The sequence below is a fragment of the Nocardia sp. NPDC047038 genome, from assembly GCF_040644075.1.
GTDB lineage: Bacteria > Actinomycetota > Actinomycetes > Mycobacteriales > Mycobacteriaceae > Nocardia > Nocardia sichangensis.
This window is the reverse complement of the sequence record NZ_JBEYVQ010000012.1, coordinates 124,706-179,722: the sequence shown is the minus strand read 5'-3', so window position 1 is coordinate 179,722 and position 55,017 is coordinate 124,706. Positions and strand designations below refer to the sequence as shown.

Genomic DNA, 55,017 nt, shown 5'->3' with positions numbered 1-55,017 from the left:
TCGCTGGATCCGTTTGCGTTCACGGCGGAGTTCGGCAGCGAGGTCGTAGATGATGTCGACATCACCGTCCGTCCCGCCCATGACCTCGACCGCGGAGTCGCCCATCTCGACGAAGCAGTCCCAATGCACAATTTCCTCGGCGGCGTGGCGAAGACACCCCGAGGCGGTAACGATGGTGTCGTCATCGAAGATCCTCACGCGCACCCGCACGTCACCCGCGGCGCACGGCGAGTATCCCCAGCCCCGCCGGGACCGGTTTTCGCCCGCTCCGAGCATGCACCCTCGACTGTGCGTGGCCTCTGCCGTCATCGACAGCACCTCGGCCGCTTCCACCGCCGACTCGACCCGATCACGCAGCGGCCCGTCGGTGACCCGACGCAGACCACTCAATTTCAGTTCCACCCCGTAGTAGGCAGCGGCCACGGTCGCCGACTCTACCCAGGCGATATCGGCGTCCTCTCGCACACGCTCTAGGTCCTCGATCACCTTCTGCACCGTGTCGCGGAAGTTCTCGCGGTGTTCGGCCTCGCATGGCACTACCCTGTGCGGCTGCCCGTCCGGCCCGGTCACGGTCACCGGCCGTAACCTGGCTGACAGCAGTGCACGCACCTGCGGCAGCAGCACATCCACCGCAGCAACAACATCTTTCTCCACCGGGTCGGCCAACCCGTCCCGGCTGAGTTGCTCGGCATCCTCACGTCGGAAATAGCATCTGACACCGTCGATCTCGACCGTCACCGGTCTCAGGAACGAATCCTGCTCTGCCTGTTCGTCGGCGCGGGCTTGCTCGGCGCGTTCATCGCCGCGCCGCAAGGCTTCTGTGTACTTCACGCCTTCCTCAGCGGCGATGCGGTGAGCCCGGCGCCGACGGCGCGCGCTGCTGTTCTTGGGCATGCCCTCGTCCAGTTCCGGCAGCGGTGCCCACGCCACCCTGCCTGCGACGAAAGATCATGCGAACAGGGAAAACGAGCTACCGCGGGCCCCGGGGAGGACCTTGGCCATCACTGTCACCGAACCAGCGTGGGCGGGGTGACTCCGGCGAAAAAGGTGGAGCGCGTGCGCGTCCTGACACTCCGCCGTCAGCTTACCGTCCCTGGCCCGCAAAACTGTCCATCTTGAACCGGGTTCGTGTAGCCGTGTCCCGTCGCAGCTGGTCAGGTGTGACGCATCAGCGGCTGCTGGAGGCGACCTGCGACCAGATCGGAATGCAAACTGGCCGCGGGAGTTTGTATGCGGTCAGATTCAACGGTTCCAGCCTTGTCGGTTCATGCGTTCGAAGTAGGCGTCATCAGCGGCCTGGATCTCTTCTTCGGTGATCGGCCTCGGGGGCTTCGTCCTGGGTTCGGCTTGTCCGAAGATTTCGCGAATCGTTTTGATCCCGGCTTCGACGCGTTCGTCGTGGATGAGTGGACCCATCGCTTTCTCAGCTTTCGCAGCGGCGTCCTGTTCGGCAATGGCGGTCGCCTGCAGGATGAGGCTCGCCAGCCGGTCTCCCCACCGGTGTGCGTCCCGGGTGAGTTTCAGGTCGCGCAGGTGTCCTGCCGAATCGACGATCGCTGTGACGGTGCCGTTGCCCGCGGTACCCGTGCCGCGTATGCGGTCCAGCGCCGTTTTCACCACGCTGGCTTTAGCTTTCATTTCCTCGACTGCGGCGTCGAGGTCAGGGGCCTCACTCACAGCAGGTCCGCGAACTCGGCCTGCATGGCGGGGTCGTTGCGGACTTCCCGCAGCACGTCCAGGGGGCTTTGGGTTCCGAAGTACCCTTTGATCGTCGACTTCGTCGGGTCGGCGCCCCGCGCACGCAGGAGGCGCACCGTGCCGATTCGATCACCGCTGGAGGACATGATCGCCCAGTAGATCGGCGGCATCCCCTTCTCGGTCAACGCGTTGATGTCGGCGCCCGCGTCGAGTAGCTGTTGGACGATCTCGGTGAACCCGTACTGGGATGCGAAGTGCAACGGCGTCCAGTCTTCGTTGTCGCGAGCGTTGACGTCCTCGGTGTCGAGCAGACGCGCGACGGCATCGACCTGCCCTTCCATCGCGGCGTAATGCAGGGGGGTTCGGCCCCATTCGTCTGGTTCGGTCATCTACTTCTGCTCCCGTCTGTGGCTTCTGTTTCCGGTCATGTCTTCGATGTGGAACCGCTCGGGGTGGCTGTTGACGTAGTCGTCGAACTCTTTCTGGGTCATGCCGCGGCTTTGGGCATCGGCCAGCAGGCGCCGGTGCTCAAAGCCGCTATTGTGGCCGAACTCCCACTTCGGGTTGACCGGGTACAACGACCTGTTGGCCGCGTCGACGTAGTATTTGCCGTCCTCGGTCTTGGGTAGCTGCTGCACCCAAGGCTTGTCGTCATAGGACTTGTTGATCGGTACCTTGACGTTCGGCTCGGATTCGACGACATAGAAGTCCTCTTTCTCGCCGGGCCGTCCCCAGGTTCGTGTTCTGGCGATGATCGTGTCTCTGGTCTGCTGGGTAAGATGCGGGCGGCGGAGGTTGGCGAATGTCGTGAACGGTACGGGCGCGACGACACCGTCGACGCCGGCCAGAGCTGGGCGCGCCCGTATCAGCGGGATCAACGCCTCGCTGCCGCGGGCAACGGCCTGCGACACCGCGACCGGGACGCGGGACGCCTCCGCGAGACCGATCAGCGCACGAATGACCGCAGCTATGCGGGCGCCGTAGATGCCGATCGCGAGCGCCATTCCGCCCTGCGCGGCGGCCCGCCGACCCGCCACCGGTGAACGGCGCGGCGATCCACCCGAACGCCTGGTCCACAGCGACGATCGCGATGAGTTCGATGAGCGCACGCTTGATCGTGTTCTTGGTCTGTTCCACCGAATCCGCGTACGAGTCGCAGGGGGCCGCAGCTCACCCTCGAACGCGCCTTTGACCCAATCCCACCCGGTCGGCTCGGGGTCATGGCCGCCGTAGACGGCTGGGGGTTCGGGCGGCTGGTAGACCTTCAGCGTCCCTGGCGGGAAGACCAGGTCGTTCGGGTTCGGTTCGGGCGTGGACTGTGAGTTCGCATTGGCGTGGTTGGCGGCGGTGAACTGCAGCAGGTCGTGCATCTGCCCCACCGCGAGGGCGAGTTCGCCCAGCGCGTCAACGGTGTCCCACGCGGCCGGGTCGTAGTCGTTGCTCCACGCCCGGCCGGCGTTGTCCGAACCCGCGCCCCCACCCGACTCGCCCAGTATCTTCGTCAACGTGTCGACGCCGTACATCAACGCGTTGTGCACGCCTTCGTAGACCTCGGCGGCCTTGGTGAAGCCTTGCGGATCCACCTCCGCAAGCACGCGACGACACCCGGGAAGTGCTCGCCGGCCTGTGGGGCCGCTCCGCCACCGACGTGCCGCGGGCCGACACAGGGGAACTGGTTCCGTGGACCGAACCGCTAACTCCGGTCGAACTCGTCCAGGTGGTCCGGCACGTCTTGGGTGGCTGCCTGTTGATCACGGCGGCGGAAACCGGGATGCGCCGCAGCGAGCTGAGGGAAATCGAGTCCGGAGCCCGCAGAACTACGGAGACCGCAGGCGGTGGACGACGGCATCGACTGGCCGGCAGGCTGATCAAGGGCAAGCCGCTGGGCGGCGTGCCCGACGAATGGGTTGTGGTGGAAGAGGTCGATCGAGCCATAGCCCTGGCCGAACAACTCACCCTCGCCGAGCCGGACCAGCCGCTTTTCGGCACTGCCGATGTGGGCCAGGTTCGTGCAACAGTTCCGTCGCTGGCTCACCGAGCCCTTCGCCCGACGGTTGGGTTTGGCGACGGTCCCGCAAGGTCCGGTCAACACCCGGATGCTCGGGCGCACATTGGCGCTCGAGTTGGCGCAACGGCCGGGTGGGCTGCTGGCCGCCAAGATTGCCCGCAAACATGTGTCCGTGACAACCACGGAAGGCTACGCGGCCCGGCCCGGCGGATCGCAAGCCATGTTCCACGCCGAGGTCCGGCAAGCCGAACACGATCATCACCTCCGACTGACCGTCGAAGCGTACGAGGAATACCGGGCGGGGCAGCTGCCCGCCGGGCCCGGCGCCCGCGCGCTCGTCGAGGCATTCGAGCATGTCGAGTCCGAGGTGTTGCGCGATGCACCGGCCGGAGAGGCGACAGTGTTCGGCAACGAGCGCAGGATCGAAAACCTGCTGCGCCAGCGTGCCCGCACGCTGCACATCGGCTCGGCGAACTATTGCTGGTTCGCCGATCCCGCCAAAGCGCTGTGCCTTCGAATGGCCGGGACACCGAACGCCGCGAAACCGTTGGTCGGCATGTGCGACTCGGCGCGCTGTACACAGGCGACCCACCATCTCCGGCATCGGGCGATCTGGCAGGACACTGCCGACACCGCCGCGACGTTCCTCGGCAACCCACGCGTGCCGAAGGGCGAAAAGCCACGACTACGAATTGAATACGAGTGCGCCACAGGGGTTCTCGACGCTATCGACGACAACGCCCGCACGTGCGGGCAGGACCAGGAGCAGCACACCTGATGCGTATCACCGACGACCATCGACGCGAGACCGAGGACCGGATCCGCGCCGCCACGGACCGGTTGCTGTCGGGCAGCCTTGCACCCGGCATGAAGTGCGACATCAAATCGCTGAGCATCGAAGCCGGCGTATCCCGAGCCGCGTTGTATGCGACCTACAGCCACCTGAAAGATGAGTTCGAGCGTCGCCGCGATCACTTGCACCACACGGGGATCGTCCTGGACCCCCGCGAGGCGCAGATCAACCGACTGAAAGGCCACAACGACGCCTTGAGAGCGCGAATTGAACGGCAGGACAACGAAATCGCTGGGCTGCGCGAGTTCCGTTCGCAGGCGGTGTTCAGACTCGCCGCCCAACACGAGGAAATCCAGCGGCTTCGCGGCCTCACTCAGACTGCCGCGCTGCAGAGCCTGCCCACGACCTTGGCGTGACCTCGAAACATGCGGGGGTTCGGCCATTGGACACGGCTACTCCGAGTACGGGTGCCAGAATGGGATCGCTTCCTCGGCAGCGGCGAGCAGTGCGTCTTTCAGGGCGGCCGGTCGGACGTCGAGTTCGGGCAGTTGTTCGCGGGGCACCCAGTCGAATATGAGGTGGTCCTCGTTGCTTTCCGGCTCACCGGGGACGGCGACGGTGAAGACGAAGTTGAGTTCGTGGTGCAGTTGCCCGTCTTCGGTGTATTGGTGTTCGACGACGCCGACGAAGCCGGTGATCTCGGAGTCGGCGGCAAGTTCTTCGCGGATCTCGCGTTTAAGGGCTGCTTCGACCTGTTCGCCGGGCTCGACGTGTCCGCCGGGCAGGAAGTGCCAGCTTTTGGCGTGGTGGCGGGCCAGCAGCACGCCGCGCTCGCCGGGGATGACCGCGCGCGCGATGATTTCCGTTGTGGCCATTGAATTTCCCTTCCCTATCGCCCCGACGGGGCCTCTACTGTTTCGTTGTGATGGAAGTCGAGGGGCTGGACGGCGACGTGGTCGCGGCAGCGGTGGTGGATATGGTGCCGGATGCGGCTCCGGTCGCAGTCGATGAGGTGATCCCCAAGGGCCACCGCCATTTTGCGTGGCGGATGCGGTCGAACGTGGGGCCGGTGGTGGCGCGGGTTCGGCGCGGCGACGGCTACGACGAGGTGGCGCTGAGCAGGTTGCGTGAGCATCAGCGGCTGGCACTGGAGGGTCTGCCGGTGCCACGTGCTCACGGTTTCGGTGTGTCGCAGCGACTCGGCGGGCGGTCGTTGGTAGTGACGGAGTACCTGGATGGTGTGGACGCCGAGGACTTCGCCGCAACAGCGGCCGGACCGGTGATGGTGGACGCGATGCGGTCCACGGGAAAGGCTTTGGCACGACTGCACACGGTCTCGGTGAGCGGTTTCGGCGATCCGCAACCCGCTCCGAACCCGGCAGCGACGGACCTGGCCGGTGCCGCACGCCGCCACCTCGAGAGGTTGGCGGAGCTGTATGCAGAGCTGCCCGAGAACCCATTGCGGCAGGCCGGCGAACGGCTGTTGCTGCTGCTCGCCGACGATCTCAGGGATGTGGTGTGCCCGACGGTGACGCATCAGGACGTGTACCTGCCGAACATTCTGCTCGATCGGCACGGCCGATTTCGGGCGTTGCTCGACCTCGAGCATCTGCGGTGGGCAGATCCTGTGAGCGACTTCGTGAAACCGGCGATGTGGATGTTCGACGACCACCCTGAATGGGCCGTGTCCTTCGCCGACGGCTACCGCACCGTGGCCGGGACGCCGACTCGATGGGAGGAGCGGATATCGCTGGCGACCGGGTGGGAGCTGTTGACCGGCGTCGGTTACTGGACCAGCGTCGGCGACGACGTGACGTTGCAGGACTACCTGGCGCGGCTGCGTCGGTGGGTGGCCTCGGACGGAATCAGTCACGTGTGGTCACCTGACTGGAGGTGATCAGCTCGGTCACGAACGCGACAGCGGGTGCCAGGTCGTCGGCCCCGGCATCGATGATGTGCGACGGCATCGGCGAGGACTCTACCCATCGCAGCAGCCGGTCCTGGGCGCGGGCGATGTGGTCGACGCGTTGCTGTTCGGTGCTGCCGAAGCCATCGACATATGCCGCCCACTTCGGCCCCCGGACCGTGCGCGTCGACCGCAGGCAACGGTGCAGGATTCGCTGCGGCGGCACACGTAGCACGACCAGCTCAAGTCCGCTGTCCGCCATGCGGCGTTCGCTGTCGAGCAGGCGAGCGCGGGAGACGGGAAGGTCGTAGACCGCGATGTCGAATCCGAGCCCTTCGAGCAGGCACGTCGGTGTCCACTCGGCGGCGAACCGGTGCCGGGGCAGGGTGCTGGTCCGGAATCGACGATCCACGTCGCACAGGAAAGTGGTCAAATGCTCGATCCACTCGACCATCGCTTCGGCTTGCTTGGCCGGGTCGGAGTCGGTGTAGGTGTGGGTGGTCAGCGTGGCTGCCTGCGGCATCGCTATAAGCGATTCGCATCCGGCGGCGACCAGCCGGGTAAGTACGGCCTGATAGACCGTCGTTTTGCCCGCGCCCCAGACCCCCACGACGACACAGCCCCTCACACCAGGCTCCGCATACCGTCGGCGATCGTGTCGGCCACGGACGCGATTTGGTCGGGCTCGGTCCAACCGAGCACGGATGCGGGCACATCAGCCAATGTGCTCCACCACGAACCCGTCTCGGTGCCTGCACCGCCGCCACCGCTGGGTGACGGGCGAAGGCTGAGCCAGTCGTCGGTGAAGAAGTCCGCGTTCCCGAATCCGAGATGACGCCGGAGCAGATGCGTCGATGGATGGCCGGTCCGATGATTGGCGCGCATGAGGATCACGATCCGCTGCGGGCTGGTCGCGGGCGCGCAGGAGACGCCGAGGATGCGTCCGATCTCGGCGGGCGTCCACTCCAGCTTGCCGTCGACCAAGCCGCGACCGCGGATCGGCGACGCCGAGGCCAGCGCCGTCCGTAGACGCGGAGAGGCGGCGTTGGCCTCGGGCGAGATCCGCCACGCGAGCGGCACAGCGACCGCCGTCCAGTCGCCGGAGTCGGTAGGCATCAGCATCGTGCGATCGTTGGACACCGGCACCGCGCCGTGTCGCTCGATGAGGTGGGTCAGGACGCTGGTCTTGCCGGCGCCGGGCCGGCCGCCGACGAGCACGCCGACACCGTCGAGTTCGACCGCTCCGGCGTGAACACAGTGGCCTCCCGCCGATTCCCCGCCGCGCATGATCAGCTGACGTGCCACCCGAACCCCGATGGTCGCTGCGACATGCTCGCGTGCGGACACAGCGAGGTGACGCCCGTCGACCGTGATGACATGGTCGACCCGGTGCAGCGGCGCCAGCATCGTGCGGCCTGCGAGAAGCCATGCACGGTAGCGATACTCGGGGTGACTTCGCCGGACCTGGCAGCCGATCGTGTTCACTCCCGCCTGATCGAGCAGACGATGAGGGTCGGTGGAGATGTCGACCGACACGGTGAAATCCGGCGCACTCCCTGTGCCCTCGACCAGGTACGGGTCCAAATAGTCGGCCATCCGCTCGTGAATCAGCTGGTGTGCGGCGATCGCGGCGGTCCAGACGCCGAAGTCGTAACTGCGGATGCTCATCGGGGACGGCCTTCCACGTCACAGGCGTCGTGGTCGGAGCGCCGCAACCAGCAGGGACGGCCCGGACCGGTCTCGATCGGTTCGCCGAGGGCGTCTTGGGTCGCGTGCTCGGTCAGCCATCGAGGCGTGCCGAAATGGTGTGTCCGCGAACGGTCGGCGCGGGGCGGGTCGAGTCGCCACGACCACGTTGCGCGTAGCAGGTCGGTGCCGATCCGCGACCAGGACAGTTCGGTTTCGACGCAAGCGCGTCCGTCGGTGCCGATCCGGCGCAGCGCTGCGGGATCGGCAAGCAGCTCGGCGATCAGACGCGGCCACTGTCGCATGTCATCGTCAACGACGACGCCGGGATGGTCGACCGGCAGGCCGGTCACGGCGTGGCCGGTCCCCAGAACCGGCAGGCCGGCCGCCATGTAGTCGAGCACCTTCATTTTCGCGCCCGAGCCGGCGGTGAGCGGGGCCAGCGCGAGCGTGGTTCCGCGCAGCGCGGCGTCGACCGTGTCGGCCCGGCCGGTGAACTCGATCCTCGGATCGGCGGTCACGGCGGCGGGTCCGCGGCCCACGACCCGGACCCGGACGTCCAGCCCCGCCGCGGACAGTCGCGGCAGGATGGCCGTGCGTATCGCTTCGACCGCGCGAGCATTGGGCTCGTAGTAGAGGTTGCCCAGGAACGTGAGCAGCGGTGTCGACGTCAAGTCCGGCCCCCAGCAGGTCCGCAGTGCCGTGTCGGCACCGTTGGGCAGCAACACGATCCGCCGATCCTCACCGCAGACCTCAACAGCGAGAGCCAGTTCGTTGCGGGTGGACACGACGACGAAGTCCGCCACTTCCAACGCTGCTCGCTGCGTCCGGGCACGGACGTGGACGACCGACTCCGGCTCGCCGAGGGTCCTCGACACCCCGGCGTCGTCGTCATGCACGTCATACACCGAACGCGCGCCCAACCGCCGTGAGAGACCGGCACCCACCTTCAACATGGCCTCCGCCTCGCACACGACGACGAAGTCCACCGCTCGCGGCTCGACAACGGCGGCCAGTGCGGCCGGGTCGTAGAAGTCGGCGGGATGCACCAACACGGTGTCACACGGCCACACCAGGCCGTAGTCGGCACCGCGATCACACAACACGAGCGTGACCGACGCGCCCGCCCGGTGGGCATGTTCGGCCAGCGCCAGCGTCCGCGCCGGAGTCCCGGCCAACGCGCGACCGCGCCAGATGTTCGGGGTGTCGAGCAGAAACAGCAACGAGGGGGTCTCGGTCATCTACGACACCTACCGCATCGCCGTCGTTGCCGCGCACGGCCCTGCCATCGCCCGCACCGCGTGGGCGACGCTGTGCTCCAACGACGTCATCGGCCACTGCGGAATCAGTTGACGTAGACGCGCGACGTCGGCGCACAGCATCGGCCGGTGATGGCGGCGCAGCCGAGTCGGGTCCAACCTGACATCGGGGTGAATCCCGACAACCGCAGCGACAGAGCGCACGAGGTCGCGGCCCGAGGTCGCGGTTCCGGTACCGACGTTGAACACCCCACCGGCACCGCTGTCGAGGATCGCCAGCAGCGCGTGCGCGACGTCGCCGACGAACACGTAGTCACGAGCGGTCTCCAGATCGCCCAACCGCAGCAGCGGTCCGCGGCGTAACTGACGGACGATCTCCGGCAGCAGGTGTGGATGGACATCGCCGGGACCGACGACGTTGAACAGCCGCGCGACGGTGACGACGCAGCCCGGAAGTTTGTCGTGCTGGTCGCGTAAGAGCTCCTCGCACAGCAGCTTCGAGCTGCCGTACACACCGGCAGGCGCGAGGTGGTCGTCCTCACGATGCGGACGTGGACTCGGCGCGTACACGTCGGCGGTGGACGCGAACAGCACGCGTGCGGGCGGAAACGCCACGCAGACGTCGATCAGCCGCTGCGTGCCCATTACGTTCACATCCAGGGTGCCGGCCGGGTCCGCCTCGCATGCAGGAATGAAATGCCTTGCCGCCAGGTGGATCACAGCCCACGGATGCTCGTCGGAGAAGACATCGGTGAGCGCCTCCGCATCGCGGATATCGATGACATGGACCCTCACGTCGGGCGAGGTCGAGAACTCATCCAAGCGGTCGAGGGTTCCCGCGCTGCCGTCGTCGACCGCCACCACCCGAACACCCCGATCACGCAGCAGTCGCACGACTTGGACTCCGATCAGCCCGGCCGCGCCGGTAACAAGCACGGGGCCAACGCCTTCGGTGACATGGGAGTCACTTCGATGGCTCGGCTGTTTAGCGCACTGACTGTCGTGCGCCCGGCCATCCAGCGCGGTCAATGAGCCTCGCGGCACGAACTCGGCAAACACTCGCAGATCACGCATGATCGTCCCCCGATCCCGCGACCCGCGTCCAGCCATGGCGCAACAGCGCCCACATCGCACTGGCCGCGATGGTCCCGACAGCTACCGTCAACACGGTGTCCATGTGCGCCTCCCAAACGAATCCGGCCTGATGGACGCCTCAATTCCCCCACGCGGTCGGGGCGTTCCGGAACCGTGCGTGCATACTCACGGTGTACTCACGCACGCCCACGACGACCGCGCGGAAGGAGCTGCGACATGACCTCCAGCGCCGACACCCCGCCACTGGACGACATCGACGCCGCGGCGGATGCGGACAACGCTGAAACCAACGTGTTCGCAGCGGAACTCGCGCACTGGCGCGACGTGCGCGGCCTCTCACGCGGCGCCCTGGCCCGCAAACTGGGCTACAGCCGGCCCTACGTCTCCAAGATCGAATCTGGCAGCGAGAAGCCCTCGGAGTCCTTCGCCGCCCACGCCGAGGCGACCTTGCAGGCCGGCGGTGCGCTGCGCGCTGCCTTCGCCGAATTCGCCAACACCCGTACCCCGGGCAGCCGGAAGCCGATCCCGGCCGAACCAGCTGAACAAGGCAGCTCGCTCGTGGTCGACCATGACGACGCCGTCCTGCGCTACGACAGCCTCACCTACCGGCTGACCCAGCGACGCCGACTGATCAACACCGGCACCGAACCCGTCACCCGCTACCTGATCCGCATCTCGGTGGACCGGTGGCCCGGCGACCCCGAACGATCCAACCGCCTCTACCAGGAACACCCTCTCACCTGGGAGGAAGTCGACCTACACGCGTGGTCGGGCGAGAACCGCGTCGAGGCGATGGACTGGACCGCGCACCACGACACCGCCGCGTTCAAGGAAGTGTGGCTGCTGTTCTCCCGCGACGGCCGCCACTTCCCGCTCTACCCCGGCCAGGCAGCCTGGATCGAATACGAATACATAGTCTCAGACCTGCACTGGGGCAACTGGTTCCAACGCGCGGTGCGCCTGCCCACCACACGGCTCTCGGTGCGGCTCAACTTCCCGGCCGACCTGGAACCAGTCGTGTGGGGCTTGCAAACGTCCATGACGGCCGAAGCTCAACCGTTCCGGACACCGATCCAATATGAGGTCGACGCCGACCGGCACCTCTACTCGTGGTCCACCGACAACCCGCCACTGCACGCGCGGTACCGACTCGAATGGGACTTCCGCGGGCGAGGAGACGACGGCGACCGGACCCCGCCCAGCAAGGTGATGGCGGGGCTCGGCATCGTGCAGGAAGGCGACCCGATCCTGCGACAGACCGCCCGCGGGTTCGACCTGCCCACCGAAGCCGAAACCGCGCGGCGAGTGGTCGCGGAATTGACCTCGGCCGCCGAACGAGTCGCCAAGGCGCACGTCTTCGGCAAAGGAATGGGGGTCGCCGCACCCCAAATCGGCATCGGCCGCGCCGCCGCCATCGTGCGCACCACCGACGGCAACAGCATCACCCTGCTCAACCCCCGCATCGTCGAGACCAGCCCCACCACCGACGAACAATACGAAGGCTGCCTCAGCTTCTTCGACCTGCGCGGACGCGTACCCCGCCCGCTGACCATCCACGTCGAGCACACCGACATCGACGGCCGAACCCGCATCACTGTGTTCGAACACGGAGACGCGCGCCTGGTCGCCCACGAGATCGACCACCTCCACGGACAGCTCTACACCGACCGCATGAGATCAGACATCGAACCGATCCCGGTCGAGCAGTACCGAGGCAGCGGCACCAGTTGGACCTACTAAGCTGGAGCCCGCCGGACCAAAGTCGGCCTATACAGCGATGTTGCACCTCTGCGCCCAGGCATCAGTGCGAATCCGTACAAGCATTAGCCGATGGCATGGCGTTGTGCAGCCGAATGCCGCTGTAGCCCAGAGAACTACCGGTCACTTCGGACCAGAACGGCCACAGATCGGCCAGTACACGCAACTGGATGCCCGCCCGTTCATGAAGACTAAGCAGATCGCCCACCAACTCCGGCTGTCCTATGGGCTCAACTGGCACAGTCGCCACATGGGCGTACGGCACCGGCGTGCCGATTGGCCGGAACACTATGGCAGGCAGTCGATACGCGTACACATCGACGGTGCGAAGGGCTTCCAGCCACCGATACTCGATAGCGTGTACCCGATCGCCGCATCCCGGCCCGAGGATGCGGTCGCGGTCAGCGCGAGTCGTCGTGGGGAGGCTCCAGGCCATGGCCCTCGGACAGTCGCGCGGAAACCAGTAGTCCGGGCACCGAGGAGCATCGACCGCCCATACGACCGCCTCGCCGTCGGCTACGTCCTCGGGGACCCGAGGCTCGAACCGAGAGATGGTTGGATCTTCGGAGAAGTGCAGCACCTCGCCAGGCTCTGATCTCATACTCCTTCGATACCATCAACGCTGCCGATCGGCAGCCGAAAAGCCGCAACACAGTGCGTCGTTGGGTCCGCCAGCCCAAGGCATTTATATGATCCGCGCCACACTCCGACGCCCGGGAAACCAGACACGCCTCCTTCACGTCCGATCGCGAAAAGCGCTGGCGATAGTGCGTGTGAGCAGGACAGATTGTTATCCGATAAAGGAAGTCGGTATCCAGGTTCCCGCCAGCAGCATCCGGGCCGGGGAAACCCCGGAGAGTGCAGCCCTACGAGAGGCGCGGGAGGAGACCGGGCTCTCGGAGTTCAACATCGTGCGCAAGCTCGGTGAAGCCGACTACGACATCAGCCCGTACCGGTTCGAGATCCAATATCGGCACTTCTTCGCGCTGAAACTGTGCGAGGACGCCCCGGACCGATGGGCAAGCCAGGAAGACCACGACGGCGAATCAGAGCCGACGTGGTTCGAATGCTTCTGGATCCCACTCGAAGCCGCCCATGTCCTGCAATCGGGCCAGGGCGCGCTACTCGGCCGGTTGTACGACTGAGAGAGCACCTCCAACCCGTCGCCAACCGCACACCGAACCTAGTTCGCTCACGGGTTCGATCAGGATAATGCGTTGCCGTCGACGGCCCGTCCCCGCAGGATCAGCGCATGATCGTGCGCCAACTCGAACCGGACGAATGGACCCTCGCCCGCGCCGTGCGGCTCGACGCGCTCAGGGAGGCGCCACCCGGAATGTTCGGGTCTTCCTTCGATCTGGCGTGCCGGTGGAGTGAACAGCAGTGGCGTCAATGGATGCACGGCGGGGTGTTGTTCGTTGCCGAGACCACAGACGGGATAGCGGTGGGGTCGGTCGGCGGCATGATCGAAGACGATCTGCCGGTCGTCGTGTCCATGTGGGTGTCGCCTGGCCATCGAGGGACCGGGCTGTCGGACCGGCTGCTGGCGGCGGTGGTCGATTGGGCCATCACCGGTCGGCACCATGAGATACGGCTGTGGGCGCTCGAAGACAATGACATCGCCCGCGCTTTCTATCGCAGAAACGGATTCACGAACACAGGTAAACGGAAACGCTGCATCGACTGGCCCGACCGGTTCGAGATCGAGATGTCACGCGTGTTGACGATCAGCCCTCCGCAACTACCGGACGAGCTCGTGGCGGCAGCGTCGGCCGACGACACCGTGCGGCAGGTCATTGATGCCGAGTTGCGCCTGCTGGATCCGGCGGTGCGGGCGTCTCCGCAGGCGTCAGCAATGCTCCTCGCCCCGAGCTTCATAGAGTTCGGTGCGTCAGGCCGCAGATGGGACCGCGACTCGATCATCGCCGCTCTCGCCGCCGAACCACCCACCACGACGGCTGCCACCCAGATCCGCGGACAACTGCTCAGCCCCGACCTCGCGCATGTCACCTACATCGCAGAACGCGACGGCCAGAAATCGCTACGCAGTTCGCTGTGGCGGCGAACCGACGACGGCTGGCGAATGTACTTCCACCGGGGCACACCCGTCGCGGACAAATCCCTCTCGGGCACAACAGATTGCGTGGATGGTTGACGATGACGGAGTGCATACCTCGGGTTGGTTTCTCGTCGCCCCGTCAGTTCGGCGGACCGCGCCATTCCCGTATCTACAGCGGGTGCTTTGCCCCGGCCATCACGTTGACTGAGTAAGGGCCTCCAGGGGTTGGGCGATGCTCCGTGTACTGGGATGCTTTCTCACCACCGCCCTTGCCCACTACCGGACCGCACAGGGCGCTGGCTCGGTCGGCCTTGGCGTTTACCGTTCGAAGCCCACATAGATGTCCCCGCCAGCGCGCCACTGGCCATTCCTCAGGAACTGCGGGTAGATATGCTCCTCGGTCTGCATCTGCTGCGGGCTGAAGAACCGCATATGCTCCACCGGCCCGTCGAGGTCGGCCCAATCCTGATCGAGCACACCGGACTCCAGACACGTTAGAAAGTAGCACTCGACCTTGTGGCGGTGGTGCTTTTCTTCCCAGTATTCGAAGACGTGTACCAGCTCACCGGCGGTCACGTGGAGTCCGGTTTCCTCGTGGACCTCACGGCGGATGCAGTCATGCAACGACTCACCGGGTTGCAGGCGACCTCCGGGTGTGTACCAGATTCGGCCGTCATCGGACACCAGCAGCAGATCCTCGCCTTTGGCGACCAGAGCGCGTGCGGTGACTTGAATCTGGAACTGTTCAGTGGTGTTGCTGTCCATGATGTCCTTCCGTGAGCTGATCGTCGGCGTGGCCGCGAAAGCAACTCTCTGGGTTCCCATTCAGGTCAGGAGAAGTTCGTACACAGCACGGCTCCGGCCTGGTCCTTTGAAGTCGGAGATGACGGATATGCCGTTAACCTCGTGGTCGCCGGGCACGTTGACGAAGCCGAGAGCTGTCCAACAGGCGTGCGCTGCGTGGTTGTCGGGTTCTGATGTCAGATACAAGCGCTCGCAGTCCCACTTATCGGCCTGCGATCGCACGCTGTGCAGAAGCGCTCGAGCGATGCCGCTTCGCCGGTGCAGCAGGTGGGTCATGACATCCTGGACATAGATGTCTGCGGGTTCGTCTTGGCTTCGGAACGCGATCACCGCTCCCATGATGGTGTTGTCTTCGCTGATCGCGATGGGGCAGGTCGAGGAGAACAGCTTCGCATACAGCCAGTAGTCGGACAGGGTGCGCGCACGGATAAACGGCTCCCCGAGTTCCATGAGCTGGTGAACTTCGCTGACGTGTTTGGGCTGGAGGGGCGTGACGATCACAGGTGCTCCCTGGTAGGAGTTTGGGTCCGCTGACCGGCAGATGCCGCTTCGGACCACGCAGCTACGTTTCGGCGCAACTGGGTTTCGGTTGCGGTGCAGCCGTCGCTAGGTGTGGTTTTGGCGTGTCGGTGAGATGTCGTGTGTCGTTGTGGGTGAGCAGTGCCCATCGGGCTCCGGTCGTGGGGTTGATCCAGGAGATTGGTTGCTGTCGCCAGACGGTGAGGCTCGCGTGATACATGGCGATCGTGGCGGTCCGCTGTTCGGCCGGGTGGCTGGCCCTGGGGTGAAGCGGTCGCGGTCGATTCCGTTGTGGATCACGGCTGGTGTCTCGATGTGGTAGGCATCGGCGAGGTCTCGGGCGGCGTAGTGGCTGACGGCGATGACGCGTCGGCGAGGTGCACGAGCTCATGTTCGGCGGCGGCGAGGTCGTCGGCGCCGAGGGTGCGGGCGCTGAATTCCCCACGCACAAGGATCGGCGCCCGATACTCGGGTAGCTGGTGCAAGTAAGTCAGCGTTTCGGCTTCCCAGGTGGAGCAGTCGATCACGTCGGGGCGGATGCGGTCGAGGACGGCGGCGACGGATGCGCGGTGCGCGGTCATGTTATCGGTGCGTGGAAGGGTGACTACCCGGGCACCGTCCACCGTCACCGGATGCGCGGATTGTTGGGTGATCAGGGTGACGGTATGGCCACGGGCGGCCATGTGGGCAGTAAGCGACCGGTAGATGGCGCAGATGCCACCGCGGGTACGTTGGTGTAGATCGCGGTGGACCATGGCGATGTGCATCAGGCACCCCGCATAGCGATGGCGTGCAGACGCTCTCGCGTCTGCTGCCACGCCGTGTCGATGACCCGAAGCCGCGTTTCGCGCTCCGGCCCGTCCGGCAGCTCCCGGTGGATGCGCATTTCCCGGGTGAGCACGGTCGCAAGATTGACGACGAACGGTACCTCGATCCCAGCGGCGGTGACCGCGCTGTCGATGCGAGTCCTGAGTTCTCGGGTGGCGGCACCGAGTTGGGTGTGCAGCATTGCCAGGTCGAATCCGGGCAGGAACAGTCCGGTGAATTCCCAATCCAACAGGACAGCGGGGGCCTCCTCGCGGAGGAGGATGTTGGTGGCCAACGGGTCTCCGTGATTGAGCTGATCGACAGCACCGGCACGGTCGGCCAGGCGCAGCAAGGCGTCGCGGTCGGTGTCGGTGAGATAGCCGTGGGCGTGATAGCGGCAGATCCGATCTCGGTAGTCGAAGATCACGTCGAACGCCCCGGCGGGTGGCTGCCATCGGTTCAGAGCCTCGACTGTGCCCAGCACCGCGTCGATCTCCGTGTCGGCGAGTGACCGCTGCGGGTAGCGGTCGTCGTCGAGGCGCTGCCCGTTCATCCATTCCAGTGCCATGAGCCGGGTGTGATCGGTGTAGACCAGCTGCGGCACTGGCACGGGCGGCGCGGAGTGCGCGAAAACCTCGCACACCTCGAGTTCGTGCCGCCATTTCCCGCCCCAGAACGGGTCGGTGCCGAGCAGACATTTCACGACCACGCGCCGACCGGCGAAGCTGCCCGCGGCGAGCAGTGTCTTGCCAGTCTGCTGAAGCACCGTGTCGATGCGGATTCCGGCATTCTGGGTGGCGGTGGCGAGGTCATGCGGCAGTGTCGGCACGGCTTCCGTCCTCGATTGTGGTGATGATGCGGGCGGACAGGTCGTTTTCGGGCTCGTCGCCGTGCCAGGCCGCGGCCAGGTCGGCGACACAGCACTGGAAGTAACCCTCCGCCAGTCGACGCCCTTCGGTGAGGACGGTCAAAGCATTCCAGTACAAGAAAAACGGAGTCATACCCCGGACGCTCGCCGACGCTACCCGGCTCGCCACCCAACTGCGCACCGCCCTCGAAACCACCACGCCATGAAGGACTACGACACGAGATTTCAACCCGACGGCTACGGACATCTCACCTGTCAGTAGCTGGGCACGCCCGGACCGCACGGAACCCCGCACCGCTGCCCCTGTGTGGCGGGTGGTCGACGACAACTGCTGCGCGCTCCTGGCCCGGTACGTGAGGGTGGCGGTTCCCTGACCGGAACATCAGTCCGCTCCAACACTCCGTGTGGTCCCTCCCCGCTACGCGCCCTCGATGTCGAAAACCGATCACCACCCGTGATTCATCCGTAAGGGTGATTCATGCCTGTGGGAGGCGTTCCACCGACAGGCCGCCGTCTACAGCATGTGTGCAGGCCGGGGCGGGGTGACGCGCTGTGTGCGACCGTGGCGCGGGGGTCCGTCGATCCACGTCGTGGGCCGACGTAGTCGGGTGTAGTAGGCGCGGGCCTCGATGAGGTCCCGGCGTGCCAGCACACGCCAAGCGTGCATGCGGGCGACCTCGGCTTCGGGATCGGGGACAAAGGGGTTGCGGTAGGTGCGAACCACTTCGTCGGCGCGCCTGTACTCCCACAAGGCGCGGGCGATGGCGTCGATGGCCGGGCCGATCCTGTTGTCGTAGCGGTCCGCGGCGTTCTCGATGCGGTCGATCAGCACAGCGCGCACGACCGTAGTGATGTCGCCGATGCCGATGTCGTTCAAGACCACCGATCCCTCATGCTCATCCGCAGTAGCAACCTGATCGGGCAACACCCAATCCCTGATGGTGGCCAGCAGAAACGCCGCCCTCAGGATCACAGCGGCTGGATGCTGCTCGGGGATGTGCCCGTCCATCGCTGCGAGCAGTTCGCGGGAGTTCGGCAGGGGCATATGCGCCCAAGGTGCTGGTGCTGGCGCTGGCGCGGGCTCCGCGGAGTCGTCGGCCTCGGCTTCGATGGACCCGGGAATGTCAATCATGGTCGGATTTCCTTGGTATCGATGTCGGACAGCCGATCGGGTCCTGCTGGCTTCTGATCGCGGCAAAGTATGCGGCCATCATTTCGTTCTCCTCGAATCCCAGGACCGTCTCCGCGATTTCGGCCTCCGCCGCCACCGGTGATGACTGTGTGCATGGTTCTATACTCCTATTCATCTATTGGTGATTCATGCCTTGCGCGCGACGCCGCCGTAGGCCGAGACGGGCCGGATCTCACCGATCTCGGCTTTGGACGCGCGCCACTGAGTGATCGAGACGAAGCCGGGTTCGACGATCTCCAGTCCTTCGAACGCCGCCTCGACATCGCTACGTGGGCGGGGAATAAACGGGACGCCACCGGACTTGGCGTAGACCTCACACATGGCGATGTAGGCGTGGCTGTCGTCGGTGCCGTGCCACATAGCCAGATGGCTGCCGGACGGCATCGGCTTCATCAGCGTGTCCACGATCCGCCGGACCTCGTCGTGATCGTCGACGTGGTCGAGCACGCCCATGAGCATCACCGCGATCGGTTCGCGGAAGCTCAGGACGTTGCGGGCGTCAGAGAGAATTCGCTCCGGGTCGTGAAAATCCGAGTCCATGCAGGTGACGATGCCCTCCGCGGTCGTGCTGGTCAGCAGCGCCCGCGCATGCGTGAGCACGAGCGGGTCGTTGTCCACATAGACAACTCGCGCGTCCGGCGCAGCGGCCTGGGCGACCTCGTGGGTGTTCCACATCGTCGGCAGTCCACAGCCGATGTCGATGAACTGGCGAACCCCTTGCTCAGCGAGGTAACGCACTGCGCGGACGAGGAATTGCCGCGACTGCACGGCCACAGTGGTGATATCCGGATTGACCTTGATGCAGCGTTCGCCCACGATCCGGTCGATCTCGTAGTGGTCTTTGCCGCCCATCCAGTAGTCCCAGATCCGAGCCGAGTGCGGAATGTCCGTCCGGACCAGCACGAAACCGTGGTTGTCAGCGATCACGCACCCACCTCACGCTCGCCGGGCCGAAACCGCGGACGCAAGCGCTAAGCCGTACTGCGGGTAGGCGTAGCCAGTGTCGACGGCCAGCACCGTGCACACCCGGCGGATGGCGTCGAGCCGTTCAGGCGACTCAGGTTCCACTCGCGGGATGAGGACCATCGCGACGTGCTGGGCGCGAGCATCTTCCATCAGGTCCCGGAAGGCGCTCGGCCGCATAGGGCCGGTGACGTAGCAGCGCAACACGTGCAACCGAAGTTCATCCGCCACGGCGAGCGCATGCCGCAGGTCGAGGGCAGGATCCGAGCTTTCGGCCCGATTGATGAATACCAGCGCAGTCGGCTTGCCCATCTACTCTCCTCGTCCCCGATGCAGGCCGATGTGGTCGCCGTCGAGGAGCAGGCGGCGCCAGCCGCTGCGGTGTGGTGCCCAGCCCGCGCCGCGGAGCGAATCACGCGGCGCGGACGGACGATTACGGTCCTCGCGGGCGTTGGCGCGGGCGACATAGAGCATCACCAGGATCGACGGCGCGAGAGGGAGGAGGATCGTCCACGAATGGTCACCCACCATCGGCTTCCCCCTCTTCGCCTCCGACGGTGGATCGGAAATCCAGGCACAACATGAGCGGCACGGCAGCGGCCGGGTGCTGGTCGACATCCCACTCGCCAAGCGCATCGAGGTACCTCGCGAGGACATCGGGCGGCACAGCGCAGCCCGTCGGGCGCGGCGGCCCCACGAGCGCGGCCCGGTTCGGTAGCGCATGATCTGGCATTGCGGGCTCCCGAGAATCGGCGGTGCACGGGTCGAGTGGAATGCGCCGGCGCCGGGGACATTCGGGGGTTCCGAGACCAGGGCGGAGTCATGTCGGTCGCCCCGGAAGTTGATCGCTATCAACCACGGGGGTGGTGTGGTTGGCGCGAAAACCCGGCGTCGGGTCACGAGACGAGCGTCACAGTTGCGGCCTGGTGATAGCTAGGGCAGACAACACGGCAGACCACCCGGCAAACTGAGTTCGCCCCCGCGCGGGGGCATGATTCTCACTATCCTCGGCTACAGGAAGAAGGAGTCCACCGTGGGGACACGGATGCGGAACCATGTGTTCTCGCAGCACATCGCGGAGAAGGGCTGGACTGAGGACGAGGTAGCCGAGCGTGTCAACGCCGCGGTCGAGCAGATCACCGGTCGTGCAGGCAGCTACGACGCCAACTACATCGGAAAGTTGAAGCGGGGTGTGGTGCGATGCCCGCAACATCATTATCGGTTGGCGCTTGAGCAGGTGTTCGGCGTGTCAGTTATCGAACTGGGCCTCCTTGACCGGCAGAGGCGCCGGGCGCCGGGCGCTGAAATTGAGGACGGCAAGGGGGCAAGTAGAGGAGATGAGGACGTGCAACGGCGGGAGTTCCTCAGCGCGGTGGCGGCTGCGGTCGTCGGCGTTACAGCTGAGCTCAGCCGGTGGCTGCCTCAGCTGACGCCGGGTTTGGGTGCGGTGCCGGCGCGTGTCGGGCCATCGGATGTTGCGCGACTTCGGGCGATAACCGAGGATCTGAGTGCCCAGCAGAATCGTTACGGCGGTTGTGTAATGGTCGATGCCACATGCGCGACGCTGGGATGGAGTGCGGGCCTGTTGCGCGCAGACTGTGACGACTCGACTCGCGATCAGCTGCTTGTTGCGTTGACCGAGTTGGGGAATGTCGCAGGTTGGGCTTGTCATGATGCGGGTCAGCAGAAGCAGGCTCAGCGCTATTTCAGTCAAGCATTGACCTGGGCGAAAACCGTAGATGCCCCAGAGGCCGACAGCCTCGCCGCGAACGTGGCGTTCGGCATGGGCAGAGTGGCATTGCACCAACGCGATCCGAAGACCGCTCTGCGGCTGGTTCAGCTGGGACAGATCGCAGCGCAGGATGCAGGCGATCTGGGCGAGGCTGCGCAGCTACACGCGACCGCGGCATGGGCGTACGCCCTCATGGGCCAGCGCAACCGCGTGGACGACAGCCTTGCTCGTGCTCAGCACGAGATGAGTCGTGTCGATCGCAACCGAGTGGAGCCGTGGAGTCGGATTTTCTTCAGCACGGGTGATTTCATGGGTCACACTGCTCTGGTCAATGGAGTGCTGGCCGCCGCGTTGGACGATCGGCAGACCGTCGCGAAGCTTGCCGGGGAGTGCATCGAGCTGACCAGATCCTCTTTGCGCCTGGTCGACGAAACCCGGCCGGCACGAAGTTTGGTTTTTGACCGGATCGTGCTGTCTACGGCTTTGTTCCGTGTCGGCGATGTCGATGACGGTATTCAGGAAGCGAACCACGTTCTCGACCAGATGATGACCATTCGCAGTGCCCGAGCGGTCGAGCGACTCACCGAAATAGAGGATGCGTCTGCGCGATTCGCCCGAACTCATTCCTCTGTACGTGATTTGAAGCACGAATTCGCCTCGGCGCAAGCGGCCTTGGAGATCTGATGACCACCCTGGATCCAAGTCGTGCACGGCAATTGCGTGAAGTGCTCGCAAGCGCCTGCGCGAGGGCCGGTCTGGGCGGCGCTGATGATGCCGAGCTGATCAAATACACCAACAATGCGACATACCGGCTCGCAGGCGCTGTGATCGCACGCGTCGGCATTGGAGCGCTCGGCCGGACGCGAGCACCGCGGGTGGTCACCATGGCGCGGTGGCTGGCTGAGCGAGATGCCCCCACAGTCCGGCTTCTCGATGCCGAGCAGCCGGTGTACATCGGCGACTACGCCGTCACGTTCTGGCATGAAGTCCCGAGTACTGCGGTCCACGGATGGGACTTCACCGCCGGTGAGTTGGCCGCAGCGGTGAAATCGCTGCATACGATCCCGGTCGCCGATGCGGCGAGCCTGCCGACATGGGACGCCTTCACCGCCGCATCGCTTCGGGTCCATGCAGCCGATCCGATGATAGATGCCGAGAGCCTTGATTGGTTGCGAACACAATGGACTCAGGTGCAACGCGAATACCGCAACCTGACGATGCCGCGGAGGGGTGTGATCCACGGTGACGCGCACACTGGCAACCTGCTGCGCACACCGGCGGACACAACGATCCTCGCGGATCTCGACAGCGCTGGCATCGGACCCATCGGCTGGGATCTCGCCGTCGTCGCAGTCGACGGGATTCGATTCGGCCGCAGCGAGTTCTACAGTGACTTCGCCGCCGCCTATGGAGCCGACGTGACGTCATGGACGGAGTGGCCGGTGCTGCGGCGCATTCGCGAGTTGTTACTGGTGACCTCAGCGATCCCAGACCTGAGCCGACGCCCTGACACCGCGACCGAACACGCTCACCGTCTACGGACGCTCCGCGCCGGACAGCTCGACGCCATTTGGCGGCCCTACAAGTGAGCGCGGTTCCGGCATCGACGCGACCACCCCCGACGCCACGGGAGATTCCTGGCAGTCAGACGACGTCGTCCTAGTGCTGCGGTGAGCGTTGACAGTACGACATTGACTCTGCCGGACAGCGGCCCGCCGCGAGGGTGGTAAGCACGCGAAAGTTCGAGACCCAATGATCACGGCTTTGCGACGACCCGGTTCGCTGGTAGTGGTGATACGGCGGACACGCGCGTGTTCACCGGGAAGGCTCCACGGGATCGTGCCCCACGCCCGATTCCACGCCCCGCGTCCTTCGCCACGATCAACTTCACCGTCATAGGCCCGCGCCTCTTTCCTGATACGTTGCCGGACTGGATCAGGACCAGCCGCAATCCGGACTGGGGTCGATCGACAATCGCCTTCGACGGAGATGGTCTCGGCAGGGAATGGGGACATGGTCCGCATCAACGGAGTCGAGGTAGATGTCGAGGACACCACCTACACTGCCTGCTGGGTGCCGGGCACAACCGACCCGCGTCGCTATCGGGTCGTCAACCAGGTCGACTCCAACGGCCCGACTGGCTACATCGAAGAACACTGGCGAAGCGACATCCGTCTCTATCTCGTCTTCGACCCGATGATCGACTCGTCGACGAGAACGGGATGACGACCTGGCTCATGGCAGTCCGGTGCCTGCACCAGGACAGCCACGTGGAGGCCGAGTAGCGCCCATGCTTCCTATGCGACTTCCACCAACTCGGCCAGATCTACGCAGTGGAGCAGGTGTGCCGAGATCTTGCACGCTTCCGCCGCCAACAGCTCGGTAGAGACCGATTGCACCAGCATCTCCAGCGAGACCCGGCGCGCGTATTCCTCGTCGAATGCGCGCACTCGCACCCCGATCGCGACGCTGGGCTCGTATGTACCGGCGACGACCATCGCTTGGAACGGACCTCGGTGCTCGCGCTCATCGTCAGGATCGTCCGGGTCGGGGTCGGTGTGCTCCAGACACCACGGGGGGCACTCTCCGTCGGAGGCAGTCAGCCACAGGTCCGCGGCGTCGATCAGCATCTGCACTACCCGCCGAGCCTCATCGGCGGTCAATTCCAAGCCGACTCCGTGCGGATCCACCATTTCGATCACACACCTGCGTGATTCGCCATGATCGCGAGCACTGACTCGCATCGATATACGACGGACAACGCCGATAACTACCACTTCGGCGATTTCGAGCACCAATTCCGGTCCATAATGGACAATGCCAACGCTGGGATTATTCACATCCCACGCCTGGTGCGATTCACACCAGGGCGGGCACGAAAGATTCACGGCCACAACGACTCCCCACACTCATAGCCGACACCCGTGCCGCGCCCGACAGACTCAACTGTAACGCTCTGACATGGCGACTGACTAGGCGGGCGGGACATCCGGGCGGTTACATCAACCGGTATTGCGACAGGACCGCTCCGTATTGAGCATTCAGGACACGACGTAAGCCTGGGGCGTAGCGGCCCAACCCAGAGCAGCTGGTCCGATCCGCGGCAGAACGCACGCACTCCCACCAGGCGTATGGACCCGAGAGCAGCCCAGTTCCTCGAGGAACGCGGCCGTCTGATCCCCGACCCCGACCGGCACCGCGATGTCCACGAGCACGCCATTGCGACCCCGCTCGCACGACTCCCAGAAACGTTCGCCACCGGGCGGGCGAGCTCGGCAGTCAGCAGCGCCACGGCCAGGTCCGGCCACGGTGCGCGCAGGCGGGCGCCGGCGAGCTACTTGTACGGAGTGTTCGGCGGATCGAGCGCGTTCGGCACTTTCGCGGCACAGGACTTGTCGGTGGACCTTGCGGACCCGCTCCGCGACGCAATGTGAGTGTTTCCGAATCCAGCCGCGCAACGATCGTCGTCAGCGCACGAGGTCCATTTCGTATCCGCAGTACCAGATATGGCGTGATCGCTGAAAATCTGGTTCCATGGCATTGGAGGATCAGCAGGCTGGACAAAGGAAGAAAGTCCATGCCTACAGCACGACACTCGCAGGGTCTACCCCTTCCCTCCCCTGTGGGGCCGCCACCAACTCTTCGGCAGCAGTCAACGATCTCGATGATCGCTGTGTCGATCCTCAACGATCGCGCGCGTTTGTCGGCTCGGCGTAGTTTCGCTGCGATGGGCTGGCCGCCCGGACATCCCATCGTCTATTCAGTACATGGGCACGTCATAGCCATCCGCGGTACTTACGCGGGCACTTCACGGTTCAAGATCGGGGCACTCGGCCAGATATGGCTTCCCGCCCAAGTGTTGCGGGCCACCGGACTCCGACCGGGCGACCCGGTCGTGGTTCTCGCCTTGCCAGCCGACGGCCTGCTGGCGATCATTCCGGCACCACTCGTCCAGGACGCCCTGTCCACCATGGTGGCCGAGATAGTCGGTGCCGCATGAACAGCGCCGACCTCGAGGCCGCGCGTCTGCTGTTGCAGCGCCTGGATGTTCGCCCCGAGGATCTGCTGACCGCGCCTACCCACGTGACCATCCCGACCTTCGGTGAGTACGTTCCCCAAGTAGTCGACGCCGCTCCGGCCGGCGCCCGACGAACCTACCTGCCCTACTGGCAAAAACTCAGCAGCCGCTGGCCCGACCGCAGCATCGCCGACCCCACCGGCCTGGAACTCCAGCAACTCGTCGAGCACACACGACGCCACGCGATCGTGCGCCGCAACAGCCGGGAAGGCCGCAGCGCCGCCGAACACATGGTCGGCGCGATCCGGCGCCTCTACCGCCACGCCGTCGCCAGCCAATACATACCCGCCTCCCGAAACCCCGCTGCGGCACTGGACAAACCACGCCGCCAGCGCAGCTCCCGCCGCGCGCTGTCCGCCCGCCAGCTCACCCAGATCAACCACGTCGCCGCCACCACCGGCGACGACCCCGACCTCGACACCCTCCTACTACGCCTGCACCTCGAGACAGCCTGCCGCACCGGCAGCGCCCTGCGCCTACGACCAGAAGACATCGACCCCGACCACTCCCAGATACGACTGTTCGGAAAAGGCGGCACCATCCACTGGCAACCGATATCCCCCACCCTCACCACTCGCCTGCTCCACCACGGAAGTCGTGGAGACGACCCCAGCCAGCAACTTCTGCGATACCGATATGGGCGCCCCATCACCCGCCGCCGCTACGACCACCTCTGGGAACGCCTCGGCCGCCACCTGCCGTGGATCACCACCCACCAGATCACCACCCACTGGCTACGCCACACCACCCTCACCTGGATCGAACGCCACTACGGATACGCCATCGCCCGTGCATTCGCCGCCCACGCCGAACCCACCGGACAAGACGGCGCCACCCTCACCTACGTCCAAGCAACCATCACCGAAATCGCCACCGCCGTCGCCGAACTCACTGGCGAACCCCACCCACTCGCCACACCCGACGACACACTGACCGACCTGCCATTCAGAGGCATATTCTGACCGAGTTCGCACGACCACTCATGTTGCCCCGACCGCGCACGGAGGCGGGCGCGCAACTCGTCACGAAAGGTGATCAGGAGCAGGACGGCCCCGGCCACGGAACCGAAGACCTGGTCCAGCGCCTCGGTGACATTGCCCACGACCGAACCCGTGCCCGCGGGCCGCGCACAATGCGGCGGACCGGTCGTCGATCCCGCGCGCCCGGTCCAGGACGAGTTCGGCCAGGAGTGCGACGAAATCCTCGAAGTGCGCTGCAGCACACAAAACACGCCGAGGCCGGTGAGATCGTCCGGTAGCTGGGCTGTCCGGTAGAGGGGCCGCCGAACATATCGCCACCACCCTCCTCGAGAAACTCGACGCCGTTCCCTGCGGCAGCGTCGTTGCCGGTCAGGTTCGTCGCGGAAACCGCAGCCGGGTGTGAATCGCCCCCAGGGACCACAGGTCTGAGGACAGCAAGCGAATGAGAACAGCAGGCGGATAGCTAATCCGCTCCAGTTCCGAAACTTGTGTCATTCACGCCAATTTCACACTGAAGCGGGATGGCACAGTTGACTGTTACCGATCAGCGATCTAGTTTAGAGGTGTCTTCCGCACGGATCCCCGTCACTGGTGGCCCGTCTTCGTGTTCAAGTCCCCTCTCGCGCACAGATTCCCGTCAGTCGTGACACCTTCCCGAGCCGCGTGTCGGAGTACGCCCGCACACGCGGAGGCCACCAGTGAAAACAAGCTCTGACCTGGACTGATTACTGGCACATCTGCCAGGTCTCGACACACCCACCCCCTGCGAAAAGTTTGCTGACAGGGGCGATTTGCGGTGATCGCGCCGGTCATCCCACCGAAGGCCCCGTTGCGGGAACTCGGTTACGGACCGCAGGTCACGAACCGCGTGGTCCGTCCCGTCGGCGATGACGTCGTCTGCGGAATCCGCGCTGTCGGCGACGGCGGTTGTGTTCTCGACCAGCTCACCTCACCGCCCTGGATCGGCACCGCCATGGCACTCATCTGGTGGCGCGCCCAGATCGAGATAGGGCAACGCCATGAGGAGGGTGGACACTGCCGGGTTACGTTCCGGTCAAGAGGCAGGCTCGACGGTGGCGTCGACATGATCGGTCGACGCGGAGACCGGCCGGATGAAGCCGAGGGATCGGACGATGCGCGGCTCCCGCCGATGCCCCCATTCGCCGCAAGTCCCTGCGACTGCTGCTGCGCCCGATAGGGAAGACGGCGGGGATTATAGATGGGTTAATGCTTCAACTTTCTACAATTCTGCAAAACCGCGTAGAATTCGAGCAGGTCGGGACTGTCCCTGGAGCCTCATCATGTTCGACAGAAAGAATTCACATACAAAGTTCGCCCGGTTAGCGGCCGCCGCCGGTATAGCCGCAGTTGCCGCAGTTCCGGTCGTCGCAGCCGCGGCGCAAGCGCCTACCGCCCGCGCAACGACGCCCACGTCTGCGACCCAGCTCGTCGACAGCCCTGGTTGGGGTCACGGCGGCGGCTGGGGTTGGGGCGGCGGCGGCTGGGGCCGCGGCGGCTGGGGGTGGGGCGGCGGCGGCTGGGGCCGCGGCGGTTGGGGTTGGGGTTGGGGCGGTGGCTGGGGTAACGGTGGCTGGGGGTGGTGGAACCCCGGCTGGGGTGGCTGGGGCAGCTTCTAGCGCCGGTGACCGAGCCCGGACACGTACAGCGTGCCGGGCTCGGTCGCATCGAGCAGGGCTCATCTGAAGCCGAGTTCGACCGACCGGGCTGGAGCTGGTGACGAGATGAAGATCGTGTGCGTCGGTGGCGGGCCGGCCGGACTGTACTTCGCGATTTCGATGAAGCGGCGCGACCCGGCTCATGACATCACGGTGATCGACCGCGATCCCGCTGGGTCCACCTATGGCTGGGGCGTCGTGTACTGGGACGACCTGCTCGACATTCTGTATCGGAATGACCCCGACAGCGCCCAGGCGGTGCGGGCCGGGTCGGCCCTATGGCGTGAACAGGAAATCCATGTACGTGACGACCCGCCCGCATATTTCGGGGGCTACGGGTTCAGCATGGGGCGCGCGGCATTGCTCGACGTACTTTCCCGGCGGGCGAGCGACCTGGGCGTCGATGTCCAGCATGGGCGAGAGGTGCACGATCTGTCCGGCTTCGGCGACACCGATCTCATCGTCGCCTCCGACGGCGCGAACAGCCGGGTACGGCGGCTGGTTGACGATCGTTTCGGCACGTCCGTCACACTCGGCGAGAATCGATATGTCTGGCTCGGCACGGACAAGGTCTTCACCCGATTCACCTTCGCCTTCGAACACACCTCCGCCGGATGGATCTGGTTCCATGCCTACCCGTCGATTGCCGGGAAAATCAGCACCTGCATCGTCGAGTGCCAACCGCAGACTTGGCGTGGACTGGGATTCGATTCCCAGGACAATCTGGAGAACTTGCGCGTTTTGGAGAACATATTCACGCGCACTCTCGACGATCACTCCTTGCTCAGCACCACACGAGGCGAAGCGGCGAGGTGGAGCCGCTTTCCCGAGGTGACCAACAAGATCTGGTATCACGACAACGTGGTGCTGCTCGGCGACGCGGCGCACACGACGCACTTCACCATCGGTTCCGGCACCCGGTTGGCAATTGTCGACGCCGTCGTGCTCGCACAGAACCTGTACGAGCATGCCGAGCTCACCGACGCGCTGGAGAACTACGATGCGCAGCGCCGCGCTGCGCTACGCCCGATCCAGGCGGCCGCCCGCACCAGCATGATCTGGTTCGAACACGCTGACCGGTATCTCGACCGCAGCCCCGTGCAACTCGCCTATGCGATGGCGGCTCGGCACGGGCCACAAATGCCGTGGCGATATCAGCAACACCTGCTCACACAGATACCCACTGTGCGCAAGATCCGGCGTGCCATCGACTCCGGACGGCGGTGGTGGCGCGCTGCTCGACGAGGGGAACTCGCGATGGCAAGAGTGGTCTCAACTCACCGGCCGCGTTTCCTCAGCCCAGCTCGCCAGTAACCGCAAGGCGGTTTGCGAGGCCGACCCGTCTTCGACGGTGTGCGCGATCAGCGCTTGGTCCGGATCGTCCGGGAAGCGCAGGGTTTCGAAGCCGAGGTCCAGTTCGCCGACCACCGGGTGTCGGTAGACGTACCGGCCGTGGGTCTTGTCCTTGATCTGGTGCTCTGCCCACGCTTTCCGGAATTCCGCGCTGCTCGCGGCAAGCTCGTCGAGCAACGCCGCCGTTTCCGGGTCGTCCGGGTGCCGCCCGGCGTCGAGTCGGAGGTAGGCGGCCACGTCGCGGGTCTTCTCCGGCCAGTCGGCGTAGAGGCTGCGCATGCCTTCGTCCAGGAAGACGAGGCGGGCCAGGTTCCGCTGTGCGGGTGGCAGTGCGCCGAAGTCCGTGATCAGCGCGGCGGCGAGTCGGTTCCAGGCCAGGACATCGGTGTTGCGGCCGACGATATACGCGGGCACGTCGGCGGCCGAGTCCAGCAGCCGCCGCAACCCCGGCCGGACCCGCTGCGGCGCATCCGCGCGGTCGCCTTCCGACCAAGGTCGTGCGAGCCGGTAGAGGTGTTGCCGCTCGACATCGTCCAGGCGCAGCGCCCGGGCGACCGCATCCAGTACCGCTTCGGAAAAGTGCAGGGTGCGCCCCTGTTCCAGCCGCACGTAGTGGTCGACGCTCACCCCGGCGAGCTGCGCGAGCTCCTCCCGGCGCAGCCCGGGAACGCGGCGGCGACCGCCGTAGTCCGGCAGGCCGAGTTCCTCGGGCCGCAAGCGGGCCCGCCGGGAGCGCAGGAATTCGCCTAGTTCCGCCCGTCTGTCCAATGGCATGCGGCCAGTATCCCCGCGCCTGCCGGACGCGAGCCTGGTCATGCGGTGCCCAGGCTCCAGCTGGCACTGGGTAGCCCGGGACGCGGCCGCCAAGGTTGGAGGCACCGAAAACGAACGCCGACAAGAAAAGAGCACTGCGCAATGACCACCCTGACCGCCGTCCCCCTCGGCACCACCGGCATGGACATCACCCGGCTCGGCTTCGGTTCGTGGGCCGTTTCAGGATCGGGCTGGACCTTCAGCTGGGGCGCCACGGACGACGCCGAATCGGTCGCCGCGATCCGCCACGCGCTCGACGCGGGGGTCAACTGGATCGATACCGCCGCCGTGTACGGCCTTGGCCATTCGGAGGAACTGGTCGGCAAGGCCATCTCCGGCCTGCCGCAGGCCGACCGCCCGTACATCTTCACCAAGGTCGGCCTGGTCTGGGACCCGGAGAACCCATCGGCCGCGCCTCGGCGGATCATGAAACCCGCGAGCGTGCGCCGCGAGGTCGAAGACTCCCTGCGGCGGCTGGGGGTCGACCACATCGACCTGTACCAGGTGCACTATCCCGACACCGGCGAATCGCTGGAGTACGCCGGCGGCGGCTTCGGGGCGGTGTCGCCCAACGCCACCCCCTTGGAGGAGTACTGGCAGGTCATGGCCGACCTGAAGGCCGAGGGCAAGGTTCGGGCGATCGGATTGTCCAACCACACGCCCGACCTGCTCGAGGCCGCCGAGCGGATCGCTCATGTCGACGTCATCCAGCCGCCGTTCTCGGCGATCAACCGGTCGTCCGCCGCCGAGATCGCTTGGGCACACGCACACGAAACCGGCGTGATCGTCTACTCGCCGTTGCAGTCCGGCCTGCTGACCGGGGCCTTTTCCGCCGAGCGTGTGGCCGGTCTGCCCGCAGAGGACTGGCGGACCGCCCACCACGACTTCACCACCGGCCTGACCGCCAACCTCCAGTTGGCGGACGCGCTGCGCCCCATCGCCGCACGACACGGCGTGACCGTCGCCGAGGTGGCCATCGCCTGGGTGCTGGCCTGGCCCGGTATCACCGGAGCCATCGTCGGTGCGCGCAGGTCCGACCAGGTCGACGGCTGGATCGGCGCGGACTCGGTGGCGTTGACGCCGTCGGACCTGGCCGAGATCGCCGCGGCGATCACCGCCTCCGGCGCGGGCGCCGGTCCCACTCAGCCGTGAGAACCTCTACCGCACAGGAGATCACATGTCGCTCACCGTCATCGCCGAGTGCCTGGCCGCGCCCGGACAGGAGGATCGGCTTCGCACCGCGCTGGAAGCGATGATCGAGCCTTCGCTGGAGGAGCCAGGCTGCCTGGCCTACCGGCCCTACCTCGACCCGAACCACGTCGGCCGGATGGTGATCGTCGAGGAGTGGACCAGCGCTCAGTCTCTCGCCGACCACTTCACGACACCGCACTTCCGACATGTGGAGCAGGTGCTCGAACTCGTGCTCGCCGAGCCGATGACCCTCCGCACACTCGTCGCCGCCCCTATCGGGTGAACTGTCGAGAGCCCGCGACGGAACCCCGACCGCGATTCCATACGCGAGTTCGGGGTTCCTGACCGGGAGGAACTACCGCGAGCGCTGGCCTCTCCGAGAACCCGCATTCGTGGGAGCGGACGCTGCGGCCCGGTGCGACTGTACGAGGCAGTGCAACGATATCCACAGCGTCAGCGCGGATACCGTCGCGGCATCGAGCACGACGGATGCTCAACGACCGGCGGGAGCTGAGCAAGCGCGGGATATCGCTGCGGAAAGGTGCTCTGAATGGTCGAACACCCTCGTGAGGTTCGTATCTCGGTTCTGGACACGGCTCCTGTCACGCAGGGATCGAACGCGAGGATGGCGCTGCGCAATAGCGTTGAGCTGGCACAGCTCGTCGACGATCTCGGCTACTACCGGTACTGGGTGCCCGAGCACCACGGGATGGCGGGTGTGGCCTGCGCGGCACCGGCAGTCGTTGTCGAACGCGTGGCCTCGGTGACGCGGCGGATTCGGGTCGGCGCCGGCGGGGTGATGTTGCCGAATCACGCTCCGATCGTGGTCGCCGAACAGTTCGGCACCTTGGAAGCTTTCCACCCGGGGCGAATCGATCTCGGACTCGGACGAGCCCTCGGCGGACCTCGCGAGATCACCGACCTCGTGCGCAGCGAGCACGACCGCACGGCCGAATCGTTCGAAGATCAGGTTCGAGAACTGCTCGCGCTGTTCGACGTGGATAGAGCCGGTGGCCGCGTTCCGGCTGTGCCTGCCGTGGGCAATAGGCCTGAAATCTGGATGCTCGGCAGCGGCGACCATACCGCCCGAATCGCTGGGAGCCTCGCGCTCCCGTTCGCCGCCGCCCACCATCTGAAACCCTCGAACACGATTGATGCGGTCCGAAGCTACGTGCAAACGTTCCAGCCGTCATCGCTGTGCCCCGCTCCGCGCATCGTCATCAGTGTGGCGGTTGTCGTCGCCGACAGCGACGAGCAAGCCCAATGGCTGGCCGGATCGCTGAGAATGAAGGTCGCCCGGCGACGGCAGGGCCGACCGATACAACTGCCCAGCCCGCAAACCGCTGAAGCACACGGGTATATGAATATTCGGAACACCGATGACAAGCTGACCGGCGTGTTCGTCGGGTGCGCCGCCACGGTGCTACCGCAGTTGCAAGCGCTGGTCGATGCCACCGGTGCCGACGAGTTGTTGATCAAGACCGACCTGTACGACCCGAGCGACCGCCGCAGATCTTATGAACTGTTGATGGAGTCGCACTCCCTTCGGCAGGCCTCGGAGAGGTGATCGGCGAAGGCGTCCACCACAGGCTGCGGCCCACTCGTCGGTATCGAGTCCTGAATCTCCGTAAGCACGCCTAAAATGTGGCCGAATCTCATAGTCGGGTGTAGTTGGCCTGGTCCTGCTCGAACGCTGTCAGGATTTCCGGTGTCAGCGTCAGGCGAGTGTTGGCGACGGCGGCCAGATAGTCCTCGAGGTCGGCGGGTTCGCTCGTTTCCTCGCGGACCGCGCGTTCGAACGCCGACTGCGCACCGGCACGCGCGGCGAACTCGATGTCCGCGGGAGTGAAGTGGACTGTCGCGCGGACCAGGCGTGCGAGATCGATGGTCTCGGCTGCCGGACCCAGGTAGCGCCGCCAGATCGCCTTGCGGGCAGGCTCGTCGGGCGGGCCGACCGGTATCACGTAGTCGAAGCGGCCCGGCCGCAGGAATGCCGAATCCAGAGACCGGACCGAGTTGGTCGCGCAGATCAGCAACCGGCTGTAGTCCTCCCGGAAAACCGGGATCAGCTTCAGCAACTCGTTCGTCACCCCGTGCGCCGGGCTGGTCGCCGTCCCCTCGCGCGCCCCGGCGATCTCCTCGACCTCATCGATGAACAACAGCAGTTCATCGAGGTCGCTCAAATCCGCGAACACCTCACGCAGCGAGGCCGCGAGACCACCGCTGGCCGTCGCGGCCAGCCGAGACGGGAACAACTCCACGAACGGCCAACCCAGCCGTGAAGCGACCGCTTTCGCGAAACTGGTCTTCCCGGTACCCGGCGGTCCGAACAAGATCACGCTCTTGGGTGGCCTGACCCGATAACGTTCCGCGACATCCGGGCGCGCCAACGGCAACACGATCCGCCGCTCGATGACCTCTTTCTCTCGGTCCATGCCCGCCATCGACTCCCACAACCCCGGTGGCAACAGCCGACCGCCCAGCTCGCTCAGCAGACTGGACTGCGCGGGCGCCAACGGTTCGACCAGCTCGTAGAAGACCAAACCCGTCCTGCGCAGATAGCCGGAATTCTCGAACGCGACCGACCCGGTGGCGCCCTCGGGAACGAGCGTGCAGATCCGCCGCACCCCATCCGCCCGGAGCCGCCTCTCCAGTTCGGTCAGCAACGCACTGCCGATACCGCGCCGCCGCCACTGCGCACCGAGCGCCACCAGCAACACCCACGCCCGCTCACCTTGGACCTGCGCGACGGCCATACCCACCATCTCTTCGCCGACCTCGGCTACCACCGCCGGCTGTCCCGCCCGCGCGGACGCAAGCACCTCCGCCAACGCGAACACCGGCTCCCCCGCGGTGTCCATACGGCTCTGCTCCCAGATCTGGATCGCCTGATCCAGATCAGCGTCACGAAACTCGCGAATCCGCCATACCGGCATACGCACCTCGAACCGCCATCGAAGGGTGGGCGAACCGAACCGCTCCTTCAGTAAACACCCATGGCGTACGTGAGCAAGCCGATCCCTGCGCCCCGCCGCAGCTGGCGACCAGGCGCGCCTTGCGCCCCGACGGCCGCCTCGGGTCCGACGAGGGATTCAGCGGCTGATCACCGCGGCCGCCAGGTAGCTGTGGCTCATCCGCCGGACGGTTTCGGGCGGGATCTCGGGCCGCCGGAACCGACCGGTCAGGAATCGAGAAGCGTCGCTCGCCGCGCGCCGCCTAGCGTTGGTGCCATGAACCTCACCACTGATCAGGCCGCAATCGATTCCGTCGTGCTCGAGGTGCCCGATCCGGGCGCTGCCGAGGCTTTCTACGCCGCCGCGTTCGGACTCGGCGGCAAGTTGCGCTTCCGCGCCTCCGACGCTCCGACCAGCGGTTTCCGCGGCTATGTGCTGTCGCTGGTGGTGTCTCAGCCGAGCACCGTCGACAGCCTCGTCGGTACCGCTGTCGACGCAGGTGCGACGACGCTCAAGCCCGTCAAGAAGAGCTTCTGGGGCTACGGCGGTGTCGTCCAGGCGCCGGACGGCGCGCTCTGGAAGGTGGCGACGTCATCGAAGAAGGACACCGGCCCCGCCACCCGGGAAGTCGATGATTTCGTCGTGCTCCTCGGGGTCGACGACGTCAAGGCGACCAAGCAGTTCTACATCGACCACGGCCTGGCTGTGGCGAAGAGCTTCGGCAGCAAGTACGTGGAGTTCGCCACCCCGGCCGCGTCGGTCAAACTGGCGCTCTACGGGCGCCGTGCCGCTGCCAAGGACGCCGGCATCGCACCGGAAGGCACCGGGTCGCACCGGATCGCCATCCGCGGCAATATCGGCCCTTTCGTGGACCCGGACGGGTTCGCCTGGGAGGCGGCGGTCTGAGCCGGTCGGTCGGCCGGTGCTCGCCGGACATGCTCACTGACCGCATGGGTGTGCCCATCGAGCGAGGATCCAGGTCGCTCGATGGGCACTTCGCCGCGGTGTGGATCATCGATCGGGGCAACGCGTCGATGACCGAGACTTCGCGGCGAATGTGCGCCGGAACGCGGCGTCGGAGTCCACTAGAACCGCCGCCTACGGCGCACGCTCGAGAATTCGGTGATTACAGCGAGCCTCCCCCGCCCAGCAGCCACGGGTTGAACGTGCACTCCAGATTCGGATGACCCACCGGGTCCAATGCCCGCAACGCGATCGACAACGCTCGCGGCGAATACATCATCGTCAGATGATCCGACACATCCTGCTCACACCCGTCCTGCAACGTGATGTTCTGCACCGACACCCCCGGCGCCGCCTTCAGGAACGTCAGGTCATACGGATTGGTGATCTCGTCATACCGGGTACCGACCACGGTGTAGTCCACCCCCGCGATCGTGTCACCGTGCTCGTTCAGCTTGTTGACGAAGTCGGAACCGATCGTCTGCTGAATTCCCGCATGCCCCACGAAAATCTCGATGAAACCCAGCACGTCGATTCCGAAGTTGTTGATCGCCCGCCCCAGCGCGCCGATCCCGTCGAGACTCGTCCCGTGATGCGTCGCACCGAAAGTGACCAAGTTCTTCACCTTCGCCGCGCCGCCTTCGAACTTCGTATACCAGTTCGACATCGACCCACCCTGGGAATGTGCCACGAGATCCACCTCCGAGGCCCCCGTCGCCGCCAGCACGCGATCCACGAAGACCGCCAACTGCTTGGCCGAATCCTGGATGTAACCGGTGCCCATCACCCCCGGCAACACCGACCCCAGACCGCCGCCCTCCAACAGATTCGACCGTCCATAGTTGAACGTGAACGTGCAGAACCCCGCATCCTTGATCGGCTGCCCCATGAACGCGAATCCGTTGTAGGCGTTCATCCACGTCCCGTGCACCAACACCACCGGACGCGGATGCTCCGCCGTCGGCTTGCAGTTCCAGTCGTTCGCTCCCGGCGGCGCGACATCCGGATGAGTCAATCCGTACCCGAACGCCGCCAACCACGACGTCATCGGCGGACCGAATCCCACGGTGTCACTGGCATAGCCACCCGACGACCCGGAACTACTGCCCGAACCCCCGTAGCAGTCACCGGATCCATTCCCGGAACCCGCACCACTCCCCGACGTACACGCCGACCCCGACCCCGCGCTCCCCGAATCCGCAACCGGCGCTGCCTTACGGCCCGCCGCGATGTAATCGGCCAACTGCTGCTCCGTCGGACCCGTCTCCGGGGCCGCGTGCACGGTCAGCACGCTCAACCCCATCGTCATGGTCGCGGTTACGGTGAATACGGCGGTGCGCAATATTCGCCGACTGACGCTTGATCTCATCGAATGCCTTTCCGTATTTCGGCATGGTTGTCCTTGCCGGCAGGCGCGCCTCGCAATGTCGAACGGCAGCAACGATAGGACGGAATTCGGCGAAAGATGCTGGTCAGCAACGGATTCTGGGCGGCTCACTGCGAAGTTGCGGCTACCTATATGAGCGGCCACAGAACGAGAGAAACCGAGATCGACCACATGGCATGGGCCGCCGACGAGATACCGCGGTCACGCAGTCCCATTTCCGGACCGAAATCCGAAACGCAAGGCGTCGGAGTCGGTCACCGGATTCAGCGCATCAATGGATTGCGGGGTCCGGAAACCCGAACGGCGTCACAAGCCGGACCGCCATTTCGCGATGGCCTGCCCGATCTCGGTGACGGGGTCCTCGTGATAGAGCCACTCACGCGCGAGCCGATGCCAATTGTTGGTGGCCCGCAACTGACCGAGCACGGCGAAGGTGAACAGATCCGCGCGTCGCGAGAACACATGCTCGGGCGGAAGCAACTGCTGCCGCATGCCTTTGAACTGGGCGGCACGAGGGTCGACAGCCAGAATCACCGCACCGGTCGCGACCTCGGGGGTGATCGTTATTCGCTCGTCGAGCAAATGCCATCCCGTCGCGGCCCATACGTATTCCAAGCATTCCTCCGCAGTGACCCCCACATCCGGGTCGATGATGCCGCGCCCGACCCAGGCCTCGTAGAGGTCTCGGGCGCGGTGCTCCCCGGCCGCACGCAGACATGCGCGTTCGAAGTCGACATGCAGGGGGTCCATCCGGTCGTAGAGTCCGAAATCGACGAACGCGAGCCTGCCGTCGGCCGCCAATAGGATATTTCCCGGATGCGGATCACCGCAGAATTCGTTGTCGCAGAACAGCGAACTGATATAGAAGCGGTAGATCAACTCACCGAGCCGGTCACGCTCGGTGTCGGGCAGCGTCCGGATCTGCTGAAAAGTGCCGCCTTCGACGAACTCGGTTACGAGAACTCTGCGCGCGCAGTACTCTTCGATACTGTCGGGCACCGTGATGAAAGGATGCCCCCGATAACGCATCGCGACCCGATGCTGGGTCCTGGCTTCCCGCGGATAGTCGAGTTCGTTACCGATATTGCGCGAGATCTCGTCCAGCACGGCATTGTCGGCGGCGCTGGGCAACATGGACTTCCACAGCTTGCTGAGCATCTCGAGATTGCGCATGTCCGCGTGGACGGCTCGATCGACGCCGGGATATTGCACCTTGACCGCGACGGTGCGCCCGTCGTGCAGTCGTGCCCGATAGACCTGGCCGATCGATGCCGCGGCGATCGGTGTCTCGTCGAAGTCGGCGAATACGCGCGCGGGCGGCCCGAGATCGTCCTCGATGACTTTCAGCATCTCCGCGAACGGCACGGCCGGCGCCTGATCGCGGAGTTCGGCCAGCTTGGTCCGAAAGAGCTCGCGATGCGATTCCGGAACGAGGTCGACATCGAGGACCGACAGCATCTGGCCCAGCTTCATCGCCGCGCCTTTCATGCTGCCGAGCACCGTGACAACCTGCTGCGCGGTCGCGAGTGTGGAACGTTCGGCGAGTACGCGCCGGGCCTCTTCGGTCCGGCCGATCATCGACAACCGGGCTCCGACCCCACGCACGGCTTGGCCTGCGGCCAGTCTGCCCAACCGACCGCTCCTGACCAGACGTCCTCCGGGCACTCGATCGGCCACGGCACGCACCTCCATGAGCATCCGCGCGTGCGTCGCGCGTCCGGATATTCTTCGCACCTCCATCGCGGATTGTCGAGGGGGCGAGGCGGCCTGCGGACTACCGCGAGTCGGCCATTCGCCTGGCATCGGCGGGGAGCCGCCGGGTGCCGTCGTCGGTCCAGACGATCAGCGCTGAACGCAGGTACCACAGTCCCCTGGCGTCGGCGGGATCGAGTCCGGTGAGCTGCGCGATTCGGCGCAGCCGGTAATCGACGGTGTTCGGATGCACATGGAGTTGCCGCGCTGTGCGCTGGCGGTTGAGGTCGTTGTCGATGTGGATCCGCAGCGTCTCCAACAGGTCCGGATGTTCCATCAGCGGCGCGACCCGGGTGCCGAGCACATCGCGGCCGATGCCGGGCCGGGTGAGCTGATATTGCAGCGCCAGTTCGGTGAATCTGTACAACCCGGGTTCGCGTCCGAGTTGCTCTACGGTGTCGAGCAACTCATGGGCTTGGGCAGCGGCGACGGAGACCTGCCGGGGACCCGCGGTCACGACGGTGGCGGTGACCGGCACGCGCGCCGCCGCGGACAGCTTGTCGACCACGCTGTCGAGATCGAGGGCGTTGAGCTGGGTGGTGGGAATGAGGATCGTTCCTCCGTCGACCGACAGCAGCGACAGCGCCCGGCCGTCGAACAGGTCGGCGAGGCCGGACTGCAGGCGGCGCAGCTTACGCCGGGCGACGACTCGGCTGTCGAGCTGGGGCAGGCTTTCGTCGGGATGCGCGGGCACCGCGACCGCGAGCACGAAATACTCGTCGGCGACCGGTATTCCGCATTCGCGAGCCATCATCGAGGACGCGTGCCCGCCGAGCAGCGCCGAAGTCAAGGTGTGCGTCGCGGCGTGGTCCTCGGCCGCCACGGCTTTGCACTCTCGCACATACGCTTTACTGACCGTCGCGGTGATCAGGTTCAAGAGCTCGAGCGTGACGGCGGCGCCCGCGATGAGGTCGGCGCGGCCGTCTTCGTCGGCGAACAGCATGCCCAATCCGAATTTGAACCCGGCGTGGATCGCATGGAGGATGCCGTCGATCGGGATCCCCTTCCTGGCCCATCCCGCCGCCGCTGTCTGCAGAATGTCGGTTCGTCCGGTCGATTCCTGCCCGTTCAATCGCTGGACGGCCCACTCCAAGCACATCCGAACCACGGCAGCGGCTTCCGCCTCGGCCGTGCCCCCGGGCAACGCGGCGGAATCGATGAGGTGCGCGACGACCTTCGCGGCGGCCCGATGGGTTTTCGGTGTATGCGGCGTGACGCGCCGCGCGTTGTTCGATTCGACGTGGGCGATGCTCTCGATCGTCACTGGTGACCTCCTTGTCGCCGTGGAACCGAGGGAGCGTCGGGTTCGCGCTCGATCGGCGACCGTGACTACCTCGCGGTGTCCGCGGCACTATCTGCCGTTCGGTCCGTGGAAAAACGGTAAACCGCAGGCCGACTCAGCTGCTACTCCGCTTCCGGCGACTGGGGAAGTAACGGAAAAATAAGCTCTGACCAGCAAAGATCATGAAGGAAAGCCCGATTTTGGAAGCTCATGCGCACCACATACATGGTCAGGTGCTCACTTTTTTGCGCAGAGCGCCACAGCTGCTCAAACGGCGGCGCGCGCCGCCGCCTCGGCTTCGGCCCAGGCGCCGATCATCCGCGCTGTCATGTCGATCGCCTCCGCGCGCGCGGGGTCGTCGACCTCCAGGGCGGACGCGCGCAAAACAGCCGCGAAACCGGTATTGATCACGACGAAGGTCATCACGTCGTACTCGTGATCGTCGCCCGGACCGAGCACTTGGATCAGCATCACTTTCACCAGCAGGCGCAGCCGCGGTTCGAACTCGGGAATGCCACTGCTGTAGAACTGCACGCCTGCGACGAGCGCGCGCACCAACTTCGCATTGGCCACCAGCTCTTCGGTGATCACGCCCAGGATGTCCGCGGCGACCTGATGCATCGTTTTTCCCGACAAGTCGAAGACACGCTGGGTGAAACGCCGCTCCACCGTTTCGAGCAACCGCTCGAGCAGTTCTTCGACCAGGACACCGCGATCGGCGAAGTACCGGTAGACCGTGCCGATGCTCACGCCCGCTTCCGCCGCGATCTTGTTCGTGAAGGTATTGGCGATACCGCGCTCGCCGAACAGCCGCGCCGCCGTGTCCAGGATGTGCTCCCGGGTCGCTTTGGCCCGCGCCTGCGCGGGGCGACGACGTTGACCGACAGCCTTCGGCGGCATGACTTCCTCCCGCCCGTCCACGGAAAATGAGCGTCGCTCATCTTAACCACAGCGACCGGCGTCGTGCTCGAACTCGGGTTCGATGACCCGATCGACGGTCGATCCTGGAACCCTGTCCCTTAGCATGCTAGTTTGCTAGCATTGCCTCGTGGCCGAGGAAGTGAAGCAGTTCAACGTCTACCTGCCGATCGAGCTGATCAAGCAGGTCAAGTATCGGGCGATCGAGTCGGAGATGTCGTTGTCGGCGCTGGTCACCGCCGCGCTGCGCGCCTACCTCGACGACGAAGGAGAGGATCGACAATGACCACCGATGGCATCGAGGCCGTGTTCCTGGAGACCCACAACTGGGGCCGGATGGCGAAATTCCTGCAAGGGCTGGGCTTCACGGTCGACTTCGAGACCGATCACAACTCCGGCCAGTTCCGCAACGGCGAGGGAGCTTACGTCTTCGTGGCCGAGGTGCCGCCGACACAGCAGACGAGCACCCGGTTGGTGCTGAAGGTGGCGAGCCCAGAGGTACGACCGGGTGACGGTGTCGAGATCCGCACCGACTTCGAGCCGACCCATTACGGGACGAGGGAGATGACCGTCCACGACCCGGACGGGCGGGTATGGAGCCTGCAGGCCCCGGGAGAGGAGTGAGCCGATGACACCCGAGACGATCGCGCCGGACAGCACCGCGGTCCGAGTAGCGCTGTGGCGAGCCGTGCACGCGCTGCACGACCAGGCACCGCACGTGTTCGACGACCGCGTCGGCCTACGCCTGGCCGCGCCCGAGGACGGCTGGCGGGACCGCCCGGACATGGATCCGCGGTCCACCGCGCCGATGCGCGCGGGCATCGTGTCCCGGGCGCGTTTCGTAGAGGATCTGCTGGCCGAGCAGGCCGAGCGCGGCGTGGATCAGTACGTGGTACTCGGCGCGGGACTGGACACTTTCGCCCAGCGCAGACCGGAGCTGGCCGCACGGTTCACCGTCTTCGAGGTCGATCAACCCGGACCGCAGGCATGGAAACGACAGCGCCTGAGCGAACTCGGCTTCGACATCCCGCCGTGGTTGCGGCTGGTTCCGGTCGATTTCGAAGTGGACGCGTGGTGGCAGCGGCTCCTCGAGGCCGGTTTCGACCCCGCCCGTCCGGCGCTCGTCGCCTCCACCGGTGTGTCGATGTACCTGACCCGCGAGGCGAATATCGCTACTCTGCGGCAACTTTCGGCGCTCGCGCCGGGCTCCGCTCTGGTCACGACCTTCCTGCTGCCGCTCGAACTCGTCGACGCCGATGAACAGGTCATGCGCGGATTCGCCGAGGAGGGCGCCCGCCGATCCGGCACGCCGTTCATCAGTTTCTTCCGTCCCGAGGAAATGGTGCGGCTGGCCGAAGACGCGGGATTCGCCGCAACCCGGCACGTCTCCGCCGCGGAGCTGACCGGCCGCTACTTCGCCGACCGGACCGACGGGCTGCGACCGGCCGAATCGGAACAGATTCTGATCGCGACGACCTGAACGCATCGGCCCGCCGGGCCGTCTCGCTCCCCATGCCACAGCTCGGCTATGGACTCGATGCGGGACGGCCCGGTCAGCATCTCCGGGTCGGCCGGACAACGCACCGAACCCCGGCTACGCCGCGACATCGAAAAGAGTGAGCTCTCGGGTAGATTGGGCGCGCAGCTCCGCGCGTTCACGGATCGCACAGGTCGGGCCGATTCCTTGTGCGACCGATTGTGGCGACAGCAGCCAACCGTGACAGCGACGGCAATGCGCGACCAGTCGCACCACGGGGCGGTCATCAATGTCGGCCAATTCGTTCTCCTCTGGCCAGGTGACTACACCGCCAGTGTGGCATGAGGCACCGACATCTCCCGTTCATTGCCGGTGTTTCCATCGGTCACTGGGGCGCCTTCGTCTGTGCGGTGATCACGCGCGATCCCCAGGCGGGGAGCCATCGGATTACCGCAGCCGCATGAGATCTCGCACACGCGCTGAGGGAAGATGGTGCCCATGACCGCTTCTCGACTGATTCGTTCGTTGGTGGGTACCGTGCCCGCGGTGCTCGCCGTCGTCAGCTTCACCGCGGCCGGAGGGGCAGCGACCGCCCAGGCCGCGCCCGGTATTCCTTCGGTTCCCGGCGTCGTGCAACGCCTGCAGATCGCTCCCGGCCAGAACAGCGCCGAGATCAGCGGCAACGTCGGGCAGGGCAAGGCCGACAGCTACTCCATCGCCACCGCGCCGGGGCAGCGCCTGAGCTTCGACGTCGCGGGCAATGCCCGCGTCTCGGTGGCCCCGCTGATCGGGCCGCAGGTCGCCAACGAGGCACCGCACGCCGATCTCGTCGCCGACGGCAACGACTACCAGATCCTCGTCACCTCCGCCGACGGCTCGGCGGCCGGTTACACCCTCAAGATCACCCTCGTCTGACCCACCGCCGTGCTGCCCGTCGGCCTGATGTGTCGTGCCACGACCTTCGGGCCGACGGGAGCAGTCTCGCGTCCCGCAGGCCGCGCGTCGGCGGGCATCATCGCGCTTACCGCGCGGGCGCAGTGCCGTTGGGCACACCGAAGGCAAACACCGGCGTGCGGCTGGGGTTGTCGCACTATGGTGAGGCGGTGCTGCTAGAACCAGGTGACCAGTTCGCGGGCTTCGTCGTGCGGGCCCCGCTGGGACACGGTGGCAGCAGCCACGTGTACCTGGCCGAGGATCCGGAGTGGTCACGCCCGGTGTCCTTGAAGATCTTGGGGCCCGAGGACAGTCGGTCACCCGAGGCGCGCGCCCGATTCGTGCACGAGTTCGACATCTTGTCGGCGTTGCGACACCCCGACATCGTGCGGATGTACACGCACGGGGAAACCGACGGCAGGCTGTGGTCGGCACACGAGTACGTGGCGGGCGCGACGGGTTCGACATTGGTGCGTTCACCGCATCGGTACCCGGACCTGCGGCGGGTGCTCCACGTACTGACGCACGTCGCCGCGGGACTGGATTTCGCGCACGCCAACGGAGTGGTCCATCTCGACGTGAAACCGGCGAACGTGCTGGTCGGGACGGACGAGTCGACGGTGAAGATCTCGGATTTCGATTCGGCGCGGTGGCTGGATCGGCCGGAACCGCCTTTGGCCACCAACGGGTTCGTCGTCGTATCGGTGCCGTATGCCGCGCCGGAACTGCTGCGGGCGGAGACGGTGTCGCCGGCCACCGACCAGTACGCGTTGGCCTGTTCCGCCGTCGAGCTGCTCACCGGCCACACGCCGTTCTCTCGCGTGAACCTCATGGCCACCGCCGAAGCGCAGCTGCGCGAGCCTCCCCCGGCGCTCTCCGCACAGCACCGCTGGATCCCGCCCGAGGTCGACGCGATCCTGCACCGGGCACTCGCGAAAGCCCCGGGTGACCGCTACGACTCCTGCGCCGAACCCGTCCGCCTGCTCACCGAGGCGCTTCGCGACGTCGACCCCCGCCCCATCGCCCCCATTCTGAACCGCCTCAAAGTGACGGTCACCCGCTCGCCACTGGTGAATGCGGCATTCGGACGATTCGGCGGCAAAGTGTTCGGCAACCGCTGATCCCCCTGATCACACCCGTCGCGGGAGCACGCTGACCGGGGACTCCGGGCCGTGCCGCGGCAGCTCGAGCGCGTGCAACGGCAGCGTCCGGTCGCTGTCGACGCGCGTGGAGATGTGTTCCAGGACGACCCCTTCTCGCAAGGCCCACGGACTCACTTCCAGGCAGTCGATGTCCAGTGCCGCCATGGTCGCGTCCGCCACCATCGCTCCGGCCAGGATCTGACTCGCGCGTGCCGGTGAGACCCCGCGCAGGGCCGCCCGCTTCTCGGCAGGCATGGCGGCCAGTTTGCGGACGCTGCCATGCACTTGGCCCCGCCGCAAGGTGCGCGCGACGAAGGGTCCGTGGCGTTGCGGTGCGGCTCCCGAGAGGCGAGCGAGCTGTTTGAACGTCTTCGAGCTGCCGATCACGTGTCGTGGGGTGCCTTCCCACAGCAAGCGGTCGCGCACCTGTCCGAGGCAGTCGCGGATGTGCCTGCGCATCAGCTCGAGCTCCGACCGGCGCGGTGGGTCCTGGGCGAAGAACGCCCGTGTGAGCCTGCCCGCGCCGAGCGGCAGCGACAGCGACAGGCTCGGCTCGGCGTCGCGGCCGAGTGCGATCTCCATGGAGCCGCCGCCGATGTCGAGCATGAGCAGCGTGCCAGCACACCAGCCGAACCAGTGGCGAACGGCCAGATACGTCAGTCGCGCCTCCTGCACGCCGCTGAGGAACTGGGGCCGGATGCCGCTGGCGGCCTCGATCTTGTCCAGCACCGCCTGCTGGTTCGGCGCGTCGCGGATCGCCGCGGTGACGAACGCGTAGAAGCTGTCGACGTCGTAGCGCGTGGCCTCGGACAGCACCCGCTCGACGGCGTCGGCGACCCGCTGCGCCCCTTCCGCGGTGATCACCCCGGCCGCGTCGATGTCTTCGCCGAGCAGCACCGGCTCCTTCAACGCGCGCAGTGGCAACGGAGGCGCCCCGCGAGAGGCGTCGACCACCAGAAACTGCGCGGAATTCGAACCGATGTCCAGCACACCCAGTCGCACACCTGTCGCCTACCCCGCGCGGCGGCTTTCATACTCGACTCCGGCGCGGTTTCGGCGGCCGGTTGCGCCTACGCCTTCGGGTCCGCCCCGGTGTAGCGCTGATTTGCTGGTTTCCTTGCGATGAGCCGGTGCTGCGGCCACCCTGAAAGGTATGCGGACCCGCGATATCGAGGTCGGGTGCACCTATATGGTGTTGGTCCCGCAGCGCTTGCCACGCAGTCGCTACCCCGACTGCGACCAGCCGGGTTCGCTCACGTGGGCGTGGTCGTGGCTGCGCGGCGGCCGGTTCCGGCTCACCGTCACCGACATCGACCACACCAGCGAGCCGACCACCGTCGAAGGGCTGCGGATCACCGCGAACTCCCGCATCGCGGTGGTCCTGACCAGCGAGCAAGCCGACGCGCTCGGACTGCCGATGGGTGTGTTCCGGGTGCGCGGGACCTTGTTCGACGGCGAGGATCGGCCCGTGCGCCTGCCCGAGGTCGAACCGCTGCGAGTCCCCGCCCGCTGGCTGCGGCCCGTCGAGCAACCCTGCCTGACGCACCGCGATATCGATTGCTTCCCCTACCTGTGAGGTGACTCGCGGAGAGACGCTCGGTGATCCGGAGCGGTTCGACCTACCCGGCTCCGAAGACCTGCGTCGAGTTCTCTCCGATCATCCGGCCGGTCCTGCCGCTCAGGAGGGACAGTTGCGCCGGCTCAGGCCGCGTAAGGCGCGATGAGCCGCTCGACAGCGTCCCAGAGCTCGGCTTCGCGCGGCGGATCGTACGACTCCTCCGACGAGCGGGCGACCCGGTCGCGGTCGACGTAGGCGCCGGTCGGCGCGGCGGTGGCGCCGAGGACGACGTCCGCGAGATGGCGCCCGGCGGCAGCGCGGCTGGTCGCGAACGGCGTGCGGGTCAATACCGGCAGAACACGGCGCATCGCGAACCGGGAGACCCGACCCGCGTTGCGAGCGAGGTCGGTGCCGGGGACGAAGCCCGGGTTGAAGCCGATGGCATAGATGCCGTCCGGCAGGCGGCGGGCGTACTCGTGCAGGAGGTGGATGGCGGCGAGTTTGCTCGTCGAGTACGCGGTGCGCCCGGCGGCGGTGGTGCCCGGCTCGGAGAACGCGCCGGGGCGGGCGAGGACGTCCGCGGACCGCCAGACCGGGCCTGGCACCATGCCCAAGTTGTGCCGGAAGTCGCCGAAGTGAGTGTCGCTCACGGTGATCACGATGCGCGACGGAGTGCGGAAGCGATCCTCGAGCAGGCGGATGAACAGGTGGTTGGCGAGCACATTGACGGTGAAGGTGGACTCGAATCCGTCCGGCCCTTCGGTGAGCGCGTTCGTGTACTGGATTCCCGCATTGCCCACGAAACCGTGCAGCGGCGGCAGCTCGCCCAGGTCGAGCCTGCTGCGGATCTCGTCCGCGGCCGATCGCACGCTGTCCAGCGAATCGAGGTCCACCGGGACATGCGAGACCCGGTGTCCGCCCGCGCCGAGTTCGGCCGCGAGTCGCGCACCGGTGGACCCGCGAGCGGCGACGACGAGATGCGCCTGCGGCGCCGCATGCACGATGCGCTCCACGGCGACGCGGCCGATCCCGCGACTCGCCCCGGTCATCACGATGGTCGAGGGCATAGCGGCTCCTTCACTGGATGACAGCCCGTCGGTCGCCTCGATGGTCGCCGCCGCGGCCCTCGGCAGCCAGTGCCGCGCCCGTCACCAGGACTGACAGTACCCAGGCTGATGCGGCGCGCGGCGGCGAGAATGAGCGCATGGCTTCCGCTCGCTCCGATTTCGGCGCGCTCCTGCACGCCTGGCGGGATCGTCTCGCGCCCGCCGACGCCGGGTTCCCGGTGACCGGCGGCCGTCGTGCTCCGGGATTGCGCCGTGAGGAGCTCGCGCAGCTGGCCGGACTCTCGGTCGACTACGTCTTGCGCTTGGAGCAGGGTCGCGCGCGCAACCCCTCCGCGCAGGTGGTCGGCGCCCTCGCGCGGGCCCTGCAACTGTCCAGGACCGAGCGCGACGAGCTGTATCGCGCAGCCGGACTGCTGCCCCCGCGGGACGGGACGATCGGCACGCATGTCCCGCCGGGCATCCAACGGCTCACCGCCCGCCTCGGCGACGTCCCGATCGGGGTGTTCGGCGCCGACTGGACGCTGCTGTGGTGGAACGGCATGTGGAGCGGGCTGCACGGTGACCCCGCGCTGGTCCCGGTCGGCGAGCGCAACCTCGCCCGTGCGGTTTTCGGCACCGGCGCGGCCCGCGCCTCGATGCGTCCGTTCCGCTCCGACCGCGCGCACGGCGCCTTCGCGGCGTCGATCGTGGCCGATCTCAGGGACGCGGTGTCCCGCTATCCCGCCGACGCGGGACTCGATCGTCTCGTGCGGGAATTGCGGGACACCTCCGCCGCATTCGCCCAGCTGTGGACGACGGCGACAGCGTCGCAGCACACCAGCGACCGGAAGACGGTCCGGCATCCCGAGCTCGGCGACATCACCCTCGACTGCGACGTCCTCGTCGTTCCGGGCGCCGACCTCCGCATGGTCACCTACACGGCGGCAGGCGGCAGCGAGGACGCGGGGAAGCTCGACCTCCTGCGGGTCACCAACGGGCGCGCGGCGGGCACACTGCCGTGAACGCACGGCGATCGACGTCCCGGGTCAGTGCACGAGCTGATCGGCCCATTCCTGCGGTAAGGCCGCGCTCGACACATCGGCGATCTCGTGCAGCCGCTGTGCGGGAAATCCCTGACGACTGAGCTGGATCAGGCCCTGGGCGACCACCACGACAGCGGCGCTGACCGCCGAGAGCGTGGCTTCGTCGTCGTCTCCCGCGTCGTGCATCGCGGGCCGCAGCCGGTCGGCGACGCCCCGCTCCATCTCGGTGGTGGTGCGGCTGCCGATGGCGGCGACTTCGGGGATCCGAGTGCCGAGCTGCGCGATGCTGTTGATCATCAGGCAACCGCGCCGATCCGGTTGCGCCGCGCAGTCTTCGATGATCGCTTGATACAGCGCGCGCACCGCGGAGCGCGCCGAACCGCCCGCCGAACCGATGGCGTCGCGCACCAGACGCGCACGGCCCTCGCAATAGCGTTCGAACGCGGCCAGGAACAGTCCGCGCTTGCTGCCGTAGGCGGCGTAGATGCTCCCGTTCCCGACGCCGGTCGCGAGCGAGACGTCTTCCACCGAAGTGCTGTCGAAACCCTTCGACCAGAACAACTCGGTCGCGGCGTCGAGCAGGTTCGACTCGTCGAATCGTCGCGGCCGTCCCATGTGCTCACCGTACCAATCAGCGTGCGAACTGCGGCACATCGCTTGTTCTGGAGCCGTGCCTCCACAATAATGGTGACATGTCCAACAACTTCGCCGCCTCGCCCAGCAAACGGGTGGGCATCCTGGTCTTCGACGGCGTGAAGATGCTCGACTTCGTCGGGCCCGCCGAGGTGTTCGTCGAGGCCGATCAGTCGGTGGCGGGGTACGAGGTGGTGCTGGTCTCGGCCGACGGCAAGGACGCGCAGACCTCGATCGGCGCGCGGGTGGAGGTGAGCTGCGCGGCGGCCGACGCGGGTCGTTTCGACACCGTGGTGATTCCGGGCAGCGAGCTGCCACCAGGGAAGTTCATGACACCGGAGGTCTTGGCGGCCGCGCGGCATCTTTCCTGCAACACCCGCAGGCTGGCGTCCATTTGCAGCGGTGCGTTCGTCCTGGCCGATCTGGGCCTGTTCGACGGGCGCCGCGCGACGACGCACTGGAAATTCACGACCGAGCTCGCGCGACGCTATCCGTCGATCGAGGTGGACCCGGACGCGATCTTCGTGCGGGACGGCAATCTGTACAGCTCGGCCGGGGTCGCCGCGGGCGTCGATCTCGCGCTGGCGCTGGTCGAAGAGGACCACGGCGCCGACGTCGCGCGGCGCGTCGCGCAGGCGCTGGTGGTCTACATGCAGCGCGCGGGCGGTCAGTCACAGTTCTCCGCGTCGCTGACCGGACCGGCCCCGCGCAGCCCGCTGGTGCGCGGGGTGGTGGATCTGATCTGCGCGGACCCGGCGTATCCGCATACGGTGCAGACGCTGGCCGCCCACGCGCGGGTCAGCGTCCGGCATCTGACCCGGCTGTTCCGCGCGGAACTGGAACGCTCGCCCGCGGAATACGTCGCGTTCATCCGCTTCGGCACGGCCAGGGACATGCTGCACGCCGGATACAGCGTGACGGAGACCGCCATGGCCGCGGGGTACGGCACCAGCGAGGCGTTGCGCAGGGCCTTCGTGGCACGCGTGGGCATTTCCCCGCGCAAGTACCAGCAGCGTTTCCGGTCGACCGCCCGGATCGATCCGGCGCTGGAGCAGGCCGTGTCCTGAACGGAGGCTTTTGTGGCCCGTGGGGAGGGGCGCGCGGCGGGGCCTACGGCCGAGACTGAGTCGGCCACAGCGCCGCTCACCGAGCGCTGGAGAAAGGAAACCGATGTCCGCCCCGGCAAGTCCGACCATCGTTCTGGTGCACGGCGCATTCGCCGACGCCTCGAGCTGGTCCCCCGTCACCGCACGGCTGCTCGACCAGGGCCATCGCGTCGTGGTTCCCCCGGTGTTCAACCGCAGCCTGTCGGCGGACGCGGCCTACATCAAGTCGTTCGTGGAACGGATCGACGGCCCCGTCCTGCTGGCCGGCCACTCCTACGGCGGTGCCGTCATCACCGTGGCAGGCGTCGCCGACAACGTGGTGGGCTTGGTCTACGTGTCCGGTTACGCCCTCGAAGAAGGCGAGAGCCTCGGGCAATTACAGGGCGGATTCCCGGATTCCGATCTGGCGGCCAACCTCGTCTACGCGCCGTACCCGGTCGAGGGTGACGAGCCCGGCACGGACGTCTCGGTCGCCATCGACGCCTTCCTCGATGTCTTCGCCGCGGGCCTGGACCCGGCGAAGGCCGCGGTCCTCGCGGTCTCGCAGCGGCCGCTGTCGGCGTTCGCGTTCACCGAGCCCGCCTCGGCGGCCGCGTGGAAGACGAAACCGGCCTGGGGCATCGTGTCCGGCGCCGACCGCACCATCAATCCCGACGTCGAACGATTCGGCTACCAGCGAGCCGGAATGCGCGCGGTGGTCGAGATCGACGGACCACACCTGGTGATGCAGACCCACCCCGACGAAGTCGTGGCCGTCATCACCGACGCGATCGATCAATCCGCCTGAATAACCGCAGTTTCCACCACTTCTACGAGAGGCACGATCATGTCAGGTAACCCGCTGGGCATCTCGCTCGAACCGGCGGCGCAGGAGTTCGTCGACGCGACCTCGCAGCCGCCGTTCCTCTACCAGCTCCCGCCCGAAGAGGGGCGCAAGGCGGTGGACTCCGTGCAGGACGCGCCGATCTTCAAGCCCGAGGTCGACGAGGAGTGGATCACGGTCGAGGGCGGCCCGACGGGCTCGGTGCGGGTTCGGATCGTCAAGCCGCAGGGCGTCACCGAAACGCTGCCGGTGATCATCTACACCCACGGCGCGGGATGGGTTTTCGGCGACGCGCACACCCACGACCGCCTGGTTCGCGACCTGGCCGTCGGCACGCACGCCGCCGTGGTCTTCCCCGAATACGACCGGTCGCCCGATGTGCGGTATCCCGTGGCCAACGAGCAGTCCTACCGGGTGGCGCAGTGGGTTACCGCGGAGGGCGCGGCGAAGGGCCTCGACTCGTCCCGGATCGCGATCGCCGGTGACTCGGTCGGTGGCAACATGGCCATCGCGCTGACCCTGATGGCCAAGGAGCGCGGCGACGTCTCCTTCGTTCAGCAGGTGCTGTTCTACCCGGTCACCGACGCCAACTTCGACACCGGCTCCTACCAGCAGTTCGCCGAGGGCTACTTCCTCACCCGCGAGGGCATGAAGTGGTTCTGGGACCAGTACACCACCAGCGCCGACGAGCGCGCGCAGATCACCGTCTCACCGCTGCGGGCGACCACCGAGCAACTGGCCGGGCTGCCGCCCGCGCTGGTCATCACCGCCGAAGCCGACGTGCTGCGCGACGAGGGCGAGGCCTTCGCGGGCAAGTTGCGCGCCGCGGGCGTGCCGGTTACCCAGGTGCGCTACGGCGGGATCGTCCACGACTTCGTGATGGTCAACTCGCTGCACGACACCCATGCCGCCAAAGCCGCGGTGGCGCAGGCCGTCGCGACGTTGCGGTCCGCGCTGTACACCGACTGACCGGTCCCCGACCACCCGATTCGAAGGAACCACACTTGTGAGCACCGAGCCCGTCAGTCCTGCCACGCCGACCATCGTGCTGGTCCACGGCGCGTTCGCCGACTCGTCCAGCTGGAACGGGGTCATCGAACGGCTGCGCGCACAGGGACATCCCGTGATCGCGGCCGCTAATCCACTGCGCGGTCTGGACAGTGACGCGGCCTATGTCGCGTCGGTACTCGATTCCGTGGAAGGGCCGAGCGTTCTGGTCGGCCATTCCTACGGCGGAAGCGTCATCACGGTGGCCGCCGCCGGACGGAGCGACGTCGAAGCGCTCGTCTATATCGCCGCGTTCATTCCGGATGTAGGCGAGAGCGCACTGCAATTGACCGACAAGTTCCCCGGATCGACGCTCGGGCCCACTACCCGGGCCGCGTCCTATCCGCTTCCCGACGGCGGCACCGGTACCGAGCTCTACATCCGGCAGGCGGAATTCCACCGGCAGTTCGCCGCCGACGTGCCCGCCGCCACGGCCGAGCTGATGGCCGCGACCCAGCGACCGGTCGCACTCGACGCGTTGCAACAGCCCGCGACCGCCACCGCTTGGCGGGACATCCGGTCGTTCGCGCTGGTCACCGGCGAGGACAAGAACATTCCGGTGGAGGCGCAGCGGTTCATGGCCGAACGCGCGAGCGCCGAAATCGTCGAGGTCTCCGCCTCGCACGCGGTCTCGGTGTCCGCTCCCGACGCAGTGGGTGAGCTGATCGCCCGAGCCGCCGCCGGTTAGGGATCCGCGCGGTCACGCAGAGCGGCCCGCGCGGCAGACGATTCCGCCGCGCGGGCTCGCCCCCTCCGCTGCCTCATCAGCTCGACTGAAAACCGTCGAGCAGAACGCCACGGCGCAAAACGGCGGCAACGGTTCCCAACCAGCGCGGCCGCGGTATTCCGCCCGGGTGTCGTGCGCTGCACCGAACGTCCTCAGCCGCAGACGGCCCCGATCGAAGCCGAGCCCACCAGCTTCGTGTACTTGGCCAGGACGCCGCGGGTGTAGCGGGGCGGCAACGGTTCCCAGCCGGCGCGGCGGCGGGCGAGTTCGTCGGCATCGACCAGCAGGTCGAGCGTGCCCTCGGCCACATCGAGCCGAATGGGGTCGCCGTCACGCACGAAGGCGATCGGGCCGCCGTCGACGGCTTCCGGCGCGACGTGCCCGACGCACAGGCCCGTGGTGCCGCCGGAGAACCGCCCGTCGGTGAGCAGCAACACGTCCTTGCCCAGGCCCGCGCCTTTGATGGCCGCGGTGATGGCCAGCATCTCGCGCATCCCGGGACCGCCCTTCGGCCCCTCGTACCGGATGACGACCACGTCGCCGGCCGCGATCGTGCCGTCTTCGAGGGCGTCCATCGCGGCCCGTTCCCGATCGAAAACCCGTGCCGTGCCGGTGAACACGTCGGAGTCGAAACCCGCCGACTTGACCACGGCGCCATCCGGCGCGAGAGAACCGGAGAGGATGGTGATGCCACCGGTCGGATGGATCGGCGCGGCCATCGCGCGGATCACCTTGCCGTCGGGGTCCGGCGGGGTGATGTCGGCCAGGTTCTCCGCCACCGTCCGCCCCGTCACGGTCAGGCAGTCGCCGTGCAGCAACCCGGCATCGAGCAAGGCTTTCATCATGACCGGCACGCCGCCGATCCGGTCCACATCGGTCATCACGTGGTTGCCGAAGGGCTTGACGTCCGCCAGGTGCGGCACACGGCGACCGATGCGCGCGAAGTCGTCCAGCGACAGGTCGACATTCGCCTCGTGCGCGATGGCCAATAGGTGCAGCACGGCATTGGTGGAGCCGCCGAACGCCATGACGACCGCGATCGCGTTCTCGAAAGCGGGTTTGGTGAGAATGTCCGACGGGGTGATGCCCTGGCGGATCAACTCGACCACGGCCTCGCCGCTGCGGCGGGCGTAACCGTCGCGGCGCCGGTCGGTCGCGGGCGGCGCCGCGCTGCCGGGCAACGACATGCCCAGCGCCTCGGCCGCGCTGGCCATGGTGTTGGCGGTGTACATGCCGCCGCATGCGCCTTCGCCGGGACAGATCGCCCGCTCGATCGCGGCGACGTCGTCACGGCTCATCAACCCTCGGGCGCAGGCGCCGACCGCTTCGAAGGCGTCGATGATCGTCACTTCGCGCTCGCTGCCGTCGGAGAGCTTCGCGATGCCGGGCAGGATCGACCCCGCGTACAGGAACACGCTCGCCAGGTTCAGCCGGGCCGCGGCCATCAGCATCCCGGGCAGCGATTTGTCACAGCCGGCCAGCAGCACCGAACCGTCGAGCCGCTCGGCCTGCATCACCGTCTCGACGGAGTCGGCGATCACCTCACGTGAGACCAGGGAGAAGTGCATCCCCTCGTGTCCCATGGAGATGCCGTCGGACACCGAGATGGTGCCGAACTGCATGGGGAAGCCGCCGCCGGAGAAGACGCCGTCCTTGCAACCCCGGGCGAGTCGCTCCAGAGACAGATTGCAGGGCGTGATCTCGTTCCACGAGGAGGCCACGCCGATCTGCGGCTTCTCCCAGTCGTCGTCGCCCATGCCGACCGCGCGCAACATCCCGCGAGCGGCGGTCTTCTCCAGCCCGTCGGTGACGTCACGGCTGCGCGGTTTCAGATCGGGGACTTTAGAGTTCTCGGGCACGGTTTCCCATCATGCTCGCCTCCGCGCCGATTACCGCGACGACCACGCCGAATTCGCGAAGACCCGCCGCTCGTCCGCCCTGAGCGTAATGCCGGGCACTCCGGCGGCGCGGAACCGTACGCTCTGCTCATGAGCGAGCACCCGAGACTGCACTCGATTCCCGGTGGACGCGATGACCGCACCCCTCAACCGGACTCGCGAACGCCGCCGGAACCCTTGTGGCGCGAGGTGCTCGGCGAACAGTTGCGCACCCTGCGGCAGGACCGCGGCGAGACGCTGGTCGAGACGGCCCGGCGGGCGGGCATCTCCCCGCAGTATCTGTCGGAGGTCGAGCGGGGACGCAAGGAGCCGTCGAGCGAGATGATCGCCGCCCTGGCCGGATCGCTCGCCACCACGCTGGGCGAGCTCACCGGCCAGGTGGCGGACGAACTCCGCGCGCGCCGCAGGATCGCCCTCCTGCCGCGGTCGGCGCCGCGTTCCGGCACCGGGCCCACGCTCATGGCGCTGGCGGCCTGATCAGTCGCGCCGTCCCAGAACCTGGTCGACCAGGCCGTACTCGATCGCGGCCGACGCGGTGAAGACCCGGTCGCGGTCGGTGTCGTGCCGAAGTCGCTCCACCGACTGCCCGGTGTGCCGGGACAGGATCGACTCGATCTCCGCCCGCAGCCGCACCAGCTCGTCGGCCTGCAGGATCAGGTCGGGAATCGCGCCCTGTCCACGTGCGGCGGGTTGGTGCAGCACCACCCTGGCGTGCGGGAGCATGGCGCGACGGCCCGGCTCGCCGCCCGCAAGCAGCACCGCGCCGACCGCGATCGCCTGGCCGACGCAGGTGGTCTGGATGGGCGAACGAATGTGCTGCATGGTGTCGTACACGGCGAGCATGGAGGACAGATCGCCGCCCTCGCAGTTGATGTAGAGGTTGATCTCCTGCTCCGGGCTCTCCGATTCCAGGTGCAGCAGCTGCGCGATGAGCGCGTTGGCGACCCCGGAGTCGATCGGCGTGCCGAGGTAGACGATGCGCTCGGCGAGCAGGTGGGAGTAGATGTCGGTGATCCGCTCCCCGCCACGCGGATGCTGCGCGATCACATTCGGGATGGTGTAGGTGCTCATGCTGTGTCCTTTCCGGCAT

General features: G+C 66.5%; 61 protein-coding genes (1 of these 61 running past the window's edge). 29 read left to right on the top strand and 32 right to left on the bottom strand.

From position 1 onward, the window contains the following. The 4 genes from ABZ824_RS30330 to ABZ824_RS30315 all read right to left on the bottom strand — a co-directional run. Positions 1-930, bottom strand: partial view of a hypothetical protein gene (locus ABZ824_RS30330; RefSeq protein ID WP_356967138.1) — the 5' portion only. It extends 72 nt beyond the left edge of the window; the window shows 930 of its 1,002 coding nt (coding positions 1-930); its start codon is at positions 928-930; its stop codon lies beyond the left edge, outside the window. A 312-nt stretch (positions 931-1,242) separates the two neighbouring features. Further along, positions 1,243-1,677 carry a YbaB/EbfC family nucleoid-associated protein gene (locus ABZ824_RS30325; protein ID WP_356967136.1) on the bottom strand — a complete coding sequence of 145 codons (435 nt, stop codon included), beginning with the start codon at positions 1,675-1,677 and terminating at the stop codon, positions 1,243-1,245. Beyond that, positions 1,674-2,087 (bottom strand): ankyrin repeat domain-containing protein, encoded by a 414-nt coding sequence (locus tag ABZ824_RS30320; RefSeq protein WP_356967134.1) that lies wholly within the window; start codon positions 2,085-2,087, stop codon positions 1,674-1,676. Before ABZ824_RS30320 ends, ABZ824_RS30325 begins: the two co-directional genes overlap by 4 nt. Further along, positions 2,088-3,293 (bottom strand): GH-E family nuclease, encoded by a 1,206-nt coding sequence (locus ABZ824_RS30315; protein WP_356967132.1) that lies wholly within the window; start codon positions 3,291-3,293, stop codon positions 2,088-2,090. A 414-nt stretch (positions 3,294-3,707) separates the two neighbouring features. Here ABZ824_RS30315 and ABZ824_RS30310 point away from each other — a divergent pair, with 414 nt between their 5' ends. Continuing rightward, positions 3,708-4,484 carry a hypothetical protein gene (locus ABZ824_RS30310; RefSeq protein WP_356967130.1) on the top strand — a complete coding sequence of 259 codons (777 nt, stop codon included), beginning with the start codon at positions 3,708-3,710 and terminating at the stop codon, positions 4,482-4,484. Next, positions 4,484-4,915: a hypothetical protein gene (locus tag ABZ824_RS30305; protein ID WP_356967128.1), complete on the top strand. Its 432-nt coding sequence runs from the start codon at positions 4,484-4,486 to the stop codon at positions 4,913-4,915. Before ABZ824_RS30310 ends, ABZ824_RS30305 begins: the two co-directional genes overlap by 1 nt. 36 nt (positions 4,916-4,951) lie before the next feature. Here the strand turns inward: ABZ824_RS30305 and ABZ824_RS30300 are convergent, their stop codons facing one another. Further along, a complete protein-coding gene (locus tag ABZ824_RS30300; RefSeq protein WP_356967127.1) occupies positions 4,952-5,374 on the bottom strand; it encodes an NUDIX domain-containing protein in 423 nt (140 codons plus the stop codon). 50 nt (positions 5,375-5,424) lie between these two features. Between ABZ824_RS30300 and ABZ824_RS30295 the strand changes: the two genes are divergently transcribed. Beyond that, positions 5,425-6,396 (top strand): aminoglycoside phosphotransferase family protein, encoded by a 972-nt coding sequence (locus ABZ824_RS30295; RefSeq protein ID WP_356967178.1) that lies wholly within the window; start codon positions 5,425-5,427, stop codon positions 6,394-6,396. Here the strand turns inward: ABZ824_RS30295 and ABZ824_RS30290 are convergent. From ABZ824_RS30290 to ABZ824_RS30275, 4 genes are read right to left on the bottom strand one after another with little or no spacing between them, the layout of a single operon-like run. Continuing rightward, positions 6,365-7,033, bottom strand: a complete 669-nt coding sequence (locus tag ABZ824_RS30290) for a hypothetical protein (RefSeq protein WP_356967125.1) — start codon at positions 7,031-7,033, stop codon at positions 6,365-6,367. The genes ABZ824_RS30295 and ABZ824_RS30290 overlap by 32 nt on opposite strands. Further along, entirely contained in the window at positions 7,030-8,073 is a 1,044-nt protein-coding gene (locus ABZ824_RS30285) for a hypothetical protein (RefSeq protein ID WP_356967123.1), read from the bottom strand. The genes ABZ824_RS30290 and ABZ824_RS30285 overlap by 4 nt, the downstream gene beginning before the upstream one ends. Then, entirely contained in the window at positions 8,070-9,332 is a 1,263-nt protein-coding gene (locus ABZ824_RS30280; RefSeq protein WP_356967121.1) for a glycosyltransferase family 4 protein, read from the bottom strand. The genes ABZ824_RS30285 and ABZ824_RS30280 overlap by 4 nt, the downstream gene beginning before the upstream one ends. 9 nt (positions 9,333-9,341) lie before the next feature. Next, positions 9,342-10,286, bottom strand: a complete 945-nt coding sequence (locus ABZ824_RS30275) for an NAD-dependent epimerase/dehydratase family protein (protein ID WP_356967119.1) — start codon at positions 10,284-10,286, stop codon at positions 9,342-9,344. A 375-nt stretch (positions 10,287-10,661) separates the two neighbouring features. Here ABZ824_RS30275 and ABZ824_RS30270 point away from each other — a divergent pair, with 375 nt between their 5' ends. Next, positions 10,662-12,185, top strand: a complete 1,524-nt coding sequence (locus ABZ824_RS30270; protein ID WP_356967117.1) for a peptide deformylase — start codon at positions 10,662-10,664, stop codon at positions 12,183-12,185. A gap of 61 nt (positions 12,186-12,246) precedes the next feature. Here the strand turns inward: ABZ824_RS30270 and ABZ824_RS30265 are convergent, their stop codons facing one another. Continuing rightward, a complete protein-coding gene (locus ABZ824_RS30265) occupies positions 12,247-12,804 on the bottom strand; it encodes a DUF6886 family protein (RefSeq protein ID WP_356967115.1) in 558 nt (185 codons plus the stop codon). A 172-nt stretch (positions 12,805-12,976) separates the two neighbouring features. Between ABZ824_RS30265 and ABZ824_RS30260 the strand changes: the two genes are divergently transcribed. Next, positions 12,977-13,348: an NUDIX domain-containing protein gene (locus ABZ824_RS30260; RefSeq protein ID WP_356967113.1), complete on the top strand. Its 372-nt coding sequence runs from the start codon at positions 12,977-12,979 to the stop codon at positions 13,346-13,348. Positions 13,349-13,455: 107 nt separating this feature from the next. Beyond that, the gene (locus ABZ824_RS30255) at positions 13,456-14,358 is read left to right on the top strand and encodes a GNAT family N-acetyltransferase (protein ID WP_356967112.1); all 903 of its coding nucleotides are present in this window, start codon (positions 13,456-13,458) and stop codon (positions 14,356-14,358) included. Positions 14,359-14,580: 222 nt separating this feature from the next. Here the strand turns inward: ABZ824_RS30255 and ABZ824_RS30250 are convergent, their stop codons facing one another. From ABZ824_RS30250 to ABZ824_RS30210, 9 genes are all read right to left on the bottom strand, one after another. Next, positions 14,581-15,027, bottom strand: a complete 447-nt coding sequence (locus ABZ824_RS30250) for an NUDIX hydrolase (RefSeq protein ID WP_356967110.1) — start codon at positions 15,025-15,027, stop codon at positions 14,581-14,583. Positions 15,028-15,087: 60 nt separating this feature from the next. Beyond that, positions 15,088-15,567 (bottom strand): GNAT family N-acetyltransferase, encoded by a 480-nt coding sequence (locus tag ABZ824_RS30245; protein ID WP_356967108.1) that lies wholly within the window; start codon positions 15,565-15,567, stop codon positions 15,088-15,090. A gap of 314 nt (positions 15,568-15,881) precedes the next feature. Further along, entirely contained in the window at positions 15,882-16,352 is a 471-nt protein-coding gene (locus ABZ824_RS30240) for a glycosyltransferase (protein ID WP_356967106.1), read from the bottom strand. Continuing rightward, positions 16,352-17,221, bottom strand: coding sequence for a phosphotransferase (locus ABZ824_RS30235; RefSeq protein ID WP_356967104.1), 870 nt, complete (start codon positions 17,219-17,221; stop codon positions 16,352-16,354). Before ABZ824_RS30235 ends, ABZ824_RS30240 begins: the two co-directional genes overlap by 1 nt. Then, the gene (locus ABZ824_RS30230) at positions 17,202-17,393 is read right to left on the bottom strand and encodes a hypothetical protein (RefSeq protein WP_356967102.1); all 192 of its coding nucleotides are present in this window, start codon (positions 17,391-17,393) and stop codon (positions 17,202-17,204) included. Before ABZ824_RS30230 ends, ABZ824_RS30235 begins: the two co-directional genes overlap by 20 nt. Positions 17,394-17,774: 381 nt before the next feature. After that, positions 17,775-18,392, bottom strand: coding sequence for a hypothetical protein (locus tag ABZ824_RS30225; protein WP_356967100.1), 618 nt, complete (start codon positions 18,390-18,392; stop codon positions 17,775-17,777). 186 nt (positions 18,393-18,578) lie between these two features. Next, positions 18,579-19,379, bottom strand: coding sequence for an SAM-dependent methyltransferase (locus ABZ824_RS30220; RefSeq protein WP_356967098.1), 801 nt, complete (start codon positions 19,377-19,379; stop codon positions 18,579-18,581). A gap of 9 nt (positions 19,380-19,388) precedes the next feature. Beyond that, positions 19,389-19,727 carry a hypothetical protein gene (locus ABZ824_RS30215; RefSeq protein ID WP_356967096.1) on the bottom strand — a complete coding sequence of 113 codons (339 nt, stop codon included), beginning with the start codon at positions 19,725-19,727 and terminating at the stop codon, positions 19,389-19,391. Next, positions 19,728-19,946: a hypothetical protein gene (locus ABZ824_RS30210; protein WP_356967095.1), complete on the bottom strand. Its 219-nt coding sequence runs from the start codon at positions 19,944-19,946 to the stop codon at positions 19,728-19,730. A 502-nt stretch (positions 19,947-20,448) separates the two neighbouring features. Between ABZ824_RS30210 and ABZ824_RS30205 the strand changes: the two genes are divergently transcribed. The 3 genes from ABZ824_RS30205 to ABZ824_RS30195 all read left to right on the top strand — a co-directional run bounded on the left by ABZ824_RS30205 (position 20,449) and on the right by ABZ824_RS30195 (position 23,373). Next, on the top strand, positions 20,449-21,831 hold the full coding sequence (locus tag ABZ824_RS30205) for a hypothetical protein (RefSeq protein ID WP_356967093.1): 1,383 nt from the start codon (positions 20,449-20,451) through the stop codon (positions 21,829-21,831). After that, entirely contained in the window at positions 21,831-22,736 is a 906-nt protein-coding gene (locus tag ABZ824_RS30200) for an aminoglycoside phosphotransferase family protein (RefSeq protein WP_356967091.1), read from the top strand. Before ABZ824_RS30205 ends, ABZ824_RS30200 begins: the two co-directional genes overlap by 1 nt. A gap of 424 nt (positions 22,737-23,160) precedes the next feature. Further along, on the top strand, positions 23,161-23,373 hold the full coding sequence (locus tag ABZ824_RS30195; RefSeq protein WP_356967090.1) for a hypothetical protein: 213 nt from the start codon (positions 23,161-23,163) through the stop codon (positions 23,371-23,373). Between the two features lie 71 nt (positions 23,374-23,444). Here ABZ824_RS30195 and ABZ824_RS30190 read toward each other — a convergent pair whose 3' ends face one another. After that, positions 23,445-23,840: a hypothetical protein gene (locus ABZ824_RS30190; RefSeq protein ID WP_356967088.1), complete on the bottom strand. Its 396-nt coding sequence runs from the start codon at positions 23,838-23,840 to the stop codon at positions 23,445-23,447. A gap of 1,034 nt (positions 23,841-24,874) precedes the next feature. Here ABZ824_RS30190 and ABZ824_RS30185 point away from each other — a divergent pair. From ABZ824_RS30185 to ABZ824_RS30170, 4 genes are all read left to right on the top strand, one after another. Further along, the gene (locus ABZ824_RS30185; protein WP_356967086.1) at positions 24,875-25,147 is read left to right on the top strand and encodes an AbrB/MazE/SpoVT family DNA-binding domain-containing protein; all 273 of its coding nucleotides are present in this window, start codon (positions 24,875-24,877) and stop codon (positions 25,145-25,147) included. Beyond that, positions 25,144-26,187: a site-specific integrase gene (locus ABZ824_RS30180; RefSeq protein WP_356967084.1), complete on the top strand. Its 1,044-nt coding sequence runs from the start codon at positions 25,144-25,146 to the stop codon at positions 26,185-26,187. The genes ABZ824_RS30185 and ABZ824_RS30180 overlap by 4 nt, the downstream gene beginning before the upstream one ends. 1,319 nt (positions 26,188-27,506) lie before the next feature. After that, positions 27,507-27,842 carry a hypothetical protein gene (locus ABZ824_RS30175; protein WP_083880437.1) on the top strand — a complete coding sequence of 112 codons (336 nt, stop codon included), beginning with the start codon at positions 27,507-27,509 and terminating at the stop codon, positions 27,840-27,842. 105 nt (positions 27,843-27,947) lie between these two features. After that, positions 27,948-29,195, top strand: a complete 1,248-nt coding sequence (locus tag ABZ824_RS30170; RefSeq protein WP_356967081.1) for an FAD-dependent monooxygenase — start codon at positions 27,948-27,950, stop codon at positions 29,193-29,195. Here ABZ824_RS30170 and ABZ824_RS30165 read toward each other — a convergent pair. Further along, positions 29,154-30,008 (bottom strand): helix-turn-helix transcriptional regulator, encoded by an 855-nt coding sequence (locus ABZ824_RS30165; RefSeq protein ID WP_356967079.1) that lies wholly within the window; start codon positions 30,006-30,008, stop codon positions 29,154-29,156. The two genes, ABZ824_RS30170 and ABZ824_RS30165, sit on opposite strands and share 42 nt — an antisense overlap. Positions 30,009-30,149: 141 nt before the next feature. On the opposite strand from ABZ824_RS30165, the gene ABZ824_RS30160 reads away from it, so the two are divergent. From ABZ824_RS30160 to ABZ824_RS30150, 3 genes are all read left to right on the top strand, one after another. Then, positions 30,150-31,199 carry an aldo/keto reductase gene (locus ABZ824_RS30160; RefSeq protein WP_356967077.1) on the top strand — a complete coding sequence of 350 codons (1,050 nt, stop codon included), beginning with the start codon at positions 30,150-30,152 and terminating at the stop codon, positions 31,197-31,199. 25 nt (positions 31,200-31,224) lie between these two features. Then, positions 31,225-31,521, top strand: coding sequence for a putative quinol monooxygenase (locus ABZ824_RS30155; RefSeq protein ID WP_356967076.1), 297 nt, complete (start codon positions 31,225-31,227; stop codon positions 31,519-31,521). A 267-nt stretch (positions 31,522-31,788) separates the two neighbouring features. Further along, positions 31,789-32,805 (top strand): LLM class flavin-dependent oxidoreductase, encoded by a 1,017-nt coding sequence (locus ABZ824_RS30150; RefSeq protein ID WP_356967074.1) that lies wholly within the window; start codon positions 31,789-31,791, stop codon positions 32,803-32,805. A gap of 88 nt (positions 32,806-32,893) precedes the next feature. Here the strand turns inward: ABZ824_RS30150 and ABZ824_RS30145 are convergent, their stop codons facing one another. Then, entirely contained in the window at positions 32,894-34,174 is a 1,281-nt protein-coding gene (locus tag ABZ824_RS30145) for a GNAT family N-acetyltransferase (RefSeq protein WP_356967176.1), read from the bottom strand. A 294-nt stretch (positions 34,175-34,468) separates the two neighbouring features. On the opposite strand from ABZ824_RS30145, the gene ABZ824_RS30140 reads away from it, so the two are divergent. Then, positions 34,469-35,098, top strand: a complete 630-nt coding sequence (locus ABZ824_RS30140; protein ID WP_356967072.1) for a glyoxalase — start codon at positions 34,469-34,471, stop codon at positions 35,096-35,098. 220 nt (positions 35,099-35,318) lie between these two features. Here the strand turns inward: ABZ824_RS30140 and ABZ824_RS30135 are convergent, their stop codons facing one another. The 4 genes from ABZ824_RS30135 to ABZ824_RS30120 all read right to left on the bottom strand — a co-directional run bounded on the left by ABZ824_RS30135 (position 35,319) and on the right by ABZ824_RS30120 (position 40,476). Then, a complete protein-coding gene (locus ABZ824_RS30135; protein WP_355075809.1) occupies positions 35,319-36,464 on the bottom strand; it encodes an alpha/beta fold hydrolase in 1,146 nt (381 codons plus the stop codon). Between the two features lie 384 nt (positions 36,465-36,848). Beyond that, the gene (locus ABZ824_RS30130; RefSeq protein WP_356967070.1) at positions 36,849-38,219 is read right to left on the bottom strand and encodes an AarF/ABC1/UbiB kinase family protein; all 1,371 of its coding nucleotides are present in this window, start codon (positions 38,217-38,219) and stop codon (positions 36,849-36,851) included. Between the two features lie 97 nt (positions 38,220-38,316). Next, positions 38,317-39,558, bottom strand: a complete 1,242-nt coding sequence (locus tag ABZ824_RS30125; protein WP_355075806.1) for a helix-turn-helix domain-containing protein — start codon at positions 39,556-39,558, stop codon at positions 38,317-38,319. A gap of 285 nt (positions 39,559-39,843) precedes the next feature. Continuing rightward, positions 39,844-40,476 (bottom strand): helix-turn-helix domain-containing protein, encoded by a 633-nt coding sequence (locus ABZ824_RS30120; protein WP_356967068.1) that lies wholly within the window; start codon positions 40,474-40,476, stop codon positions 39,844-39,846. A gap of 148 nt (positions 40,477-40,624) precedes the next feature. Here ABZ824_RS30120 and ABZ824_RS30115 point away from each other — a divergent pair, with 148 nt between their 5' ends. The 3 genes from ABZ824_RS30115 to ABZ824_RS30105 are packed head-to-tail and all read left to right on the top strand — an operon-like array spanning position 40,625 to position 41,974. After that, the gene (locus ABZ824_RS30115) at positions 40,625-40,780 is read left to right on the top strand and encodes a CopG family transcriptional regulator (RefSeq protein WP_355075803.1); all 156 of its coding nucleotides are present in this window, start codon (positions 40,625-40,627) and stop codon (positions 40,778-40,780) included. Then, positions 40,777-41,118, top strand: a complete 342-nt coding sequence (locus tag ABZ824_RS30110) for a VOC family protein (protein WP_356967066.1) — start codon at positions 40,777-40,779, stop codon at positions 41,116-41,118. The genes ABZ824_RS30115 and ABZ824_RS30110 overlap by 4 nt, the downstream gene beginning before the upstream one ends. A 4-nt stretch (positions 41,119-41,122) precedes the next feature. After that, the gene (locus ABZ824_RS30105; RefSeq protein WP_356967063.1) at positions 41,123-41,974 is read left to right on the top strand and encodes a class I SAM-dependent methyltransferase; all 852 of its coding nucleotides are present in this window, start codon (positions 41,123-41,125) and stop codon (positions 41,972-41,974) included. 114 nt (positions 41,975-42,088) lie between these two features. On the opposite strand, the gene ABZ824_RS30100 is transcribed toward ABZ824_RS30105, so the two are convergent. Beyond that, positions 42,089-42,244 (bottom strand): DUF6011 domain-containing protein, encoded by a 156-nt coding sequence (locus ABZ824_RS30100; protein WP_355075981.1) that lies wholly within the window; start codon positions 42,242-42,244, stop codon positions 42,089-42,091. 225 nt (positions 42,245-42,469) lie between these two features. Between ABZ824_RS30100 and ABZ824_RS30095 the strand changes: the two genes are divergently transcribed. Beyond that, positions 42,470-42,886 carry a hypothetical protein gene (locus ABZ824_RS30095; RefSeq protein WP_355075798.1) on the top strand — a complete coding sequence of 139 codons (417 nt, stop codon included), beginning with the start codon at positions 42,470-42,472 and terminating at the stop codon, positions 42,884-42,886. A gap of 188 nt (positions 42,887-43,074) precedes the next feature. Continuing rightward, positions 43,075-44,025: a serine/threonine-protein kinase gene (locus ABZ824_RS30090; RefSeq protein ID WP_356967061.1), complete on the top strand. Its 951-nt coding sequence runs from the start codon at positions 43,075-43,077 to the stop codon at positions 44,023-44,025. 9 nt (positions 44,026-44,034) lie between these two features. Here ABZ824_RS30090 and ABZ824_RS30085 read toward each other — a convergent pair whose 3' ends face one another. Continuing rightward, the gene (locus ABZ824_RS30085; protein ID WP_356967059.1) at positions 44,035-45,048 is read right to left on the bottom strand and encodes a hypothetical protein; all 1,014 of its coding nucleotides are present in this window, start codon (positions 45,046-45,048) and stop codon (positions 44,035-44,037) included. Between the two features lie 151 nt (positions 45,049-45,199). Between ABZ824_RS30085 and ABZ824_RS30080 the strand changes: the two genes are divergently transcribed. Continuing rightward, complete coding sequence (locus ABZ824_RS30080; RefSeq protein ID WP_356967057.1) at positions 45,200-45,622, top strand: hypothetical protein; 423 nt, start codon at positions 45,200-45,202, stop codon at positions 45,620-45,622. Between the two features lie 125 nt (positions 45,623-45,747). Here ABZ824_RS30080 and ABZ824_RS30075 read toward each other — a convergent pair whose 3' ends face one another. Then, positions 45,748-46,671 carry an SDR family NAD(P)-dependent oxidoreductase gene (locus tag ABZ824_RS30075; protein ID WP_356967055.1) on the bottom strand — a complete coding sequence of 308 codons (924 nt, stop codon included), beginning with the start codon at positions 46,669-46,671 and terminating at the stop codon, positions 45,748-45,750. A gap of 137 nt (positions 46,672-46,808) precedes the next feature. Here ABZ824_RS30075 and ABZ824_RS30070 point away from each other — a divergent pair, with 137 nt between their 5' ends. Beyond that, positions 46,809-47,672, top strand: coding sequence for a helix-turn-helix transcriptional regulator (locus ABZ824_RS30070; protein WP_356967053.1), 864 nt, complete (start codon positions 46,809-46,811; stop codon positions 47,670-47,672). Positions 47,673-47,696: 24 nt separating this feature from the next. On the opposite strand, the gene ABZ824_RS30065 is transcribed toward ABZ824_RS30070, so the two are convergent. After that, positions 47,697-48,308: a TetR/AcrR family transcriptional regulator gene (locus ABZ824_RS30065; RefSeq protein ID WP_356967052.1), complete on the bottom strand. Its 612-nt coding sequence runs from the start codon at positions 48,306-48,308 to the stop codon at positions 47,697-47,699. Positions 48,309-48,385: 77 nt separating this feature from the next. Here ABZ824_RS30065 and ABZ824_RS30060 point away from each other — a divergent pair, with 77 nt between their 5' ends. From ABZ824_RS30060 to ABZ824_RS30045, 4 genes are all read left to right on the top strand, one after another. Then, positions 48,386-49,393: a DJ-1/PfpI family protein gene (locus tag ABZ824_RS30060; RefSeq protein ID WP_356967050.1), complete on the top strand. Its 1,008-nt coding sequence runs from the start codon at positions 48,386-48,388 to the stop codon at positions 49,391-49,393. A gap of 103 nt (positions 49,394-49,496) precedes the next feature. Continuing rightward, positions 49,497-50,219: an alpha/beta hydrolase gene (locus ABZ824_RS30055; protein WP_356967048.1), complete on the top strand. Its 723-nt coding sequence runs from the start codon at positions 49,497-49,499 to the stop codon at positions 50,217-50,219. A gap of 39 nt (positions 50,220-50,258) precedes the next feature. Then, positions 50,259-51,224 (top strand): alpha/beta hydrolase, encoded by a 966-nt coding sequence (locus ABZ824_RS30050; protein WP_356967046.1) that lies wholly within the window; start codon positions 50,259-50,261, stop codon positions 51,222-51,224. A 37-nt stretch (positions 51,225-51,261) separates the two neighbouring features. Further along, on the top strand, positions 51,262-51,990 hold the full coding sequence (locus tag ABZ824_RS30045; RefSeq protein ID WP_356967044.1) for an alpha/beta hydrolase: 729 nt from the start codon (positions 51,262-51,264) through the stop codon (positions 51,988-51,990). 191 nt (positions 51,991-52,181) lie between these two features. Here ABZ824_RS30045 and ilvD read toward each other — a convergent pair whose 3' ends face one another. Then, positions 52,182-53,888 (bottom strand): dihydroxy-acid dehydratase, encoded by a 1,707-nt coding sequence (ilvD, locus tag ABZ824_RS30040; protein ID WP_355075779.1) that lies wholly within the window; start codon positions 53,886-53,888, stop codon positions 52,182-52,184. A 129-nt stretch (positions 53,889-54,017) separates the two neighbouring features. Here ilvD and ABZ824_RS30035 point away from each other — a divergent pair, with 129 nt between their 5' ends. Beyond that, entirely contained in the window at positions 54,018-54,404 is a 387-nt protein-coding gene (locus ABZ824_RS30035; protein WP_355075777.1) for a helix-turn-helix transcriptional regulator, read from the top strand. Here ABZ824_RS30035 and ABZ824_RS30030 read toward each other — a convergent pair whose 3' ends face one another. Further along, the gene (locus ABZ824_RS30030) at positions 54,405-54,998 is read right to left on the bottom strand and encodes an ATP-dependent Clp protease proteolytic subunit (protein WP_355075775.1); all 594 of its coding nucleotides are present in this window, start codon (positions 54,996-54,998) and stop codon (positions 54,405-54,407) included. Positions 54,999-55,017: the final 19 nt, after the last annotated feature.

Excerpts from the sequence above, each read along its gene's own strand:
- ABZ824_RS30150 (WP_356967074.1), top strand. The coding sequence starts at position 31,789 with ATGGTCGAACACCCTCGTGAGGTTCGTATCTCGGTTCTGGACACGGCT.
- ABZ824_RS30030 (WP_355075775.1), bottom strand. The coding sequence starts at position 54,998 with ATGAGCACCTACACCATCCCGAATGTGATCGCGCAGCATCCGCGTGGC.
- ABZ824_RS30230 (WP_356967102.1), bottom strand. The coding sequence starts at position 17,393 with ATGACTCCGTTTTTCTTGTACTGGAATGCTTTGACCGTCCTCACCGAA.
- ABZ824_RS30140 (WP_356967072.1), top strand. The coding sequence starts at position 34,469 with ATGAACCTCACCACTGATCAGGCCGCAATCGATTCCGTCGTGCTCGAG.
- ABZ824_RS30060 (WP_356967050.1), top strand. The coding sequence starts at position 48,386 with ATGTCCAACAACTTCGCCGCCTCGCCCAGCAAACGGGTGGGCATCCTG.
- ABZ824_RS30095 (WP_355075798.1), top strand. The coding sequence starts at position 42,470 with ATGACCGCTTCTCGACTGATTCGTTCGTTGGTGGGTACCGTGCCCGCG.
- ABZ824_RS30110 (WP_356967066.1), top strand. The coding sequence starts at position 40,777 with ATGACCACCGATGGCATCGAGGCCGTGTTCCTGGAGACCCACAACTGG.
- ABZ824_RS30280 (WP_356967121.1), bottom strand. The coding sequence starts at position 9,332 with ATGACCGAGACCCCCTCGTTGCTGTTTCTGCTCGACACCCCGAACATC.
- ABZ824_RS30210 (WP_356967095.1), bottom strand. The coding sequence starts at position 19,946 with ATGGTGGGTGACCATTCGTGGACGATCCTCCTCCCTCTCGCGCCGTCG.
- ABZ824_RS30165 (WP_356967079.1), bottom strand. The coding sequence starts at position 30,008 with ATGCCATTGGACAGACGGGCGGAACTAGGCGAATTCCTGCGCTCCCGG.
- ABZ824_RS30160 (WP_356967077.1), top strand. The coding sequence starts at position 30,150 with ATGACCACCCTGACCGCCGTCCCCCTCGGCACCACCGGCATGGACATC.
- ABZ824_RS30225 (WP_356967100.1), bottom strand. The coding sequence starts at position 18,392 with ATGATTGACATTCCCGGGTCCATCGAAGCCGAGGCCGACGACTCCGCG.
- ABZ824_RS30055 (WP_356967048.1), top strand. The coding sequence starts at position 49,497 with ATGTCCGCCCCGGCAAGTCCGACCATCGTTCTGGTGCACGGCGCATTC.
- ABZ824_RS30080 (WP_356967057.1), top strand. The coding sequence starts at position 45,200 with ATGCGGACCCGCGATATCGAGGTCGGGTGCACCTATATGGTGTTGGTC.
- ABZ824_RS30255 (WP_356967112.1), top strand. The coding sequence starts at position 13,456 with ATGATCGTGCGCCAACTCGAACCGGACGAATGGACCCTCGCCCGCGCC.
- ABZ824_RS30070 (WP_356967053.1), top strand. The coding sequence starts at position 46,809 with ATGGCTTCCGCTCGCTCCGATTTCGGCGCGCTCCTGCACGCCTGGCGG.
- ABZ824_RS30295 (WP_356967178.1), top strand. The coding sequence starts at position 5,425 with ATGGAAGTCGAGGGGCTGGACGGCGACGTGGTCGCGGCAGCGGTGGTG.
- ABZ824_RS30305 (WP_356967128.1), top strand. The coding sequence starts at position 4,484 with ATGCGTATCACCGACGACCATCGACGCGAGACCGAGGACCGGATCCGC.
- ABZ824_RS30240 (WP_356967106.1), bottom strand. The coding sequence starts at position 16,352 with ATGCACATCGCCATGGTCCACCGCGATCTACACCAACGTACCCGCGGT.
- ABZ824_RS30050 (WP_356967046.1), top strand. The coding sequence starts at position 50,259 with ATGTCAGGTAACCCGCTGGGCATCTCGCTCGAACCGGCGGCGCAGGAG.
- ABZ824_RS30185 (WP_356967086.1), top strand. The coding sequence starts at position 24,875 with ATGGGCTGGCCGCCCGGACATCCCATCGTCTATTCAGTACATGGGCAC.
- ABZ824_RS30195 (WP_356967090.1), top strand. The coding sequence starts at position 23,161 with ATGGTCCGCATCAACGGAGTCGAGGTAGATGTCGAGGACACCACCTAC.
- ABZ824_RS30300 (WP_356967127.1), bottom strand. The coding sequence starts at position 5,374 with ATGGCCACAACGGAAATCATCGCGCGCGCGGTCATCCCCGGCGAGCGC.
- ABZ824_RS30065 (WP_356967052.1), bottom strand. The coding sequence starts at position 48,308 with ATGGGACGGCCGCGACGATTCGACGAGTCGAACCTGCTCGACGCCGCG.
- ABZ824_RS30190 (WP_356967088.1), bottom strand. The coding sequence starts at position 23,840 with ATGGTGGATCCGCACGGAGTCGGCTTGGAATTGACCGCCGATGAGGCT.
- ABZ824_RS30180 (WP_356967084.1), top strand. The coding sequence starts at position 25,144 with ATGAACAGCGCCGACCTCGAGGCCGCGCGTCTGCTGTTGCAGCGCCTG.
- ABZ824_RS30250 (WP_356967110.1), bottom strand. The coding sequence starts at position 15,027 with ATGGACAGCAACACCACTGAACAGTTCCAGATTCAAGTCACCGCACGC.
- ABZ824_RS30035 (WP_355075777.1), top strand. The coding sequence starts at position 54,018 with ATGAGCGAGCACCCGAGACTGCACTCGATTCCCGGTGGACGCGATGAC.
- ABZ824_RS30265 (WP_356967115.1), bottom strand. The coding sequence starts at position 12,804 with ATGAGATCAGAGCCTGGCGAGGTGCTGCACTTCTCCGAAGATCCAACC.
- ABZ824_RS30155 (WP_356967076.1), top strand. The coding sequence starts at position 31,225 with ATGTCGCTCACCGTCATCGCCGAGTGCCTGGCCGCGCCCGGACAGGAG.
- ABZ824_RS30170 (WP_356967081.1), top strand. The coding sequence starts at position 27,948 with ATGAAGATCGTGTGCGTCGGTGGCGGGCCGGCCGGACTGTACTTCGCG.
- ABZ824_RS30285 (WP_356967123.1), bottom strand. The coding sequence starts at position 8,073 with ATGAGCATCCGCAGTTACGACTTCGGCGTCTGGACCGCCGCGATCGCC.
- ABZ824_RS30105 (WP_356967063.1), top strand. The coding sequence starts at position 41,123 with ATGACACCCGAGACGATCGCGCCGGACAGCACCGCGGTCCGAGTAGCG.
- ABZ824_RS30320 (WP_356967134.1), bottom strand. The coding sequence starts at position 2,087 with ATGACCGAACCAGACGAATGGGGCCGAACCCCCCTGCATTACGCCGCG.
- ABZ824_RS30270 (WP_356967117.1), top strand. The coding sequence starts at position 10,662 with ATGACCTCCAGCGCCGACACCCCGCCACTGGACGACATCGACGCCGCG.
- ABZ824_RS30075 (WP_356967055.1), bottom strand. The coding sequence starts at position 46,671 with ATGCCCTCGACCATCGTGATGACCGGGGCGAGTCGCGGGATCGGCCGC.
- ABZ824_RS30120 (WP_356967068.1), bottom strand. The coding sequence starts at position 40,476 with ATGCCGCCGAAGGCTGTCGGTCAACGTCGTCGCCCCGCGCAGGCGCGG.
- ABZ824_RS30135 (WP_355075809.1), bottom strand. The coding sequence starts at position 36,464 with ATGACGATGGGGTTGAGCGTGCTGACCGTGCACGCGGCCCCGGAGACG.
- ABZ824_RS30215 (WP_356967096.1), bottom strand. The coding sequence starts at position 19,727 with ATGGGCAAGCCGACTGCGCTGGTATTCATCAATCGGGCCGAAAGCTCG.
- ABZ824_RS30145 (WP_356967176.1), bottom strand. The coding sequence starts at position 34,174 with ATGCCGGTATGGCGGATTCGCGAGTTTCGTGACGCTGATCTGGATCAG.
- ABZ824_RS30175 (WP_083880437.1), top strand. The coding sequence starts at position 27,507 with ATGTTCGACAGAAAGAATTCACATACAAAGTTCGCCCGGTTAGCGGCC.
- ABZ824_RS30200 (WP_356967091.1), top strand. The coding sequence starts at position 21,831 with ATGACCACCCTGGATCCAAGTCGTGCACGGCAATTGCGTGAAGTGCTC.